This is a genomic window from Flavobacterium glaciei (assembly GCF_003350545.1).
In the GTDB taxonomy this organism is placed as follows: Bacteria; Bacteroidota; Bacteroidia; order Flavobacteriales; family Flavobacteriaceae; genus Flavobacterium; species Flavobacterium glaciei.
On the sequence record NZ_QQBA01000008.1, the window covers coordinates 57,672 to 115,342 of the forward strand.

Annotated in this window: 46 protein-coding genes (1 of these 46 only partly in view); 23 read left to right on the forward strand and 23 right to left on the reverse strand. The window is 33.8% G+C overall.

Going from position 1 to position 57,671, the window contains the following annotated elements:
* A protein-coding gene (locus DFR66_RS08560) for a peroxiredoxin (RefSeq protein ID WP_114754424.1) crosses the window boundary here: on the forward strand, positions 1-550 show its 3' portion. The gene continues 89 nt to the left of window position 1, outside the view; the window shows 550 of its 639 coding nt (coding positions 90-639); its start codon lies off the left edge, out of view; the stop codon is at positions 548-550.
* An 85-nt stretch (positions 551-635) separates the two neighbouring features.
* Here DFR66_RS08560 and DFR66_RS08565 read toward each other — a convergent pair whose 3' ends face one another.
* The 6 genes from DFR66_RS08565 to DFR66_RS08590 form a co-directional block, all read right to left on the reverse strand.
* Entirely contained in the window at positions 636-1,517 is an 882-nt protein-coding gene (locus DFR66_RS08565) for a DMT family transporter (RefSeq protein ID WP_114754425.1), read from the reverse strand.
* A complete protein-coding gene (gene nudK / locus DFR66_RS08570) occupies positions 1,517-2,098 on the reverse strand; it encodes a GDP-mannose pyrophosphatase NudK (RefSeq protein WP_114754426.1) in 582 nt (193 codons plus the stop codon). The genes DFR66_RS08565 and nudK overlap by 1 nt, the downstream gene beginning before the upstream one ends.
* A 139-nt stretch (positions 2,099-2,237) precedes the next feature.
* Positions 2,238-3,509: an adenylosuccinate synthase gene (locus DFR66_RS08575; RefSeq protein WP_114754427.1), complete on the reverse strand. Its 1,272-nt coding sequence runs from the start codon at positions 3,507-3,509 to the stop codon at positions 2,238-2,240.
* Between the two features lie 32 nt (positions 3,510-3,541).
* Positions 3,542-4,024, reverse strand: a complete 483-nt coding sequence (locus tag DFR66_RS08580) for a Fur family transcriptional regulator (protein WP_114754428.1) — start codon at positions 4,022-4,024, stop codon at positions 3,542-3,544.
* A 116-nt stretch (positions 4,025-4,140) separates the two neighbouring features.
* The gene (locus tag DFR66_RS08585; protein WP_114754505.1) at positions 4,141-6,360 is read right to left on the reverse strand and encodes a RelA/SpoT family protein; all 2,220 of its coding nucleotides are present in this window, start codon (positions 6,358-6,360) and stop codon (positions 4,141-4,143) included.
* Positions 6,361-6,473: 113 nt separating this feature from the next.
* Entirely contained in the window at positions 6,474-7,259 is a 786-nt protein-coding gene (locus DFR66_RS08590) for a TrmH family RNA methyltransferase (RefSeq protein ID WP_114754429.1), read from the reverse strand.
* A gap of 162 nt (positions 7,260-7,421) precedes the next feature.
* Between DFR66_RS08590 and DFR66_RS08595 the strand changes: the two genes are divergently transcribed.
* Genes DFR66_RS08595 through DFR66_RS08615 form a run of 5 tightly spaced genes read left to right on the forward strand, consistent with a single transcriptional unit; the run spans position 7,422 to position 12,361 of the window.
* Complete coding sequence (locus DFR66_RS08595) at positions 7,422-8,024, forward strand: trimeric intracellular cation channel family protein (RefSeq protein ID WP_114754430.1); 603 nt, start codon at positions 7,422-7,424, stop codon at positions 8,022-8,024.
* 35 nt (positions 8,025-8,059) lie between these two features.
* On the forward strand, positions 8,060-9,010 hold the full coding sequence (locus tag DFR66_RS08600) for a FemAB family protein (protein ID WP_114754431.1): 951 nt from the start codon (positions 8,060-8,062) through the stop codon (positions 9,008-9,010).
* Positions 9,007-10,122, forward strand: a complete 1,116-nt coding sequence (locus tag DFR66_RS08605) for a DegT/DnrJ/EryC1/StrS family aminotransferase (protein WP_114754432.1) — start codon at positions 9,007-9,009, stop codon at positions 10,120-10,122. Before DFR66_RS08600 ends, DFR66_RS08605 begins: the two co-directional genes overlap by 4 nt.
* Positions 10,123-10,125: 3 nt before the next feature.
* Entirely contained in the window at positions 10,126-11,613 is a 1,488-nt protein-coding gene (locus tag DFR66_RS08610) for an oligosaccharide flippase family protein (RefSeq protein ID WP_146841141.1), read from the forward strand.
* Complete coding sequence (locus DFR66_RS08615; protein WP_242008652.1) at positions 11,606-12,361, forward strand: acyltransferase; 756 nt, start codon at positions 11,606-11,608, stop codon at positions 12,359-12,361. Before DFR66_RS08610 ends, DFR66_RS08615 begins: the two co-directional genes overlap by 8 nt.
* Here the strand turns inward: DFR66_RS08615 and DFR66_RS08620 are convergent, their stop codons facing one another.
* Positions 12,362-13,261: a glycosyltransferase gene (locus DFR66_RS08620; protein WP_114754434.1), complete on the reverse strand. Its 900-nt coding sequence runs from the start codon at positions 13,259-13,261 to the stop codon at positions 12,362-12,364.
* 46 nt (positions 13,262-13,307) lie between these two features.
* Between DFR66_RS08620 and DFR66_RS08625 the strand changes: the two genes are divergently transcribed.
* The 3 genes from DFR66_RS08625 to DFR66_RS08635 are packed head-to-tail and all read left to right on the forward strand — an operon-like array spanning position 13,308 to position 15,920.
* A complete protein-coding gene (locus tag DFR66_RS08625) occupies positions 13,308-14,414 on the forward strand; it encodes a glycosyltransferase (protein ID WP_114754435.1) in 1,107 nt (368 codons plus the stop codon).
* A 4-nt stretch (positions 14,415-14,418) separates the two neighbouring features.
* Positions 14,419-14,823: a sugar 3,4-ketoisomerase gene (locus tag DFR66_RS08630; RefSeq protein WP_114754436.1), complete on the forward strand. Its 405-nt coding sequence runs from the start codon at positions 14,419-14,421 to the stop codon at positions 14,821-14,823.
* Entirely contained in the window at positions 14,820-15,920 is a 1,101-nt protein-coding gene (locus DFR66_RS08635; protein WP_114754437.1) for a glycosyltransferase family 4 protein, read from the forward strand. The genes DFR66_RS08630 and DFR66_RS08635 overlap by 4 nt, the downstream gene beginning before the upstream one ends.
* Here the strand turns inward: DFR66_RS08635 and DFR66_RS08640 are convergent.
* Both DFR66_RS08640 and DFR66_RS08645 read right to left on the reverse strand, forming a co-directional pair.
* Positions 15,917-16,807, reverse strand: a complete 891-nt coding sequence (locus tag DFR66_RS08640) for a glycosyltransferase family 2 protein (RefSeq protein WP_114754438.1) — start codon at positions 16,805-16,807, stop codon at positions 15,917-15,919. The two genes, DFR66_RS08635 and DFR66_RS08640, sit on opposite strands and share 4 nt — an antisense overlap.
* Positions 16,807-17,490 carry a cell division ATP-binding protein FtsE gene (locus tag DFR66_RS08645; protein ID WP_114754439.1) on the reverse strand — a complete coding sequence of 228 codons (684 nt, stop codon included), beginning with the start codon at positions 17,488-17,490 and terminating at the stop codon, positions 16,807-16,809. Before DFR66_RS08645 ends, DFR66_RS08640 begins: the two co-directional genes overlap by 1 nt.
* Before the next feature lie 242 nt (positions 17,491-17,732).
* Here DFR66_RS08645 and DFR66_RS08650 point away from each other — a divergent pair, with 242 nt between their 5' ends.
* From DFR66_RS08650 to DFR66_RS08705, 12 genes are all read left to right on the forward strand, one after another.
* Entirely contained in the window at positions 17,733-20,747 is a 3,015-nt protein-coding gene (locus DFR66_RS08650; protein WP_114754507.1) for a tetratricopeptide repeat protein, read from the forward strand.
* A 78-nt stretch (positions 20,748-20,825) separates the two neighbouring features.
* Entirely contained in the window at positions 20,826-21,689 is an 864-nt protein-coding gene (locus DFR66_RS08655) for a PhzF family phenazine biosynthesis protein (RefSeq protein WP_114754440.1), read from the forward strand.
* A 106-nt stretch (positions 21,690-21,795) separates the two neighbouring features.
* The gene (locus DFR66_RS08660; RefSeq protein WP_114754441.1) at positions 21,796-23,562 is read left to right on the forward strand and encodes a porin family protein; all 1,767 of its coding nucleotides are present in this window, start codon (positions 21,796-21,798) and stop codon (positions 23,560-23,562) included.
* Positions 23,563-23,713: 151 nt separating this feature from the next.
* Positions 23,714-24,163 carry a hypothetical protein gene (locus DFR66_RS08665; protein WP_114754442.1) on the forward strand — a complete coding sequence of 150 codons (450 nt, stop codon included), beginning with the start codon at positions 23,714-23,716 and terminating at the stop codon, positions 24,161-24,163.
* Positions 24,164-24,395: 232 nt separating this feature from the next.
* Positions 24,396-26,072, forward strand: coding sequence for an asparagine synthase B (gene asnB / locus DFR66_RS08670; RefSeq protein ID WP_114754443.1), 1,677 nt, complete (start codon positions 24,396-24,398; stop codon positions 26,070-26,072).
* Between the two features lie 172 nt (positions 26,073-26,244).
* Complete coding sequence (locus tag DFR66_RS08675) at positions 26,245-27,870, forward strand: amidohydrolase (protein ID WP_114754444.1); 1,626 nt, start codon at positions 26,245-26,247, stop codon at positions 27,868-27,870.
* A gap of 454 nt (positions 27,871-28,324) precedes the next feature.
* Positions 28,325-29,941 (forward strand): asparagine synthase B, encoded by a 1,617-nt coding sequence (gene asnB, locus DFR66_RS08680; RefSeq protein WP_114754445.1) that lies wholly within the window; start codon positions 28,325-28,327, stop codon positions 29,939-29,941.
* A gap of 180 nt (positions 29,942-30,121) precedes the next feature.
* Positions 30,122-32,065, forward strand: coding sequence for a DNA topoisomerase (ATP-hydrolyzing) subunit B (gyrB, locus tag DFR66_RS08685; protein ID WP_114754446.1), 1,944 nt, complete (start codon positions 30,122-30,124; stop codon positions 32,063-32,065).
* Positions 32,066-32,151: 86 nt separating this feature from the next.
* A complete protein-coding gene (gene mdh / locus DFR66_RS08690) occupies positions 32,152-33,087 on the forward strand; it encodes a malate dehydrogenase (RefSeq protein WP_114754447.1) in 936 nt (311 codons plus the stop codon).
* 227 nt (positions 33,088-33,314) lie between these two features.
* Positions 33,315-36,287 (forward strand): protein translocase subunit SecDF, encoded by a 2,973-nt coding sequence (gene secDF / locus DFR66_RS08695; RefSeq protein ID WP_114754451.1) that lies wholly within the window; start codon positions 33,315-33,317, stop codon positions 36,285-36,287.
* 94 nt (positions 36,288-36,381) lie between these two features.
* Positions 36,382-37,002 (forward strand): acyloxyacyl hydrolase, encoded by a 621-nt coding sequence (locus tag DFR66_RS08700; protein WP_114754452.1) that lies wholly within the window; start codon positions 36,382-36,384, stop codon positions 37,000-37,002.
* Between the two features lie 137 nt (positions 37,003-37,139).
* Entirely contained in the window at positions 37,140-38,624 is a 1,485-nt protein-coding gene (locus tag DFR66_RS08705) for a T9SS type B sorting domain-containing protein (RefSeq protein WP_158634644.1), read from the forward strand.
* A 53-nt stretch (positions 38,625-38,677) separates the two neighbouring features.
* On the opposite strand, the gene lgt is transcribed toward DFR66_RS08705, so the two are convergent.
* From lgt to DFR66_RS08730, 5 genes are all read right to left on the reverse strand, one after another.
* Positions 38,678-39,604, reverse strand: coding sequence for a prolipoprotein diacylglyceryl transferase (lgt, locus tag DFR66_RS08710; protein WP_114754454.1), 927 nt, complete (start codon positions 39,602-39,604; stop codon positions 38,678-38,680).
* A gap of 53 nt (positions 39,605-39,657) precedes the next feature.
* Positions 39,658-39,915, reverse strand: a complete 258-nt coding sequence (gene yidD / locus DFR66_RS08715) for a membrane protein insertion efficiency factor YidD (RefSeq protein ID WP_114754455.1) — start codon at positions 39,913-39,915, stop codon at positions 39,658-39,660.
* 58 nt (positions 39,916-39,973) lie between these two features.
* Positions 39,974-41,452: a cysteine--tRNA ligase gene (gene cysS / locus DFR66_RS08720; RefSeq protein WP_114754456.1), complete on the reverse strand. Its 1,479-nt coding sequence runs from the start codon at positions 41,450-41,452 to the stop codon at positions 39,974-39,976.
* A gap of 142 nt (positions 41,453-41,594) precedes the next feature.
* Entirely contained in the window at positions 41,595-42,266 is a 672-nt protein-coding gene (gene folE / locus DFR66_RS08725) for a GTP cyclohydrolase I FolE (protein ID WP_114754508.1), read from the reverse strand.
* 216 nt (positions 42,267-42,482) lie between these two features.
* Positions 42,483-43,688 carry a pyridoxal phosphate-dependent aminotransferase gene (locus DFR66_RS08730; protein ID WP_114754457.1) on the reverse strand — a complete coding sequence of 402 codons (1,206 nt, stop codon included), beginning with the start codon at positions 43,686-43,688 and terminating at the stop codon, positions 42,483-42,485.
* A gap of 128 nt (positions 43,689-43,816) precedes the next feature.
* On the opposite strand from DFR66_RS08730, the gene DFR66_RS08735 reads away from it, so the two are divergent.
* Entirely contained in the window at positions 43,817-45,148 is a 1,332-nt protein-coding gene (locus DFR66_RS08735; protein WP_114754458.1) for a PDZ domain-containing protein, read from the forward strand.
* 61 nt (positions 45,149-45,209) lie between these two features.
* Here DFR66_RS08735 and DFR66_RS08740 read toward each other — a convergent pair whose 3' ends face one another.
* Positions 45,210-45,596: a DUF1573 domain-containing protein gene (locus DFR66_RS08740; protein ID WP_114754459.1), complete on the reverse strand. Its 387-nt coding sequence runs from the start codon at positions 45,594-45,596 to the stop codon at positions 45,210-45,212.
* Positions 45,597-45,756: 160 nt separating this feature from the next.
* Here DFR66_RS08740 and DFR66_RS08745 point away from each other — a divergent pair, with 160 nt between their 5' ends.
* Positions 45,757-48,390, forward strand: coding sequence for a valine--tRNA ligase (locus DFR66_RS08745; RefSeq protein ID WP_114754460.1), 2,634 nt, complete (start codon positions 45,757-45,759; stop codon positions 48,388-48,390).
* A 79-nt stretch (positions 48,391-48,469) separates the two neighbouring features.
* Here DFR66_RS08745 and DFR66_RS08750 read toward each other — a convergent pair whose 3' ends face one another.
* The 8 genes from DFR66_RS08750 to DFR66_RS08780 all read right to left on the reverse strand — a co-directional run bounded on the left by DFR66_RS08750 (position 48,470) and on the right by DFR66_RS08780 (position 57,434).
* Entirely contained in the window at positions 48,470-49,018 is a 549-nt protein-coding gene (locus tag DFR66_RS08750; protein WP_114754461.1) for a PepSY-associated TM helix domain-containing protein, read from the reverse strand.
* A 59-nt stretch (positions 49,019-49,077) separates the two neighbouring features.
* Positions 49,078-51,330, reverse strand: coding sequence for a TonB-dependent siderophore receptor (locus tag DFR66_RS08755; protein ID WP_114754462.1), 2,253 nt, complete (start codon positions 51,328-51,330; stop codon positions 49,078-49,080).
* Between the two features lie 197 nt (positions 51,331-51,527).
* Complete coding sequence (locus DFR66_RS08760; protein WP_114754463.1) at positions 51,528-52,007, reverse strand: DUF6265 family protein; 480 nt, start codon at positions 52,005-52,007, stop codon at positions 51,528-51,530.
* Between the two features lie 223 nt (positions 52,008-52,230).
* Complete coding sequence (locus DFR66_RS08765; RefSeq protein WP_114754464.1) at positions 52,231-54,537, reverse strand: DNA topoisomerase 3; 2,307 nt, start codon at positions 54,535-54,537, stop codon at positions 52,231-52,233.
* A 379-nt stretch (positions 54,538-54,916) separates the two neighbouring features.
* The gene (locus DFR66_RS13905; RefSeq protein ID WP_167400505.1) at positions 54,917-55,063 is read right to left on the reverse strand and encodes a hypothetical protein; all 147 of its coding nucleotides are present in this window, start codon (positions 55,061-55,063) and stop codon (positions 54,917-54,919) included.
* The gene (locus tag DFR66_RS08770; RefSeq protein ID WP_114754465.1) at positions 55,060-55,635 is read right to left on the reverse strand and encodes a zeta toxin family protein; all 576 of its coding nucleotides are present in this window, start codon (positions 55,633-55,635) and stop codon (positions 55,060-55,062) included. The genes DFR66_RS13905 and DFR66_RS08770 overlap by 4 nt, the downstream gene beginning before the upstream one ends.
* Before the next feature lie 550 nt (positions 55,636-56,185).
* The gene (locus tag DFR66_RS08775) at positions 56,186-56,770 is read right to left on the reverse strand and encodes a fasciclin domain-containing protein (RefSeq protein ID WP_114754466.1); all 585 of its coding nucleotides are present in this window, start codon (positions 56,768-56,770) and stop codon (positions 56,186-56,188) included.
* Between the two features lie 235 nt (positions 56,771-57,005).
* Positions 57,006-57,434 (reverse strand): copper resistance protein NlpE N-terminal domain-containing protein, encoded by a 429-nt coding sequence (locus DFR66_RS08780; protein WP_114754467.1) that lies wholly within the window; start codon positions 57,432-57,434, stop codon positions 57,006-57,008.
* Positions 57,435-57,671: the final 237 nt, after the last annotated feature.

The window sequence follows — 57,671 nt, forward strand, 5'->3', positions numbered from 1 at the left end:
TTCTTGGGGAGTTCTATTCTCTCATCCTGCTGATTTTACACCTGTTTGCACCACCGAGTTAGGAACAGTTGCGAATTATTATCCTGAATTTGAAAAACGAAATGTAAAAGTTATCGCATTGAGTGTTGATGGTGTAGATTCGCACATGGAGTGGATTAAGGATATTAATGAAACTCAAAATACAACTGTAAATTTCCCAATAATTGCTGACGAAGACAAGCATATTGCTGAACTATATGATATGATTCACCCCAACGCGAGTGAGAGTTTCACGGTTCGTTCGGTTTTTATTATCGGACCTGATAAGAAAATAAAATTAACGTTAACCTATCCGGCATCAACAGGAAGAAATTTCGATGAATTATTGCGTGTAATAGACAGTTTACAATTGACAGCTAATTATAGCGTAGCAACGCCAGCAAACTGGAAAGATGGGGATGAGGTGGTAATCTCGACCTCGATTAAGGACGAAGATATTGCAGCTAAATTTCCAAAAGGATACGAAAGAGTAAAACCCTATTTAAGAATGACACCACAGCCTAATAAGTAGTAATTTTTAGTTTATCTTTTAAATAGAAAAGCAGAATGAATTTATTTTTCATTCTGCTTTTCTATTTCGTCAAAAGTTTAATGCTTTACTTCTTATTCGTAATTAATAACCCGGAAATAATGATTCCCATGCTTATGATCTGGGTTAGTAAAATGTCTTGGTTAAGAAAAAAATAAGCCAGAATTCCACTGAAAACGGGAATCAAATAATAAATTAAAGCTGTTTTTGACGTCCCAATTAACCGAATGGCCTCGTTCCATAAATAAAATGAAATTAAGGAAGCGCAAACGCCAACGTATGTGGTTACCAGAAATGTTTTGGTGTCAAAAATCACTTTTTTATAATAAAGGTGTTCATACAGATAAAATGGAAACAGTAAAATTGTACCAATAACAAAAACACTGAACAAAAATACTTTTGGACTTAATTCATTTGGTTTTTGTCGCACTAATATCGTGTAATAAGCAAAAAAGAAGCAAGCTAATAGCATTAATAAATCCCCAATGGTGAAGTTAATATGCAGTAATGCGTCTAATGAACCTTTAGAAATAAGAACAAGCACTCCTGTGATTATGGTTGCAATTCCTACTATTTTTATATTGGATACTTTCTCTTTAAAAATAATTCTGGATAGTACAACAATAAATAACGGAATCGAAATGGCGATTAACGATAAGTTGACTGCACTTGTTGTTTTTCCTGCAAAGTATATCAGCGTATTAAAAATAGTGATGCCTAATATTGCTGTAAGCGTAAGATAACGAATGTGTTTTTTTACGATTTTAAAATTTTCAATAGTGCTTTTTATAGCAAATGGAGCCAAAACAATACAAGCAACTGTCCATCTCCAAAAAGCCAATCCAACAGGTGGAATGTGTTCTTTTATGCCACTGGCAATTACCATATTTACGGACCATAACAAGGTAGCGAATAAGGCAAATAAAACTCCTTTAGTCGTATTGCTCATTAAACTAAATTATGAATTTTGGCGTACTGTAATAAAATAATCGTTTTTGCGTCTTGCATTTGACCAGATTCAATCATAGCATACGCTTCGTCGAAAGGCATTTCCATTACATCTATATTTTCTTCTTCATGTGCTACTCCGCCACCGTCGCTAACTTTCATAGATTCATCGTATTCACCAACAAATAAATATAAAATTTCAGTTACAGCACCTGGCGACATATACGTTTCCATCACCTTTTTGACCTTAGAAATACGATACCCTGTTTCTTCTTCAGTTTCTCGAATGATACATTGCTCCGGATTGTCAGCGTCCAAAAGTCCGGCACAAACCTCAATCATCATTCCGGTTTCATTTGCGTTAAGATACGTTGGCAAGCGAAACTGACGTGTTAGAATAACTGTTTTTTGCTGAGTATTATAAAGTAAAATTGCAGCTCCATTTCCTCTGTCGTAGACTTCTCTTTTTTGGGTAATCCAAGAGTCGTCTTTTTTTTGATAGTCAAAAGTTACCTTGTTTAAGATATACCAATTGTCTGAGAGTAATTCGGTTTTTTGTATTTTGATAATTGGGTTTTTCATGGATGTATTGAAAGTATTTTTTTTCTGTTTAAGTAGAAAATTATTAGTAAAAAAGAATCCAGTCTCGACTCCCTTTCCTTTGGAGAGGGTTGGGGAGTGGAAAAAAAAACGTCCCGATTTATCGGGACGTTTCGTAATCTTATTTTAGAATAGTTTGCTTTCTGTCTGGACCTACAGAAACTATTTTGATAGGAACTTCTACTTCTTTTTCAATGAATGCAATGTATTCTTTCAACTCTGTCGGTAATTCATCATAAGTTGTCATACCTGTCAAGTCTTGTTTCCATCCTTTGAAATCTTGATACACAGGAGTTACATTTTCAGGCTCAATGTTATAAGGGAAATGAGAAATATTCTCTCCTTTGTAGTTATATTCGGTACATACTTTTAAGGTTTCAAATCCTGAAAGCACATCACCTTTCATCATCATCAATTGTGTTACACCATTGACTTGAATAGCATATTTCAACGCTACTAAGTCTAACCAGCCACAACGTCTTTGTCTTCCGGTTACAGATCCAAATTCATTTCCTACACGTGCCATTGTTGCGCCATCCTCATCAAAAAGTTCTGTTGGGAACGGGCCACTTCCTACGCGAGTAACATACGCTTTAAAAATTCCGTAAACTTCTTTAATTTTATTTGGAGCAATCCCTAAACCGGTACAAGCACCAGCAGCAGTAGTATTTGATGAAGTTACAAATGGATATGTTCCAAAATCAACATCTAATAATGAACCTTGAGCACCTTCACACAAGATTGATTTACCTGCTTTTTGAGCTTGGTGTAAATACTCTTCACTGTCAATAAAATCTAATTTTTTTAATTCTTCGATTGCTTCAAAGAATTCAGTTTCCATTTCAGCTAAATTGTATTGAATTGATACATCGTAAAATTTGATCATTTCTTCGTGCTTGTCAGCCAATGCTCTGTAGCGATCTGCAAAATCTTCAAGTTCGATATCACCTACACGAATACCATTTCTTCCTGTTTTGTCCATATACGTTGGACCAATACCTTTTAATGTAGAACCTATTTTAGCTTTTCCTTTAGAGGCTTCAGAAGCGGCATCTAACAAACGGTGCGTAGGCAAAATTAAATGTGCTTTTCTTGAAATGATTAATTTGCTTTTGATGTCTAAATTAAATTTTTCAAGACCTTCAATTTCTTTTTGAAATACAACAGGATCAATTACTACTCCATTTCCAATGATGTTTACAGCAGTTTTATGAAAAATACCAGAAGGGATAGTTCTAAGAACATGCTTTATACCGTCAAATTCTAAAGTATGCCCTGCATTTGGACCTCCTTGAAAACGTGCGATAATGTCATAATTTGAAGTTAGAACATCAACAATTTTTCCTTTTCCTTCATCTCCCCATTGTAATCCTAGTAATAAATCTACGGTCATTCTATCTGTTATTTGTAGTTAGTTTTTTATGTTTATGAACGATTTTCTTCGTCCAAGTTGTTCTTTTGCTTTTTAGTTCCATAGAGATACAATGAGTGATTGGTTATCTCTATATCGAATATTTCTTCAATTGTTTTCTTGATACTTTGAATTCTTGGATCACAAAACTCAATTACTTCGCCAGTATCCGTCATAATAATATGATCGTGTTGCTTATCGAAATATGATTTTTCGTAATGTGCTTGATTTTGCCCAAATTGGTGTTTACGAACTAAAGCACAATCTAATAGCAATTCTATCGTGTTATAAAGAGTTGCTCTACTCACACGATAATTTTTATTTTTCATTTTGATATAAAGGTTTTCTACATCAAAATGTTCTTCGCTATCGTAAATTTCCTGAAGGATTGCATAACGTTCAGGAGTCTTGCGATGTCCTTTTTTTTCAAGATATATTGTAAATACATTTTTTACAATTTCTTGGTTTTTGGTGTTATCTGTGGAAATGAGTGTCATATGCGGGCAAAGATAAATTTTTTAGTTTAAAGTATAAAGTTTAAGGTTTGTTTAGTTTCAAGTTTTTTAGTTTCATGTCGTACAAATTGAGATTTGAATCTAAAAACTATTTTTTTCTACGTTTTATAAACCCTTGTTACTTTGTCTATTCCGTCAATTTTTTTGATATTACTGATCATTTTTTTCAAAATCGTATTGTTTTGAACAATTACGGCAACTTGACCATGAAAAATTCCTGCATCGGTACTCAAAGAAATACTCTGAATATTAACATTCATGTTGTTCGAAATTACTTTTGTCAATTGGTTGGTAAGTCCTAAAACATCCATACCAGTAATATTTATAATAGCTTTAAATTCCTCCTGAGAAGAGTCGATCCATTTTGCTGACATGATTCGGTACGCATAATTTGACTGCATACCAATGGCGTTTGGACAATCTTTCTTGTGTACTTTGATACCTTCGTTTATAGTCACAAAACCAAAAACATCATCACCAGGAATAGGGTTGCAGCAAGGCGATAATTTGTAATCGAGTTTATCATGTTCTTTGCCAAAAACAAGCATGTCATAATTGCTACTTATTATTGGTTTGTGGATATCCTCATCAGAAGTGCTTGGCGAGCGTTTCATTTTATTTTTAAAAAAATTAATGAAAGAATTGCTCTTTTGTGCTGCGTAATCTTTAAGTTGCTGGTTTTCAATGGCGCCAATTCCCACTCTGTAAAATAAATCAAGACTTGTTTTCAGTTTGAAAAAATTGACTAATTCATTAATAACTTGTTCACTCAACGTTATTTTTAAATGTTTTAGTTTTCGGGTCAATAGTTCTTTTCCCTCTTCACCGATTTTCTTGGTATTTTCGTTTAAAACATTTTTAATTTTTGTTTTAGCTCTTGAAGTGGTAACATAATCCAGCCAGTTGATGGTTGGTTTTTGATGTTGTGAGGTAATAACTTCAATTTGGTCACCACTTTTTAATTCGAAATTCAAAGGGACTAATTTCCCATTGACGCGAGTTCCTCTGGTTCTAATTCCAATTTCGGAGTGAATGCTGAACGCAAAATCTAATGAAGTTGCACCCTTAGGAAGTGATTTTATTTCACCTTTTGGAGTAAACACAAAGATTTCCTTAGAATATAAATTCATTTTAAAATCTTCAACAAAATCTACTGCATTAGTTTCAGAATTTTCTAAAGCTTCTTTTAATAGATTTAACCAAACATCCAAACCACTTTCTTCGGTGGCACCATTTTTATATTTGTAATGTGCAGCGTATCCTTTTTCGGCAATTTCATCCATGCGTTCGCTTCGAACTTGGACTTCAACCCACCGACCTTTTGGTCCCATAACGGTAATGTGCAGCGCTTCGTAACCGGTTGATTTTGGTGATGATATCCAATCGCGTAACCTACTTGGACTTGGTCTGTAATGATCAGTTACTATAGAATATATTTTCCAAGCAAGAAATTTTTCGTCGTGGGGATTGGACTTATAAACAATTCGCAATGCAAATTTATCATACACTTCATCAAAACTCACGTTTTGAGCCTGCATCTTTCTACGAATAGAATAAATAGATTTTGGGCGTCCTTTTATAATATAATCAACTCCTTCAGCGTCTAATGAGCTTTTTAATACATCAGAAATGTCTTTTATGTAGGCATCCTGTTCCTCTTTGGTTTCTTTTATTTTGCTGACAATTTCATTATATACAGCAGATTCAGTGTATTTTAAACCTAAGTCTTCCAGTTTTGTTTTTATATTATATAAACCTAGTCGATGTGCTAATGGAGCATATATGTATAAAGTCTCTGAAGCAATTTTTGTCTGCTTGTCCTCCTGCATTGATTCCATAGTTTGCATATTATGCAAACGATCAGCTAGCTTTATCAAAATTACTCGTACGTCATCATTCAGTGTAAGAATCATTTTTCTGAAATTCTCTGCTTGTAATGAGGCGTTTAAATCCTTTTGAACCATAGATATTTTTGTTAATCCCTCAACGATTTGAGCCACTTTAGGATTAAATAAATGTTCGATATCTTGTATGGTAGTTGGCGTGTCTTCTACTACATCGTGCAATAATGCAGCTGCTATAGATGTAGCACCCAAACCGATCTCAGAAGCAACAATTTTTGCTACAGCAATGGGGTGAAAAATATAAGCCTCACCTGATTTTCTGCGTTGCTCTTTATGAGCTTCTACTGAAACATCAAATGCTTTTCGGATTAGTTTCTTATCTTCAGGTGTTAAAGTTTGATAACTTATGCGAAGCAATTCTTTATATTCTTGGGCAATTGCCTTGTTTTCTTTTTCTAAATCTATTTCTGTCATAACGGCATTGTTCATTTCCTAAAAATAACTATAAGTTGGGATATATGCAAATGTATCTTTGCATTTTTAAAAGTAAGAAATTAGAGTTTTTTTTTAAATTTGCTTTCAAATACCTAAAACCCTCTTTGCCTTTTGGCTTCAAAAATCAATATGGCTGCGGCAACCGAAACATTCATAGAATCGATTTCTCCTTGCATTGGAATAATAATATTTTGGGTTGCTTCTCTTCTCCATTCTTCCGTCAATCCTGTGGCTTCTGTGCCCACAACTAATGCCGTCGGAGTTGTGTAGTCCTGAGTATGATACGAAGTAGAATTTTGTAAAGTCGCACAATAAAAATTAATGTTTCTTGCTTTCAAAAAAGCAATAATTTCTGATGTGGTTCCAGTTGCAATTTGGTTGGTAAATAAACAACCTACGCTAGAACGCACGATATTAGGATTGTATAAATCACTTTTTGGATTGGCAATAATCACCGCATCTAGATTGGCAGCGTCGGCGGTACGAAGCAAGGCTCCAATATTTCCGGGTTTTTCGGGAGCTTCGGCAACCAGAATCAAAGGGTTTTCAGATAATTTCAAATCGGCTAATTGCATCGATTTGGTTTTGGCTACAGCCAAAATTCCTTCGGTGGTATCACGATACGCCAGTTTTTGATACACTTCTTTGTTGATTTCAATTAGCTCCGCATTTTTTGATAATGTTCTGGCATCCGTTTCGGAACAAATTTCAGGTAAAAACAATAGCGTTTCCATTTCGTAACCGCCCTTGATAGCAATCGAAATTTCGCGTTTTCCTTCCATTAAAAAAGTTCCGGTTTGCTTGCGGGATTTCGCTTTTTCCTGCAATTGGACTAAAGATTTGATATATGGGTTTTGTATCGAAGTAATTTGTTTCAAGACTTTCAACTATTTAATTAGTAACAACAAAGATACATAGAGAAAATCCAGTTTTCTAATCGGATTTGAATATTTATTTAGAAGTAACAGATTCATTATATGTAAGTATTTCTAACTGTTTTCAAGAGTATTTTCTCTATTTTTGTCAAAATCCCAATCTAAATGTTTCACTTACTAGACATCATCGGTACGATGGCTTTTGCCATGTCGGGCGCATTGACAGCCATGAGTAAAAAACTCGATCCATTTGGGGTTTTTATCATTGCATTTGTGACTGCAGTTGGTGGTGGAACCTTGCGAGATATAATGATTGGGCGAACTCCGGTAGGATGGATGCTAGATTTAAAATATGTTTATGTCATAATTATCGGGTTTGTTTTGGCAATACTTTTTCGAAAAAAATTCGACAGATTACGAACTTCCTTGTTTTTATTTGACACGATTGGGTTAGGGGTTTTTACTTTAATAGGTCTTGAAAAAGGAATAAATATTGGACTTCATCCTGTAATTTGCATTGCTTTAGGGACCATGACGGCTTGTTTTGGAGGTGTTATTCGAGATATTTTGTGTACTGAAATCCCTGTTATTTTCAGAAGAGAAATTTATGCTACGATTTGTATTTTGGGCGGGATTGTCTTTTTTCTGCTTCGAAAATTGAATTTTGATAGTGATATTTTATATTTAACGACCTCAATAGTTATCATTTTAGTACGTTTGATGGCTGTGAAATTCAAATGGTATTTGCCTACGTTAGAACATAAATAAAAATTGATTACTTTAACGGAATCTAAAATTTAATAGTGAAAAATTATTCTGTCAAACTATATCGGGAAAGTGATTATGCAAATTGGAATGCCTTTATTGGTCAGGCCAAAAATGCTACTTTTTTATTTCACCGTGATTTTATGGAATACCACAAAGATCGATTCGAGGATTTTTCGTTGATGGTTTATGATAGTGAAAAATTAGTCGCTGTTTTGCCGGCAAATAGAGTTGGAGATATCGTTTATTCCCATCAAGGATTGACCTACGGCGGATTAGTTTATTCATCTAAATTGAATGGAGAAAAAGTAGAAGATATTTTGGATTCTCTTTTGCTTTTTTTAAAAGAAAATGAGGTACAATCATTCTATTTTAAACCTATTCCTTTATTCTATGCTTCAAAAGGCAATGCTGAAATGGAATTTTTTATGCTAAAAAAAGGAGCGTTTTTGGATAAAAAAGAAATGAATTTAGGTATCAATTTATCCCAGCCTTTGTCAATTTCAAAAAGTAAACTAAAACATTTCAGAAAAATTGAAGAACTCGATTTGGAAATGGTCGAAGAGCAGCAATTGGAATCTTTTTGGGAATTAGTTTTAGAACCTAGATTATTGGAAAAATATGATGCTACACCAGTACATAATTTACAAGAAATAACAGCATTAAAAAGTAAATTCCCGAATAATATCAAACAGTTTTCATTGTATTTTGAAGAAGTTATTATTGCAGGAATTACGCTATTCGAAACAGAAACCGTTGTCAAATCGCAATATGGAGCTACTACCAAAAAAGGAGAAGAATTGCGTGCATTGGATTTTTTATTCATTAATTTGATAGAGAAATTCAAGAGTGAAGGCAAACTTTTTTTTGACATGGGAATCGTAAATGAAAACAATGCAAAAGGATATCACGCTGGACTCTTGAAACAAAAAGAAGAACTAGGCTGCTCTGTTTACAGCCAGGATTTTTATAAAATGAATCTTATATGATACCTTTTCTTGATTTAAAAAAAATAAACGAACCGTATGAAACTGCTTTTCAAGAAAAATTGAAAGTGGTTTTAGATACTGGTTGGTATATTTTAGGGAATGAAGTCAAGGAATTCGAGACCAACTTTGCCAACTATTGTGGCACTAACTATTGTATAGGTGTTGGGAATGGTTTTGATGCTTTAGTTTTGATTTTCAAAGGATATATTCAGTTGGGAAAATTGCAAAAAGGAGACGAAGTTATTGTTCCTGCAAACACTTATATTGCCAGTATACTTGCTATTTTACAAGCAGATTTAATTCCTGTTTTGGTCGAGCCAAAGCTGGAAACCTACAATATAAATCCCGAATTAATATCAGAAAAAATCACTTCAAAAACAAAAGCGATTTTGGTCGTTCATCTGTATGGACAATTGGCTGAAATGGATGCAATACATAAAATTGCTGATGCGAATGATTTATTGGTTGTTGAAGATTCGGCTCAGGCTCACGGCGCTTCATTTGAAGAGGGAAGTTTTAACAACCAGAACCTAAAATCCAAAACCCAAGCGTATAGTTTTTATCCAAGTAAAAATTTAGGCGCATTAGGTGATGGCGGTGCAGTTACCACAAATGATTTTGAATTGGCTAAAGTGATTCAATCGCTCAGGAATTATGGTTCGGAAACCAAATATTACAATAATCATGTTGGTATAAATTCAAGATTAGACGAACTTCAAGCGGCTTTCTTGAACGTGAAATTACCGTTTTTAGATACTGAAAATGAAAAGCGCTGCATTATCGCTAAACGTTATTTAACCGAAATTAGAAACGATAAAATAATTCTTCCCACTACTTTATTACGAGGAGTGAAGCAATCTCACGTTTACCATTTGTTTGTCGTTCGAACCCAAAATAGACTTGATTTACAAGACTATTTACATAAAAATGGAGTCCAAACCGTTATTCATTATCCCGTTCCGCCACACAAACAAAAGGCGTTATCGGACTGGGATAATTTTTCTTTTCCAATTACAGAAAAGATACACGATGAAGTACTGAGTTTGCCTATCAGTCCAGTTTTGACTATCGAAGAAGTGAGTCATATTATTGCTATTTTAAATCTATATTAGAGAGTGTCTGATTCTAAAACGTCATATCATCAAATTGTAAAAACGACTTCACTTTTTGGTGGTGTTCAGTTTCTAATGATTATAATTGCTATAATCAGAACAAAACTAATTGCGGTTTTTATAGGTCCTGCAGGCATGGGAATCATAGCTTTATTGAATTCCGCTATTGGAATTATTAGTGGAATTTCAGGATTAGGATTAGAAACAACTGCAATCAAACACATTTCGGCAGATTATAAAAATGAGGATGTAAATACAGTTTCACCTTCCGTTTATGTGATTAAAAAAATAGCATTTGTAACAGGGATTCTGGGAACACTGTTAACTGTAGGGTTTTCCAATTGGCTGAGTATAATTACCTTTGGGAATTCAGATCAAATGTATGCCTTTGTTTTTCTGTCCATTACATTGCTTTTTAAACAATTGACAACTGGTGAATTAGCCGTTTTGCAAGGATTGAGAAAAATGAGATTTTTAGCGAAAGCTAATTTGTATGGAAATATATTCGGCTTATTATTCTCAATTCCGCTCTATTATTTCTATGGAATTGATGCAATTGTGCCTACAATAATTGTTGCTTCGTTATCCGCTTTATTGTTTTCTTTTTATTATTCCAAAAAAGTAAAAATCGAAAGAAAAAATATTTCAAAAGCTCAGTTATTGACCGACGTGAAGCGTATCGTTACCCTAGGATTCATGCTGACACTAAGTGGTTCGCTGACTTTGCTGACTACATATTTAATCCAAATTTATGTTGGAAAACAAGGGAATTTAGAACAAGTGGGGTTTTACAATGCGGGATTTATTTTGTTAAATTCCTATGTAGGCGTAATCTTCACGGTTATGAGCACCGATTATTTTCCAAGACTATCTTCAATATGTGATGAAAACGAAAAAGTCAGAACGAGTGTTATTCAGCAATCGTTCTTTTCGATATTAATTATAACGCCTGTAATTATTTTGTTTTTAACGTTGATTCCGCTTATCGTTAAAATTGTGTTTACACCACAATTTACTGCAATTATTCCGATGGTTTGTTTTGGGATATTGGCCATGTTGTTCAGAGCGGTTTCCTGGTCGATGGGTTATATTTTGATAGCCAAAGGAGATTCTAGTATGTTTCTGAAAACGGCCATAGGTTTCAATGCGATGTCGTTACTTTTAAATGTTTTGGGCTATTATTTTTATGGTTTGGAAGGTCTGGGTTTTAGTTTTGTAGTATATTATATGATTCACTTTTTGGGTTTGAAAATAATAACTAAAAAAAGATATGAATTCTATTTTGATCGCAATTTTTATCAAATATATTTAATTTGTATTTTGATGTGTTTAGCAACTTTTTTGTTTCGATACATCTCAAATCCAATTTTAAAATACAGTTTAATGTCAGTAATGGTTTTGCTTTCCATTGTTTTTGTTGTGTTTCAAATGAATAAAATCATGGAGCTAAAAGCATTGTTCAACGCTATAATTAAGAAAAAGAATGATTGAAATTTTAAAACATAATTATAGAAAAATCAATACGGGATATCAAAAACTTAAAGTTTATTATTCCATAAATTGGACAAAAACGCTATATTTTAATTTTAAAAAATTTCCTTTTAGCGTTGCTAAACAGCTCCCTGTGTTTTTTTATGGAGATGTAAAATTTACTTCAATAGGGGGAAAAATTGAAATTAAAGGCGCGATTAAAAAAGGAATGATTGGTTTTGGACAACCGTATGAAATGAACACTTTGCACAAAGGAATTGCAGAAATAAATATTTTGGGAACGCTCGTTTTTATGGGTCATGTACAATTTGGGAAAGATTATTTTATGTACATTGGCGAGAAAGGATATTGCGAATTTGGGCACATGGCTTCATTAGCTTCTAATGCAAAATTGATTTGTATGGAACGAATTATCTTGGGAAATTACGCTCGTTTTGGTTCGGAATCCCAAATTATAGATACTAATTTTCATCAAATGATGGATACTCAAACCGGAGAAAAGTTCAAACTCACGGCTCCTATTTTTATTGGGAATTACAATTATGCATCCAGCAGAGTGACTGTGCTTCAAGGTACTACAACGCCAGATTTTTGTACAATAGCATCGAATACTTTGTGCAATGCAGATTATACATCTTTTGGCTCTAATATTTTAATTGGAGGCATTCCTGCAAAATTCTTAAAAGATTCTATTTCCAGAGATTGGGAAGGAGAGAAAGCAGCATTAGATAATTATATGATGATGTAATTATGCAATTAGCATACGGAATCTGAGCTTGATTTCAAGCAAAATATACTTTCCTAATAAGGTGTAGTTTGTAGTTTTATGGTTTAAAATGATTTCGAAATGAATGCGTTTTAACAACGCTTGATCCTCTTTTTTTGTTCTGTTTAGCTTAATTGCCTTTTTTATAATCAAATAAGTAGATTGATTTATTTTTCTGGCTCTAGCATCATTCTCTATAAAAAAATGGGTTCCTAAAGAGTTATCCACTATCCTTTTTCGAATTAAAATTTCATCAATAAAGTCAAAATCGTAAATCAGGGAAGCGCGAATCCATAAATCCAAATCTTCGTAAGCAAGCGTTTCATCGTAACCATTTAAATGGTCAAATACGGATTTTTTTACCATTGATGAAACTGAACACATGCAGTCGCCACCAGAAAGTACTGACTTATAAATGTCTCCCGTTGCACGCGGTTTTATTACTTTTTTAAAACGGTCTACGGGAAAATAATAAGAGTTAAATATTCCTTTTTCAGAAATTAATTCTGCATTTCCATAAACAACACCTAGATTTTTGTAAGTTGTATTTTTGAATGCATTCATTTGCGAAGTAACACAATTAGACACTAAAACATCATCTGCAGCTAAATCAATGATATATTCACCTTTGGCTTTACTCAATGCTTTATTAAACGATTTTGTACTTCCTAAATTAGTTTTATTTGCAATAAATTGGATTTTTGGGAAATCAAGCAGCCATTTTTCGATTACAGCTTTTGAATTATCCGAACTGTAATCATCAACAATAATTAGCTCTATTTCCTTATAGTCTTGATTAGTTACTGAACATAAACTCTCAAAGACGTATTCTTCCTGATTGTAACACAAGCAAATAATGGTAACCAATGGATTGTCTTGCATATTTTTTTAAAAGAGTTATATTTGATACGAAAATAACAAATCGATAATGATTTTGCCTAACAAAAAAATTAAAATTGCTTTAATTGGTTATCGATTAAGTCATGGTGGAGCTGAAAAAGTAATGGCTGTCTTGTCGCAGTTTTTTGAGGAAAAAGGAATAGAAATTCATAATATTATTGTTCTCGATGAGGTTTCTTATACTTATGCAGGGAAATTAGTCAATTTAGGCAAGATGAAAAATACGACTAATGGACTTTTTAATAAATGGAATCGATTAGTTTTTCTTAAAAAATATCTTGACGAAAATCAATTCGATTTTATTATAGATTTCAGATTTAGGATAAAACCCATTCAAGAAGTATTAATAGCAAAATGGCTTTATAAAACGAATACCATATACACAGTTCACAGTTTTTTGATAGATCATTACATGCCAAATTGGCCTTTACTCAGCCGTTTCATGTACGGAGATTGTTATAAAGTTATAAGTATTTCGGATGAATCTAAAGCATTGATTGAGCAAAAACACCAGCTGAAAAATGTTGCTAGAATTTACAATCCAATTGATATTGAAGATATTGCATTACAAAGTCAAGAGGGAAATGTACTTCCGTTTGATTATATTATTGGCGTAGGCCAAATGGAAAAAAACATCAAGCAATTTGATAAACTGATTGAAGCTTACTCTAATTCAGTATTGCCACAAAACAATATTCACTTGGTTTTTTTGGGTGATGGTGAACTCAAAAAAATGCTGCAAAACTTAGCCAAGAAAAGAAAAATAGAAGAAAAAGTTCATTTCTTAGGATTTCAGAACAATCCTTTTAGGTATTTGAAAAACGCTAAATTCTTAGTTTTAAGTAGTCTAAATGAAGGTTTACCCACCGTTATTTTAGAATCACTAGCTTGCGGAACTCCAGTTGTTGCATTTGATTGTTCATCAGGTCCCAGTGAAATGATTCAGCACAGAGAAAATGGATTACTAGTCGAAAATCAGAATGTTGAAAAACTTTCGGAAGCAATGGATTTATTTATTGAAGACCAAAATTTATATCGATATTGCAAACAAAATGCGTTGCAAAGTGTGCAATCTTTTTCTGTTTCAGTTATCGGAAAACAATGGCTGGATTTGATGAAAATCAGTTTAAAATAGTATTATGACAACTTTAAAAGACATACAATTACTTAAAATCCCCGTTGTAGAAGATACTCGTGGGAATTTAGCTTTTATTCAAGAAGATGTATTGCCGTTTGAATTCAAGCGAGTGTACTATCTTTTTGATGTGCCAAGTAATTCTTTTCGAGGTGGTCATTCACACACTAATCAAAGCGAAGTCCTTATTGCTTTAAGCGGAAGTTTTGAAGTTGTGCTAAACGACGGAACCGAAAAAAAATCATTTCTTTTAAACAAACCAAATGTTGGATTACTGATACCAACAGGCATTTGGAGAGAATTGCAAAATTTTTCTTCAGGAGCTGTATGTTTGGTTTTGGCTTCGGATGTTTTTAAAGAAGATGATTATATCAGAGATTTTGATAAATTTTTGGAATCTAAAAAATGAAACTACTTTATATAGTTCCTAACATAAATAATGAAGGCGGAGTTGCCAGAGTACTCTCGGTAAAAACTAATTATCTGGTTGAAAAATTAGGATATGAAGTGCATATTCTGACTCAAAACGAGGGCTTTCAGCCTTTGTTTTATTCTTTTAATTCAAGTATTGTTTTTCATGATATCCTTTTAAAAGGTAACGTTTTCCAGTTTTTTAATTCGTTTTCCAATGGGTTAAAAACTAAAATTAAAACTATCCAACCCGATATAATTATTGTTTGCGATAATGGTTTAAAAGCATATTCAATTCCTTTTATTTTAAAAAATAAAATCCCTCTTGTTCTGGAAATGCACAGTTCTAAGTTTATAGAAGAAATAGATTTAAGAATTGATATCTTATCCAAAGTTGTATCAAAGTGTATTTATGCTTTAAAAAAAGTAGGAATAAAAAAATATGATCGATTTGTTGTTTTAACGCAAGAAAGCATTTCTGAATGGAATATAAAAAACACCATTGTTATTCCAAATCCCTTATGGTTCGCTGCAGAAAAATCGAGTGCTTTAGAAAATAAAAGAGTTATTGCTGTAGGACGACATACTTATGAAAAAGGTTTTGACAGATTGTTGCAAATTTGGAAAAAAGTCGTTCAAAAACACCCAGATTGGATATTGGAAATTTATGGAAAATCTGCTGGAAAAGTTGATTTACGATTGTTAGCCGCAAACCTGAATATTTCGGAGAATATAATTTTTCATGAACCGGTTCAAAATATTATCAAAAAATATTCAGAAGCTTCCTTTTATGTAATGACATCTCGATTTGAAGCTTTCGGAATGGTTCTAATTGAAGCAATGGCTTGCGGATTACCTTGCGTCGCATACGATTGTCCGTGTGGACCAAGAGCAATAATTGCTGATAACCAAGACGGTTTTTTGATTGAAAATGGCAACGAATCCAATTATGTAAGAGCAATTGAAACTCTGATTGAAAATGCAACATTAAGAGGAGAAATGGGAAAAAAGGCAAAATTATCCAGCGAAAAATACAATATTGAAACGATTATGGAAACTTGGAATCAACTTTTCAATGGTATCAAAAAAAATTAATTTTTCTGTTTTATTGAACATAAATATCCTATTCGAAACCAATTAAAAAGAAATAAATTAGGACTCTTTCCAGTTAAATTTTGCCATAGATAGTGCTCAAAAGCAGAATGTATTTTTGAAAAAATATATTTGATTTTTGTTCTTTTTAAAAATTGATAGAGTTGAAGCAGCCGTACAAATTCAATATCAATTTTTTCTTCTTCGTATAATAAAATCAAATTTTCTAAGGACTCTTTGGTTTTGTTCAAATAAACTAAATTGGTATCAATGTCTCCATGTTCTACAGGATTTTCAATATGATTTATTTTTACTTGTAATAGACTTAATTGATAGGAGAGTTGTGTGTCATCATGACCGTATTTTTTTATGTCTTTGTCAAATTTTACTTTGTTGAAACAGTCTTTTTTGATTAAAGTATTATTAAAAAGTAACGATTGATAATTTTTTTTCTTGCGATTTAATGCGGATTTGTCCTCAATAAATCTACCATATTTCCAGCGTAGTTTTTGATTCTCAGAAGGGCATTTTTTAGGATGCAGTCTTCCGCCATAAACCACATCAAAATCCTGTAGATTGTCAATGTATTTTTTTATAAAATTGTCATGGATTATGATAGAGTCTCCATCGATAAAAAGTAAATAATCAAATTTTGCTTGCTCAGCAAGGGAGTTTCTGTTTCCTCGATGTGCCAGATTTTCTTTTAAAGAAACAAAACTGCAATTAGATAATACATTTACTTTTTCATTATATACATTCAAACTTGATTGTGAAGCGTCATCTTGACATAAAATTTCAAAATCTATAATGCAATCCATACATTGTTTGTGCAACTCTACCACAAGTGGGTAAACATTGTAATTGTATAGAGGAACAAGAATAGAAAGCATTACACTGTTCTCTGAACAACTTCAAAGATTTTTGCATCTTCACATTTCAAAGTTTTCGAAGGGAATTTCATCAATAATGCATAATCATGTGTGGCCATAATGATGGTTTTTCCGTTAGCATTGATGCTTTTTAATACTTCTAAAACTTCGCCACTAGTTTGTGGGTCAAGGTTTCCCGTAGGTTCATCTGCAAGGATTAATTCAGGATCGTTAAGCAAAGCACGAGCGATAGCTACCCGTTGTTGTTCTCCTCCAGAAAGTTGATGTGGCATTTTTTTGCCAAAATCTCTCATTCCAACTTTTGCTAAAACTTCGTCAATCTTATTTTGCATTTCTGCGTTGTTTGTCCAGCCAGTTGCTTTAAGTACAAAAAACATATTGTCATTTACACTTCGGTCTGGAAGTAATTTGAAATCCTGAAAAACGATTCCAATTTTTCTTCTCAAAAACGGAATGTCATCTTCTTTTAGTGTGGCTAAGTTAAATTCTACAACACTTCCTTCTCCCTCAGTCAAAGGTAAATCAGCATATAGAGTTTTCATTAAACTACTTTTTCCGGAGCCTGTTTTCCCAATGATGTAAAGGAATTCACCATGTTTTACCTCTAAGTTTACCTCTGTTAAGATAGATTTTCCTTCTTGATAAATAGTTACATTTTTTAAAGACAGTACGGATTGTGACATAATTTGCATTTGTTTATTGGGTAAAAGTAATAAGATAACGCTTCTATTCAAAATAAATTCTATTCTATTAGGAAGAATTTAAAAAATTACAAACATTACTAAAAACTCGGGAGGCGTGATTTGATTTATAATACGCAATGTCGCATAAATTGCTAACTGTAAAAAAAAATCATAATAAAAGCTCAAAGGAATTCGTTATAGAGTACAGAATATATACATTTGAATTATTAAATAAAATCACAATGCGTAAACTTTCTTGGGGCTATTTCTTATCCTTTTTTATTATAACGGCCAGTATTTCGGCACAAAAATCAACTATTTACACACACGATTCTAAAGATTTCAATAAAGCGGTTTCTTTATTTAAAGATGAGCAATATGCCTCGGCACAACTTATTTTTAATAAAGTAAAGGAAACTGCAACAACTGATGAATTAAAATCAGATTGTGCTTATTATGCCGCTAATTGTGCCATTCGAACTAATCAGTCAAATGGGGGTGAATTGATGGAGCAATTTGTTTCGGATTATCCTACGAGCATAAAACAAAACCAAGCGTACATTGAAGTGGCACATTTTCATTTTAATCAAGGGAATTATCCACAAGCGTTACAATGGTTTGATAAAGTAGACGAAAGCAGTTTAAGCAGAAAAGACCAAGATAAATTCAATTTTCAGAAAGGTTATAGTTTTTTTAATGCCAAAAATAAAAAACAGGCAACTGTATATTTGAATAAAGTCGTGAACTCTGCCGAATATGGTTCTCAAGCAAAGTATTATTTAGGTTTTATGGCATATGAAGGTGATGATTACAAGCAAGCAACAAAATATTTTGACGAAGTTTCGGGCGAAGAAAAGTACAAAGAAAAGCTTTCGTACTATCAAGCGGATATGAATTTTAAATTGGGAAATTTCCAAAAAGCAATTGATTTAGGTCAGAAAGCAATGGCTAAATCGACTCCTTTAGAAAAATCAGAACTTAATAAAATTATTGGCGAAAGTTATTTTAATTTAAAAAAATACGATACTGCAATTCCATATTTAGTAGATTATAAAGGAAAAAAAGGGAAATGGAATAATACGGATTTCTATCAATTGGGTTATGCGTATTACAAACAAAAAGATTACGAAAACGCAATTTCTCAGTTCAATAAAATCATTGGCGGTAAAGATTTCGTAGCTCAAAACGCCTTTTATCATTTGGGAGAAAGTTACCTTAATACTGATAAAAAGCAACAGGCTTTGAATGCATTCAAAAATGCTTCAGAAATGAGTTTTGATGCTGCAATTCAGGAAGACGCAAGTTTGAATTATGTTAAGTTAAGCTATGAATTAGGGAATTCGTATCAAAGTGTGCCCGCAGTTTTGCAGGCATTTTTAAAAAAATATCCAGATAATGCAAGCCGTTCTGAGGTAGAAAAATTATTGATTGATTCTTATATTTCTTCTAAAAACTACAAAGAAGCCATAGTTTTGTTGGAAAAAAATAAATCACCAGAGAACAAATTAGCCTACCAAAAAGTGCTTTTTTATAGAGGTTTAGAATTATACACTGATGGAAATTATCCGGAAGCACTTAAAATGTTTTCGAAATCTGTAAACGAACAAAAAGATGCTGTTTTTACCGCTCGTGCTACTTTCTGGAAAGGCGAAACAGAATATGTTTTGAATGATTTTAGAGAGGCGTTATTGAGTTTCAAGCAATTTATTGGTTTGAATCAAGCAGCTACAACAATGGAATTCAAAAACAGTAATTACAATATTGCATACACGTATTTCAAATTGAAAGAATACGAGCAAGCAGGGGATTATTTCCAAAAACAAATAGAAAAAGCACCTAGTGATAAAGTGCGTTTGAATGATTCGTATTTGCGTTTAGCGGATTGTCGTTTTGTGACTTCAAAATACGGTGCGGCAATGGAAGCATATACAAAAGTAATTGATTCTAAAAGTGTAGACGCGGATTATGCGTATTTCCAAAAAGCAATTTCTTATGGGTTTTTAGCTAAAAACGACAAGAAAATTGACGAGATAAACGCATTTTTGCAATTGTTTCCAAAATCTGAATACAGAGACGATGCACTTTTTGAATTGGCAAATACTTATGTTGCTGAAAATAAAAATGACCTTGCTATCAAAACGTATGACCGATTAAATTCAGAATTCAAAAAAGGATCTTTCACTTCCAGAGCTATTTTGCGTCAGGGTTTGGTTTTTTATAACACAGACAAAGACGAGCAGGCATTGTTGAAATTTAAAAAAGTTGCGGCTGATTTCCCTAGAACTCCTGAGGCTTTAGAAGCGGTTGCGACTGCTCGATTAATTTATGTGGACAATGGCAGAGTAGATGAATATGCAACTTGGGTACGTACATTAGATTTTGTTGCTGTAACTGATGTAGAATTAGACAATGACACGTATGAAGCTGCTGAAAAACAATTTCAACAAAACAATACCAAGCAGGCATTAGCAGGATTTAGTAGTTATGTAAGCCAGTTCCCTCGTGGGATTCATGCCTTGAAAGCTAATTATTACCTGGCACAATTGTATTATGCAGATGGGGCTGAGAGTAAATCTATTCCTAATTATGAATATGTAATTGCACAATCCAGAAGTGAATTTACAGAACAATCACTGTCAAGATTGGCTCAAGTTTACTTAAAAAACAAAGAGGATCAAAAAGCTATTGTGATTTTGACTCGTTTAGAAAACGAAGCGGATATTTCTCAGAACAAAACATTTGCACAATCAAATTTGATGAAATTGTATTACGATAAGAAAGATTATCCAAATTCAGTTATTTATGCAGAGAAGGTTTTGATGAACCCAAAAACAGATGATAATGTAAAAAGCGATGCGCAAATTATCATTGCCCGTGCCGCAATTGAAACCGGTGACGAAGCGAAAGCTAAAGAGGCCTACGCAAAATTAATGACGATTGCTAAAGGAGAATTAGCTGCTGAAGCTTTGTATTATGATGCTTATTTTAAAAATAAAGATGGAAAATTTGAAGCTTCAAATACTGCAGTTCAAAAATTAGCGAAGAATTATTCCAGTTATAAATATTTTGGTGCCAAAGGATTAGTGGTAATGGCGAAGAACTTTTACGGGCTGAAAGACAGTTTTCAGGCGACTTATATTTTAGAAAATGTAATTCAAAATTTCACAGATTATCCAGATATCGTTTCAGACGCACAAAGAGAATTGGATTTAATAAAAACAGAAGAATCCAAAACGAACTCATCGATAACAAAATAAAAATTAAGGTTTGAGAGTTGGAAACAACTTCAATCAAACGTAAATTTTTAATAATCGAAAGCCAAAAAATAAAATTGAATGAATCTATCTTTTTATATAGTTGATGTTTTTGCGGAGAAAAAATATGCGGGGAACCAACTCGCAGTTTTCGCAGGTGCCCATGCTCTAACTGACATACAGATGCAACAAATTGCGCGAGAAATAAATTTTGCGGAAAGCACTTTTATTACAAAACTCGATGCTGAAAATAATTCGGCAACCATAAGGATTTTTACTCCGGAACACGAAATGAAGTTCGCCGGTCATCCTATTATTGGAACATCTTGGGTGTTGATGAATACCATATTTGAGCACCAACCAGAAAAGATTACGTTATCGGTTCCTATTGGAGAAATTCCGGTGCATCAATCAGGAGATTTGTTGTGGCTTCAGGCTGCTCAACCCGAGTTTCTAGATGTTTTTGAAGCAGAAGATTTTTTGAATTTCAGTAATTTAATCGCTGCCGATTTTGATGAAGCTTATCCTATTCAGGAAGTTACTACAGGCAGTGCTTTTGTAATAGTTCCTGTAAAAAGTAAACAAGCGTTGGAGGATTTAGTTTTAGATAAGGACAAGATGAACGAATGGTTACACCAGCATTGTAAAACCAATCACAGGGCGATATATTTTTATTGTATAGAAAACGCAAAACTCATTAGCAGAATGCTCTGTGTTGAAAATAATCAGCTTATTGAAGATGCAGCAACGGGAAGCGCAAGTACTTGTTTACAGGCTTTTCTGTTAAAGTATAATGCGCCAAAAATTCAAATTATCAATCATCAGGGCGATTTTATCAACAGACCATCCCAGATTTATTTTGATGGTAAATTAACCGAAAATCATTTCGAGATAAAAATTGGAGGCAAATCGCAATTCATTGCAAAAGGCGACTGGGAAGTTTAAGCAGAAGGTTAGCAGGTTAGAATTACAAATTAAGAAGTAAAAAAAATATAACATGACATTTAAAGATAAAAAAACGACATCATTTATTAATACGAAAGTAACATTCATGGCACCCTTCCCTTCGGGGAGAGTTGTGGTTGGAGTTTTGTTTCTTTTGGTCTCTCAAATTTCTTTTGCACAAAAGAAAGAACAAATAGGCACCGAAACTGTAAATGTTGTAAAACCATATACTCCTAAAATTTCGGATGCTTTCAAAGCCAAAGAAATTCCGGAGCTGGATGAGGAAGGAAATGCTAAAAAAGAAACCATCAAATATTCTATTTTTTCTTTTCCAGTTGCTTCAATATTTACCCCATCCAAAGGAAAAGCTGAAGGAGTAGAGAAAGAAAAACAAGCACACTTGTTTAAGAATTATGCCACTTTTGGGGTGGGGAATTATGGAACTTTTATTGGGGAATTATTCGTAAATCATGATATCAGTAACACGGATTATGTTGGGGGAATGTTTCGTCATCATTCATCGGAAGGTGGCATCAAAAATGTAGCATTAGAAAATCGTTTTTATGATACATCGATAGATTTAATGTATGGTTCCAATCAAAAAGACGTGTCTTGGAATCTGGATTTAGGTTATCAAAACCAGATTTATAATTGGTACGGATTACCTGAAAATTTTGGAAATACTTTGACTCCTCAAGACAGAGTGACTTTGATTAGCGGGATTAATCCTCAGCAAACTTATGGTACGATATCATTAGGTGGAAATGTAGCATTTAATGAAAGTATTTTAAATAAAGCAAGCTTAAAATACAACCATTTTTCGGATGCTTCCGGATCTTCAGAAAATCGTTTTTTTGCAAAACCAACAGTAGAATTTGATGTCATGGAAAGTGCTGTAAAAACAGATGTAATCGTAGATTATGTTGGAGGAAGTTTCAAGAAAAATTATTCAAATACAAATACGGAAGCCATAAAATACGGCTTTACAAATTTTGGAATCTCACCAAGTTTTGTGATGCAAGAAGATGATTGGACATTAAACATTGGTGCCGCTATTTTTTATAGCATGGACAATCAAAACAGCAGTAATTCGGTTTATGTCTATCCAAAATTTAATGCTTCGTATAAAGTGGTAGGTGATTTAATGATTTTCTATGCGGGTGCCGAAGGAAATTTGGAGCAAAACTCCTATCTTGATTTTGTTAATGAAAATCCATTTTTATCGCCAACACTGAATATCGTACCTACAGATAAGCAGTATGATATTTTTGCAGGATTAAAAGGGAAATTAACGAATAAAGTGAGTTATAATGTAAAAGCTTCGTATGTCAATGAAAGAAATAAAGCCTTGTTTAGAAGCAATGATTATAATGAAAATTCGAGTAATGAAGATTATGCGTTTGGAAATTCCTTTCAGGTGGTTTACGATGATATGAAGACATTAAGTTTTTATGGAGAACTTAAAGCTGATTTTTCTGAAGATGTGTCTTTTGGAATCAACGGAACTTTTAGCAGTTTCACCAATGATTTTCAGCAAGAAGCTTGGAATTTGCCAGCGATAAAAATAAATTCAAATCTTGATTTTAATATTACAGAGAAATGGTTTGCTGGTGCAAATGTGTTTTATGTTGGGGAGCGTAAGGATTACAAGACAAATACTGATTTCGTATATGTAGTAGCTCCAAGTGATGCCCCAATAACACTAAAATCATATTTTGATGTAAATGCAAATGTAGGATACAAATACAGCGACCGATTGACAGCTTTCGTAAGAGCTAATAATATCATGAATAGTGCCTACCAAAAATGGCTAAATTATCCAGTTCAGGGATTTCAGGTGGTTGCTGGAGTTAACTATAAATTTGATTTTTAAGGTTTTACTTAACCACCAAGTTCACAAAAAAAGCGCAAAGATAATTTTGTTTTTATTTTTTAAATTTCAATATTTTGATGCGATCTTTTTTACAAAACTTCTTTGTGAACCTTGCGAAAAACTTTGCGTACTTTGCGGTTAAATTTCCCAGATGACTTTCAAACAAAAAATACATACTCATTATCTTCAATTAGTACAGGATCGAATCGATGTTTTCAAAGACATGATTGTGGCGCTTACCGAAGATTCTATGAACGATGCCAAAGGTTCTGCCGGAGACAAACATGAAACCGCTTTATCAATGATGCACATTGAGCAGGAAAAACTCAATCGTAAATTGAGAGAAGTATTGGATCAAAAAACAGTTTTGGATAAAATTGACGCTACTACAATTGCTGAGACTATTATTGTTGGGAGCTTGGTAAAAGCGAACGGAATTTATTTGTATCTGAGTGTGGCGCTTCCTAAAATCAATGTCGAAGGAATCAATATTATCGCATTATCACCACAATCGCCTTTAGGAAACAAATTGATGGGAAATCAAGAAGGGTTTACTTTTGAGATTAACGGTACGAAGTATTTGGTGGAGACTATTGAATAAAATCCGTTATAATTCGTCCTAAAGCTTCGGGAATTGCATCCGTATCATCTGCGTCCCATTTTACAATTTTCAACTTCGATTCTTTTTTTATTCCTTTTTAATTACATTTTAAATACAAATGCTATTTTTTGGTTGTCAATTATAACTAAAAAAGGCATTTGTGTTTTTCAATTAGAACTATAACTGCATCTTTGCCCTATCAAAATAAACAAAACATTAAAAATATATAGTTATGTGTGGAATAGTATGTGCCTTTGACCTAAAACAAAAAGCGGAAGTTTTAAGACCACAAGTTTTAGAAATGTCTAAAATCATCCGTCATCGTGGACCGGACTGGAGTGGAATTTTCAGTAATGAAAAAGCGATTATGTCTCATGAACGTTTAGCAATTGTGGATCCTGCTTCAGGTAAACAACCTTTGTTCAGTGAAGATAAACAACTTATTTTAGCTGCAAATGGTGAAATTTATAACCACAGAGAATTACGCAAACAATTTGAAGGGAAATACAACTTTCAAACAGAAAGTGACTGCGAAGTAATTCTGGCACTTTACAAAGAAAAAGGACCTCATTTTATAGATGAAATGAACGGAATTTTTGGATTTGCCATTTATGATGTAGAAAAAGACGAGTATTTCGTAGCTCGTGATCACATGGGAATTATTCCATTATACATTGGTTGGGATGAGCACGGAACTTTTTATGTTGCTTCAGAATTAAAAGCGCTAGAAGGATATTGTACAAAAATCCAATTGTTTCCTCCGGGGCATTATATGACTAGTAAAGACGGCGAGTTTGTACAATGGTATAAAAGAGAATGGACAGATTACGATGCCGTAAAAGACAACGTAACTAACATTGATGAAATTAAAGTGGCTTTAGAAGCTGCGGTTCACAGACAACTGATGAGTGATGTGCCTTATGGAGTATTACTTTCAGGAGGATTAGATTCTTCTATTACTTCGGCTGTAGCCAAAAAATATGCACAAAAACGAATTGAATCTGGTGATGTTGCCGATGCTTGGTATCCGCAATTACACTCTTTCTCAGTAGGATTAGAAGGTTCTCCGGATTTAGCTGCGGCTCAAATCGTGGCGGATCATATTGGAACGATTCACCACGAAATTAAATTCACTATCCAAGAAGGATTGGATGCTGTTAAAGATGTGATTTACAACTTAGAAACCTATGATGTGACTACGATTAGAGCATCAACTCCTATGTGGTTAATGGCGAGAGTTATCAAATCTATGGGAATCAAAATGGTATTGTCAGGCGAAGGAGCAGATGAACTTTTTGGAGGGTATTTATACTTTCACAAAGCGCCAAACGCAAGAGAATTTCACGAAGAAAACGTACGTAAGTTAGGTAAATTGCACATGTATGACTGTTTGCGTGCGAACAAAAGTTTAGCAGCATGGGGAATTGAAGGACGTGTACCGTTTTTAGATAAAGAATTTATGGATGTGGCGATGCGCGTTAATCCTCAGGATAAAATGATCAATGCAGAACATCCAATGGAAAAATGGGTCGTTCGTAAGGCTTTTGAAGAGATGTTACCGCCAAGTGTAGCTTGGAGACAAAAAGAACAATTCAGTGATGGTGTAGGATATGGTTGGATTGATACTTTGAAAGCTACTGTTGCTGTAGAGATTTCGGATGAACAATTAGCAAATGCTAAATACAAGTTCCCTTTACAAACGCCAACTTCAAAAGAGGAATATTACTATCGTTCTATTTTTCATGAGCATTTTCCAAGTGATGCCGCAGCTTTGTGTGTTCCGCAAGAAGCAAGTGTTGCGTGTAGTACAAAAATTGCATTGGAATGGGATGAGGCATTCAAAAATATGAATGATCCATCTGGAAGAGCAGTGGCCAGCGTGCATGATGATGCGTATGTAAAAGCATAAATACAATTAAATAACATTTTATAAATAGATATAACGCTCTCCTTTTCGAGAGCGTTTTTTTATGGAAATAATCAGAATGGTCAAGTTAAGAATCTAAAATTTCCTTTTAATTCCGTTTGTTTAAAATAATTCGGTACAGTTTTTTTATATTAGCACAACTAAAATGTTTATTATGAGATCTATTACTTTATTTCTTGCTTTGTTTTTATTGATTTCCTGTGATCAAAAAAATAAAGTTACCGTTGATACTATTATTACTGATGCAACTATTTATTCGGTAAATAACTCTTTTGGCAAGGCTTCGGCTATGGCAATTGATAAGGGGAAAATTGTCGCTATTGGAAGTAATAGTGAAATTTCGAAACAATATGAATCCAAAAATATAATAGATGCGAAAGGGAAATTTATTTATCCAGGTCTAATTGATGCACATTGCCATTTTTATAGCTATGGATTGAGCTTACAAGAAGCTGATTTGCGCGGTACCGAAAGTATGGAGGGAATAATTACTCGTTTAAAGGCTTTTCAAAATGATAAAAATCCAACATTCATTGTAGGTAATGGTTGGGATCAAAACGATTGGAAAGTAAAAAAGTATCCTACAAAAGAAGATTTAGATGTCGCATTTCCTGATATTCCAGTAGTTTTAAACAGAGTTGACGGTCATGCGATTATCGTTAATAGTAAAGCCTTGAAATTAGCAGGAATCACTAAAGATACGAAAGCAGATGGCGGACAAATTGAAATTGAAAACGGAGAACCAACAGGAATTTTAGTTGACAATCCGATGGAATTAGTGTTTAAAATAATTCCAAAACCAACCCGTAAAATACAAATAGCCGCTTTATTGGATGCCGAAAAAGTGATGTTTGACTATGGATTGACAACGGTGAATGATGCAGGATTAGATCCGGACATTATTCATTTGATGGATAGTTTGCAAAAAGCAAAAGTGCTGAAGCTTAATGTGTACGCTATGATTACGGCAAATCAAAAAAATATCGATTTGTATCTGAAAAAAGGAATTTATAAAACGGATAATTTGAATGTGCGTTCTTTTAAAATGTATGGTGATGGCGCTTTGGGTTCTCGTGGTGCATGCATGCACAAACCGTATTCTGATAAGCCAGGCCAATATGGCGCTTTGTTGGCACCAATTTCTGGATTAAACGATGTTGCAAAACAAATTGCGGCTTCAAAGTTTCAGCTGAATACGCATGCAATTGGGGATTCGGCAAATACGGTGATTTTGAAAATTTACGGAGATGTTTTGGCTGGAACCAAAGATAGAAGATGGAAAATTGAACACGCACAAGTTTTGCGTGAACAAGATTTTGATTATTTTAAATTTGGAATTATTCCTTCAGTTCAACCTACGCATGCCACATCCGATATGTATTGGGCAGAAGATAGATTAGGGAAAGAAAGGCTTAAAAATGCCTATGCTTATAAAAAATTACTTCAAAAAGCAGGAATGGTGGCTTTAGGAACTGATTTCCCTGTAGAAGAAGTGAATCCGATGTTGACTTTTCATTCAGCAGTTGCAAGAAAAGACAGTAAGGAATATCCAAAAGGCGGTTTCCAGATGGAAAATGCGTTGACCAGAGCCGAAACGTTAAGAGGAATGACAATATGGGCTGCTTTTTCTAATTTCGAAGAAAAAGAAAAAGGAAGTTTGGAAGTGGGGAAATGGGCTGATTTTGTAATGTTTGATCAGGATTTAATGAAAGTGGATGAAAGTAAAATTGTGAAAATGAAACCAACGAACACTTTTTTAAAAGGGGAGAAAGTAAAATAATTGAATTGTCAGCCTTTTATAATTTACGCTTAATGCTGAAAATATCAGCATTTTGTAGAATACATTGTTAAAACAGATGAGTCAGATAAGTTTTTAATTTGAATAAAATAAAATATAACTAAAAGTTCATTTAAGTAAAGTCTCACAGTTTTGCAAAGAACTTTTTTAACTTATATTTCCTTTCAATCACGATATGAGAAACTAACTTTTTTAAACTTATATGATATATATGTTTAAAATTAATGTTGTTTATTTTATAATGTAGCAATAATTTTCAGTTGTAATTGAATATTTTAATTTATTGGTCTTTGAATTACAATTTTAAGATAAATTACATCTTTTTGTTTTAAATAGTAACTAAATACACTAATTATGTTTTGTGTTTGTAACTGCAATTGCATATTTGTTGGCTTAGATTAGATTTAGAATTGGTAAAAAATAAAAATACAGACTTATGTGCGGAATATTAGCCATTATCGGAAGAGGAAAAGATGAACAGTTGTTTGGAGAGCTTTCAAAAAGAATGACGCATCGTGGTCCCGATGAAAGTGACATACTTGTTACTGAAAAAGGGTATATTTTAAGTCATGAAAGGTTGTCGATAATTGATTTACATTCCGGAAAACAACCGATACAAGGCACGAAAACTGCCTACATGGTTCATAACGGCGAAATATACAATCATCAGGAATTAAGAGATGGCGTTTTGAAAGAGCATACTTTTAGAACAAAATCAGATTCTGAAGTTATTGTGCATTTGTACGAGGAGTTTGGTTACGATTTTTGTAATATGCTGGACGGAGATTGGGCTTTTGTAGTGGTGGATGGGGATGATTTTATTGCCGGTAGAGACCCAATGGGAGTGAAGCCATTGTATTATGGTCTTGACGAAAGAGGTAGAATCTATTTCTCATCTGAAATGAAACCTATTGCAGATCAATGTAAAACATTTTCTACTTTTCCACCAGGACATTATTACACTCAAAAAACAGGTTTTGTAAAGTATTACAAACCGGAATATGAAGATTATTTAAAAGCCGACCAGGAATTAGATTTAGAGTTAATTAGAGAAACGTTGATCGAAGCAACTCGTAAACGATTAATGAGCGATGTGCCTATTGGAGTATTGCTTTCTGGAGGGTTGGATTCTTCCTTGACTTCCGCAATTGCCTCAAGATTATTAGCGGAAAGCGGTAAAAAATTAAAATCATTTTCCATTGGTTTAGATGCGGATGCACCTGATGCGGTCGCTGCTAGAAAAGTTACAGAATTTTTAGATACGGAACACCATGAGGTTTATTTTACTGTTGAAGAAGGAATAAAAATTCTGGATAAATTAATCTGGCATCTTGAAACGTATGACGTAATATCGGTAAGAGCAAGTGCGCCAATGTATTTCTTATCAAAAGCGATTACTGATTTAGGCGTAAAAGTGGTGCTTTCGGGAGAAGGAGCCGATGAGATTTTTGGAGGGTATTTGTATTTTAGAAATGCCCCTTCAGTAGAGGATTTCCAAAAGGAAACTATTGAAAGAGTACAGAAATTATTTACCGCCGATTTATTAAGAGCTGATAAGTCAACTATGGCTCACGGTTTAGAGACTAGAGTTCCGTTTTTAGACAAATCATTCTTGGATGTGTCAGTTCGTATCAAAGCGGAAGAAAAGATGCCTAAAACGTACGATGGAAAGGAAAAATACATTCTAAGAAAAGCGTTTGATACTCCAGACAATCCCTATCTTCCAGAAGAAATTTTATGGAGACAAAAAGAACAATTCTCGGATGGAGTAGGATACAGTTGGATTGATAAATTGATTGAATATTGTGCAACCCAAGTTTCGGACGAGCAATTAGCTGGAGCTTCAAAGGAATTTCCATACAATCCGCCAGCAACAAAAGAAGCATATTTTTACAGATCTTTATTTAACAAACATTACCCACAAGTAAGTGCTGCACAAACGGTTAGAAAGTGGATTCCAAAATGGCAAGACAACCTCGATCCAAGCGGAAGAGCTAATGCAGCACATGTGCAGGCAGATACTGAAATTGCTAAAAGAGGAATTACAGTTTAAAATAATTTTATTTTATATAAGTAGAAGAACGCTCTCAATTTTGGGAGTGTTTTTTTTGGGGGTTATATGAACAAATGTTAATAACTTAAGAGCTTAAAAAAGGATTTTAACGGTTATATAATTTGCGTTTTTATATATTTGCGTGTTAGACAAAAATTACATTTTTTTAGAATAAAATATATGAGCGAAGAAATCAAGAAGGACAATTATTCAGCGGATAGTATTCAGGCATTAGAGGGGATGGAGCACGTAAGAATGCGCCCTTCGATGTATATTGGAGATGTAGGTGTTCGAGGACTACACCATTTAGTGTATGAGGTTGTAGATAACTCTATCGATGAGGCAATGGGAGGCCATTGTGATACGATTAGAGTTGATATAAATGAAGATGGTTCTATTTCTGTTGAAGATAATGGACGTGGTATTCCGGTTGGTATTCATAAAAAAGAAGGTGTCTCGGCATTGGAGGTTGTAATGACTAAGATTGGTGCCGGAGGAAAATTTGATAAAGATTCCTATAAAGTTTCTGGAGGTCTTCACGGTGTTGGTGTTTCTGTTGTAAACGCTTTATCGAACCATTTGAGAGCAACTGTTCACAGTAGCGATGGAAAAGTATACGAACAAGAATATGAAAAAGGTAAGGCGTTGTATCCTGTTAAGCAAATTGGTGAAACGACAAAAAGAGGAACAATTGTTACTTTCTATCCTGATCCAAGTATTTTTACCCAAACGATTGAGTATTCTTATGATACTTTATCCGCTCGTATGCGTGAATTGTCTTTTTTGAATAAAGGAATTACAATCACTTTTACAGACAAAAGAGAAAAAGATAAAGATGGAAATTTCGTTTCTGAAATTTTTCATTCTGATGAAGGTTTAAAAGAATATATCCGTTACTTAGATGGAAATCGTGAGCCAATTATTGCGCATGTTATTTCTATGGATCACGAAAAAGGAGAAATTCCAGTTGAGGTTGCGTTAATATACAATACAAGTTATACAGAGAATATTTTCTCTTACGTAAATAATATAAATACACACGAAGGAGGAACGCATTTACAAGGTTTCAGAACAGGTCTTACGAGGTCGTTAAAGAAATATGCGGATGCTTCTGGAATGTTAGACAAACTGAAATTTGATATTTCTGGTGATGACTTCCGTGAAGGGTTAACAGCTATTATTTCGGTAAAAGTTGCAGAGCCACAATTTGAAGGACAAACTAAAACTAAGTTGGGGAATAGAGAAGTTGTTTCTCCGGTAAGTCAAGCGGTGAGTGAAATGATTGAAAATTATTTGGAAGAAAATCCAAATGATGCCCGTATCATCGTTCAAAAAGTGATTCTTGCAGCACAAGCACGTCACGCGGCCAAAAAAGCGCGTGAGATGGTGCAACGCAAAACCGTAATGGGTGGCGGTGGATTACCAGGAAAATTATCAGATTGTTCAGAACAAGACCCTGCTAAATGTGAAGTGTATCTTGTCGAGGGAGATTCGGCAGGTGGAACGGCTAAGCAAGGACGAGATCGTGCTTTTCAAGCTATTTTGCCATTACGAGGTAAGATTTTGAATGTTGAAAAAGCAATGCATCACAAGGTTTTTGAAAACGAAGAGATTCGAAACATATTTACTGCACTTGGAGTTACAATAGGAACTGCAGAAGATAGTAAAGCCTTAAATATTGAAAAATTACGCTACCATAAAGTAATTATTATGTGTGATGCCGATGTCGATGGTAGCCACATTTCTACTTTAATCTTAACGTTCTTCTTCCGTTTTATGAAAGAATTAATCGAAGAAGGTCACGTATACATTGCAGCACCACCTTTATACTTAGTTAAAAAAGGAAATAAAAAAGAATATGCCTGGAATGATGTACAACGCGATCAGGCAAATGAAAGAATGGGTGGAAGCGCAGGAATTCAGCGTTATAAAGGTCTTGGGGAAATGAATGCGGAGCAATTATGGGAGACCACAATGGATCCAAATTTCAGAACTTTACGTCAGGTAACTATTGACAGTTTAGCGGAAGCCGATAGAGTTTTCTCAATGTTGATGGGTGATGAGGTTCCGCCAAGAAGAGAATTTATTGAGAAAAATGCAGTTTACGCAAATATTGATGCGTAATAAAATGTAATGATTCGTTTTCATTCGAATGGATTACAACAATAACAAGTAACCAAATTAACAAATAACCGAATAAACTTTAAAATATGAAAGTTACCATTGTAGGAGCAGGAAATGTAGGAGCGACTTGTGCGGATGTGATTTCTTATAGAGGAATTGCAAGCGAAGTGGTGTTATTGGATATTAGAGAAGGTTTTGCTGAAGGTAAAGCATTGGATATTATGCAATGTGCTACTAACACAGGTTTTAATACCAAAGTATCAGGGGTTACCAATGATTATTCTAAAACAGCAGGAAGTGATGTTGTGGTAATTACATCAGGGATTCCAAGAAAACCAGGGATGACCCGTGAAGAATTAATAGGAATTAATGCTGGAATTGTAAAAACCGTTGCTGAAAACGTATTGAAACATTCGCCAGATACTATAATAGTTGTAGTTTCTAATCCTATGGATACCATGACTTATTTAGCATTGAAATCTACGGGATTACCAAAAAACAGAATTATTGGTATGGGTGGAGCGTTAGACAGCTCACGTTTTAGAACGTATTTGTCATTGGCCTTAGATAAACCTGCAAATGATATTTCAGCGATGGTTATTGGGGGTCACGGTGATACTACGATGATTCCACTGACAAGATTAGCTTCTTATAATGGAATGCCGGTTTCTCAATTTTTATCAGAAGAAGAATTAAAAAAAGTAGCTGCAGATACTATGGTAGGAGGAGCCACACTTACAGGACTTTTAGGGACATCAGCTTGGTATGCTCCGGGTGCTTCAGTTGCTTTCTTGGTAGATAGTATTTTGAACGACCAAAAGAAAATGATTGCATGTTCTGTTTTTGTTGAAGGTGAATATGGACAAAATGATATCTGTATAGGTGTTCCATGTATTATTGGTAAAAATGGAGTGGAGGAAATTCTTGACATTAAACTAAATGATGCTGAAAAAGACTTATTTGCTAAAAGTGCAGATGCTGTCAGACAAATGAATGACGCTTTAAAATCGATTTTGGTATAAAAATTTACAAATAAAAAAGAGAAGACTGCACCATTGCAGTCTTTTTCTTGAGATTAATCTATAAATTAATTGGTTAATCTTAACGTTAATTATATATTTGCTCGGTTTAAAAAAAATGAGATAACTCTTTAACTTCTTTTTTAACTTTTAAAATACAAGGTAAAGTATTGTTTTACATGGTTTAAAGCAAAAATAAATAAATAAAAAATAATTAATTTTTAGTAATAATGCAGAATAAAGGACTTATTAAATTTTTCGCAATTCTATTTGCATTGGTAAGTATTTACCAACTTTCTTTCACTTTTGTGGCCAATAACATCAAGAGCGATGCAAAATCTTTTGCAGGTGGAAATCCTGAGAAAGAAGTAAAATATTTAGATTCTATTGGTAAAGAAAAAATATTAAACCTTGGGTTTACTGATTTTACTTATGATGAAGTAAAAAACAAACAAATCAACAAAGGTCTTGACTTAGAGGGAGGAATTAACGTAATTCTTCAAATTTCTATAAAAGATGTTTTGAAAGGATTATCAAACAACTCTAAAAATCCAGTTTTTAATAAGTCTTTAGCTGATGCTTCGGCTAATTTTGAAGGAAACAAAACGTATTTGAATAAATTTTACGAAGCTTTTGAAGCTAATTCAAAAGGGACAGTAAAGTTAGCTTCTCCAGATATTTTTGCAAACAGATCTTTACAAGGTGAAGGTGGTGTTAGTTTTCAAATGACTGATGCCGAAGTGCAAAAAGTAATCAAAAGAAAAGTAGACGAATCTATTGAAAGCGCTTTTAAAGTATTAAGAGAGCGTATTGACAAATTTGGAGTAACGCAACCTAACATCCAAAAATTAGGAGAAACTGGAAGAATTCTTGTAGAACTTCCTGGTGCAAAAGATGTAGATAGAATTAAAAAGTTATTAGGAGGTAAAGCACAACTTGAATTTTGGGAAACGTACAAAATTGAGGAAGTTGGTAATTTCTTAATGGCTGCTAATGAGGCCTTGAAAAAGACAGAAATCAAAACTGCTGAAGTTAAACCAGTAGTTAAAGATTCATTAAGCGCATTATTAACAGACACTAAAGATTCTACAGCGGCAAAAAAAGGACAAAATCCTTTGTTTGATAAAATTGTAAGTCAAGGTGGCGGTCCAGTTCTAGGTTTGTTTTCGCCAAAAGATACTGCTACAATAAACGCTTATTTTAAGAGACAAGACATAAAAATATTATTACCTGCAGAATTGACTTACGCTAAATTTGTTTGGGGTAAACCATTAAATATTACTGACGATAAGAAAAAGCAAGTTGAAGTTGTAGAATTATACGCTTTGCGCGGTAACAGAGATAATAATCCAGCTATGGTTGGTGCTGTAGTTACAGATGCAAAAGATACTTTTGACCAGTTAGGGAAGCCAGCTGTGTCGATGCAAATGAACTCTCAAGGAGCTAAAGGTTGGGAAGAGTTAACAGGAAGAGCATTTACTCAAAAAAGTAATATTGCGATTGTCTTAGATAATGTTGTTTATTCTGCTCCGGGAGTATCTAGTGGTCCTATTTCAGGTGGAAGATCTGAAATTTCTGGTGCTTTTGATATCACAGAAACTAAGGATTTAGCTAACGTTCTTAATGCGGGTAAATTACCAGCTTCGGCAGATATTATTCAGTCAACTGTAGTAGGGCCTTCATTGGGTCAGGCTTCTATTGACGCTGGATTGATTTCATCAATAATTGGATTTTTACTAGTTTGTTTCTGGATGGTATTTTATTACGGAAAAGCAGGTTGGTATGCTAATTTAGCCTTGTTATTAAACTTATTGTTTTTGTTTGGTATCATGTCTAGTTTTGGTTTTGTATTAACATTGCCAGGTATTGCAGGTATTGTATTGACATTAGGAACAGCAGTAGATGCAAACATCATTATATTTGAAAGAGCTAAAGAAGAGTTACGCGACGGGAAAACATTATCCGATGCAGTTGTTTCAGCTTACGGATGGCATGGTGCTATGCGTTCTATTATTGATGCAAACGTAACGCACGTATTAACTGGAGCAATCTTGTTTATCTTTGGTACAGGTCCTATTAAAGGTTTTGCTTTAACATTACTTATTGGTATAGCAACTTCATTATTTACATCTATTTTTATAGCTAGAATCTTTATCGATAGAAATATTGCAGGTAAGGCAGATTTAACTTTCTGTACTAATATGACTAAAAATTGGTTTACAAACTTTAACTATGATTTTATCAAAATCAAAAAGTTTACGTACATCTTCTCTTCTATAGTTGTAGTTGTAAGTTTGATTTCTATTTTCTTTGTTAATGGTTTAGATCAAGGTGTAGATTTTGTTGGAGGTAGAACTTTCCAAGTGAAATTTGAAAAGCCTGTAGATGCCTCAGTAGTATCTGAGGAGTTATCAGCTGCGTTTGCTACTCCTGTAGAAGCAAAAGTTTTAGGTGATGATGATCAATTGAAAATCACAACTAAATACAAAATTAAAGAAGACGGAATTGCTGTAGATAAAGAGGTTAATGAAAAATTATACAAAGCTTTAGCTAAGTATTTCCCAAGTACTTCTTATGATCAATTCACAAATTCTTTTGATGGTAAGAAAGTGGGGGTATTGCAAGCTTCAAAAGTAGGAGCTTCTATTTCTGAGGATATCAAAACAAACTCGTATTGGGCTGTTTTAGGTGCTCTTGCAGTAATCTTTTTATACCTTATGATCTCTTTCCGTAAATGGCAGTATTCATTAGGTGCGATTGCGGCTGTTGCGCATGACGTTATCTTTGTATTAGGTATATACTCTTTATGTTATAAATTCATGCCTTTCCACATGGAAATGGACCAACACTTTATAGCTGCAATTCTTACGGTAATTGGATATTCGATGAACGATACTGTAATTGTATTTGATAGAATTAGAGAATTCATTTTAGGAAAAAGAAAAGGAAGTTTTGAAAGCATAGTAAATGCATCTATTAATACTACTTTATCTAGAACTTTAAATACTTCTTTGACAATGATTATTGTATTATTGACGATGTTCCTTTTTGGAGGTGAGTCAATTAGAGGATTTATTTTTGCTATGTTAGTAGGTATCATTGTAGGTACGTATTCATCTTTATTTATTGCGACGCCAGTATTAGTTGATACGTTCTCTCAAGAAGATAAAACCACTATCGAAAAAGAGCACGCTGCTGAGTAATTAAAAGAAGTAGCTACTATAATAAAAATAGGTTTAACGTAAGTTGAACCTATTTTTTTTGTTATTATTGTAGCGTATAGATGATTTTTTTGATATGAGGTACTGCAATATTATTGTTTTTATTTACGGCTTGTATGCTTTATCTATTGCATGTAACGCCCAAGAAACTCCAGGAGATATAAAGATTGGTTTTGCGGTAGGTTTTGGTAGTGAGTTTGAAAATAGAAATTATACCTACACAAATCAATATGTAAAGCTTCAGTTTATGAAAACGATTATTGCTACTAATAGATTAAGTTATGATTTGGTAGTACAACCTGAGTATAATATGGGAACACACCAGCTTTTAAATCTTTACTTTGTTAAACCTGAAGAGGAAAATTATATCGAAAAAAGAGAACGGTATACAAAGCTAAAATCGTGCAATGAATACATATTTAATTTAGGATTATTAATGCGCTATTCTTTGTCAAAAAAGGCAAGTATGTATGTGTTAGGAAGTGTAGGCCCTATGTATATTGATACTGCCACCGAGCGCTTGTCAAAAGGTTTTGCTTTTTCGGATGTATTGGCCTTAGGTCTAACTTTAAAAATAAATAAAATGATTTTTGATGTAAGACCGAATTTCCGTCATGTTTCTAATGCTGGATTGCAAGTTTCTAATTCGGGTTATAATACTAAAAATATTGATTTTGGTTTTTTATTCTTTTTATAGAATTACTGCTAAATTTAATTCAAATTTATAATCTATTAATATTTATGTACTTACTTATTATGAAAGTATATAATTTATATATTTACCATATTGTTAAAGTGCTTTATACTTTTGATGAAATTAAAACCTATCTAATAATGGAAAATTTTATTAAGTCTACAGTTTTTATTTGTTTCGTTAATTTATTTTTTGGCTTTAGCATTTTTGGTCAAACTGCTCCACCAACTCCTAACCCTAAATTCTTATATTATTGTTTGAATGATAATGCTTCACCTTTATCAGCAACAACTTCTGGAGGTGGTACATTAAGATGGTATACAACAGCTACTGGTGGGTCATTTTCTACAAATGCTCCAACTCCGATAACTACTGCAACTGCGAGCCCAACTCCGCTTACATATTATGTAACTCAAGTAATTGGTGGGATAGAGAGTGCTCCTAGAACAGAAATATTTGTTTATGTTAACCAAAAATTAGATTTATACTGCCAAACAATAACACCAAATTCTATTAAATTTGATTTTGCAAATACCGGACAATCTAGTTTTACTTATAGTTATACGGTTGATGGAGGAGCACCAATAACAGGAACTCACACAGCTCCTTCTAATTTTACAGTTTCAGGATTGAATGAAAAACAATCTGTTATGTTTACTATAACTGCTGTAGGTGCAAAAGCTTGTGTGACTCCACAAACCGTAACTTGTACAACAACTTGTTCTCCAGCTAATATTAAGACTCCTGATTTTCCTGCTATAGTTCCTTTTTGTACCGGAACTCCAGCACCATTACTAAGTCCTACTTCTCCTAATGGAATCACGGGAACATGGTCGCCATCAACGATTAGTAATACAACCAGCGGGAATTATGTTTTTGTACCTAATGATTCTAAATGTATAAATAGCCAGACATTAGCAGTAACGGTAAGGCCTCTTGTACAACCTAATTTTGCCAATATTTCAATCTGTAGGGGAGGAGTAGCGCCTATTTTAAATACTACATCTCCAAATGGAATTAAAGGAACTTGGTTGCCAGCAACTATAAACAATATGGTAAGTGGTGCTTATGTTTTTTCTCCAAGTTCAAATGAATGTACAACTTCACAAACAATTAATGTTACTGTGATTCCCTCCAATACACTTTTAGATGTAAATTGGACAGTTTCAGAGGCTTTTGTTAAAAATCAAATAGTAACAGTTATTGCTACAGGAACTGGCGATTTTTTGTATCAATTAGATGATGGACTCTTTCAGGAAAGTGCAGTTTTTGAAAATGTTTCTTTTGGATCTCACTCTGTAACAGTAAAAGATAAAAATGGTTGTAGCCCACCAATTACTAGAACTAACGTATTAGTAATTAATTATCCCAAGTTTTTTACGCCTAATGCTGATGGATACAACGATACATGGAATGTATTTACGTTACAAGAACAATTAAATTCCAAAATTCAAATTTTTGATCGTCATGGTAAATTTTTAAAAGAAATTTTTCCCAATGGATTAGGTTGGGATGGAACTTATATCGGACAACCAATGCCAGCCAATGATTATTGGTTCAGCATTGAGTATACAGAAAATGATATCCCAAAAAAATTTAAATCGCATTTTTCATTAAAACGATAACACAAAAAAGCTCTTGTGTTGACAAGAGCTTTTTTTCTTAAGTAAGTAGGATATTATATTTTAATGGGTTTTTCAGCAGTGAAGATAAAGTAGAGTCCAATTAAAATAAAAGGAATACTAAGCCATTGTCCAGTAGAAAATAATCCTAAAGAACTTTCAAATCCGCCTTGGCTTTCTTTTACCGATTCTACCACAAAACGAACAGAAAATAAAAGAACTAGGAACATTCCAAAAATAAATCCGGTATAATTTCTTTTCTCAGTTTTCCAATACATGAAAAATAAGATTACAAAAACGAATACGTAACAAAACGCTTCGTACAATTGCGTGGGATGTCTCACAGGAACTTGTTCTAGTAAAGTTGCAAATTTAGGATCTGTTGCAATGGCTGTATATGCATCTTTAGGATTCGCAATTTGAGTAGCATTTACTGCATCCATCGGACTAAAATGATCTTTGATGAATTTTATTCCAAAAGCAGATGTGGTTTCATGACCAATAATTTCCGAATTGAAAAAGTTGCCTAATCTCACGAAAATTGCGCCACTTGCTACAGGAATAACCACGCGGTCTAAAATCCATAACTGTGGTCTTTTAAGTATATTTTTACTGTAAAAATACATGGCAACTATTATAGAAATTGCAGCACCATGACTCGCTAAACCTTGATAACCGGTGAATTCAAAACTTGGACTGAATCTAAACGGTAAAACAATTTCCATTAAATGATTGCGGTAATATTCCCAATCATAAAAGAAAACGTGTCCTAAACGGGCTCCTATTAAGGTTGCTAATACGGTCCAGATAAACAATGAATCCAGTTTTTCTATCGATTCTCCTTCTCGTTCAAAAATATGTTTCATGATGTACCAGCCTAATCCAAAAGCAATTACAAACATTAAGCTGTAATATCGGACGATAAAAAAGCCCAAATCTATTCCTTCTGATGGATTCCAGACTATGTTTAAAGCGTGTGTCATAAATTATGTGTTTTTATTTGTCGTAAAAATAGAGATTAAAAGTAAAATTCGTACTAAAAAAGCGAATCTTTATGATTATGCGTTTTCTTAGGAACCGGATCATAGCCTGTTCTTCCCCACGGATTACAACTTACTATACGTTTTATTCCTAAAAAACCTCCGTAAAACAAACCATGAATCCGTAAGGCTTCAATCATATAAGAGGAGCAAGTCGGTTCAAACCGGCAAGCGGAAGGTGTAAACGGAGAAATTGCAACTTGATAAAAGCGAACCAATAGCACAAAAGGAAATATGAGGATTTTAGAAATCATATTTTATTAGTTTCTGCATGAGATTTTCCGCTAATTATTAAAAAAGAATAACAAAACACTAAATGCTAAATGTTGTTCCTTCTTTGCCGTCTTTCAACTGAATTCCCAAAGCAATTAATTGATCTCTAATTTGATCAGACAAGGCAAAATTCTTATTGTCCCTAGCCTGTTTTCTCATTTCGATAAGCATGTTTACCGTTCCTTCTAATTTGTCATTATTGCTGTCAGACACTTTTTCATCTTCCAATCCTAAAACATCAAATACAAAACCATGCATTGCTTTTGCAAAATTGTTTAAGTCTTCAGTATTTAATGTCTCTTTTCCATCCTTTAACAAATTGACAAAGCGAACGCCTTCAAACAACTGCGCAATTAAAATTGGGGTGTTAAAATCGTCATTCATCGCATCATAGCAGGATTGTTTCCACGCTGCGAAATCAATAGTACTTTTTGAACCAGCGGTGATTTCTTTTAATGAGCTCATCGCTTCCATTAATCGTTTATATCCTTTTTCAGCAGCAACAATGGCATCGTCAGAAAAATCAAGAATACTTCTGTAATGCGCTTGTAGCATAAAAAATCGTGCAACCGATGCGGAGAAAGCTTTACTCAAAATTGTATTTTCTCCAGTCAAAATTTCTCTTGGCAAAATATTATTCCCAGTAGATTTTGCCATTTTTTTACCATTCAAAGTCAACATATTAGCGTGTAGCCAATAATTAACTGGAGTTTGACCGGTACAGGCTTCGTTTTGTGCAATTTCGCACTCATGATGCGGGAATTTCAAGTCCATTCCGCCACCGTGAATATCAAAATGATTACCTAAATATTTAGTGCTCATTGCAGTACATTCTAAGTGCCATCCCGGGAATCCATCGCTCCATGGTGAGGGCCAACGCATAATATGCTGGGCTTCCGCTTTTTTCCAAAGTGCAAAATCCTGTGGATTTTTTTTGTCACTTTGTCCGTCAAGGTCGCGAGTATTGGTAAGCATATCCTCAATATTACGACCACTTAATCGTCCGTAATGATTGGTTTCATTAAATTTTACGACATCAAAATAAACAGATCCATTGGCTTCATAACCAATTCCTTTATCAATGATAGTTTTTATGATTTCAATTTGCTCAATAATATGACCCGTTGCTGTTGGTTCAATACTTGGTGGCAAAAAGTTAAATTCATTCAAAATATCATGAAAATCTACAGTGTAACGCTGTACAACTTCCATAGGTTCTAGTTGCTCCAGACGTGCTTTTTTGGCAATCTTATCCTCACCTTCATCCACATCATCCACAATATGACCCACATCAGTAATATTTCTAACATAGCGTACTTTGTAATCCAAATGCAAAAAATACCTGAAAATCACGTCAAATGACATAAAGGTACGCACGTTTCCAAGGTGCACATTACTGTAAACCGTGGGTCCACAAACATACATCCCAACATTTCCTTCGTGAATGGGTGTAAATGTTTCTTTTTCTCCTGAAAGAGAATTGTATATTTTTAGATTTTGGCTACTGTATAAAGGCATTGTAGATTATTGTTTTCCTCACCCCAGCCCTCCCCAAAGGGAAGGGAGTTGAGACGTGAATGTGTTATTAATAATTGTTATAATCTTGTTCTGATTTTACCAGACCAAGCTCCCTCTCCTTTGGAGAAGGTCGTGGAGAGGACTAGAACTTAGTTTCTAATTTAATATAATCCAAAAACTCTCTACGAGTTACGGCATCTTTAAATTTCCCACCAAATTCGGATGTTACAGTGCTACTTTCAATATCACTGATTCCTCTTGAATTTACGCAAAGGTGTTTGGCATCAATTACACAAGCTACATCTTCTGTACCCAAAGCAATTTGTAATTCCTGAACAATTTGCATCGTTAAACGCTCTTGAACTTGAGGTCTTTTGGCATAATATTCCACAATACGGTTCATTTTAGACAAACCTATAACTCTTCCGTTAGAAATATAAGCTACATGTGCTCTTCCTATGATTGGTAATAAATGATGCTCACACGTAGAATACACGATGATGTTTTTTTCAACTAACATTTCACCGTATTTGTAATTGTTGTCAAATGTGGAAGCTTTTGGTTTTCTTGAAGGATTCAAACCTCCAAAAATTTCCTTAACGAACATTTTGGCAACACGATTAGGTGTTCCTTTTAAGCTATCGTCGGTCAAGTCCATTCCAAGTGTTTGAAGGATATTCTCAACGTCTTTTTTTATTTTTTCAACTTTTTCTTCATCAGTAAGGTTAAAAGCATCATGTCTTACGGGATTATTAGCGGATAAACTAACATGATTGTCTCCTATTTCGTCTTGAAATTCTTCGTTTTTTATCATTAAAAGCAACTATTATAGTGGGTATATTTATTTAAGCGGTAAAGATAAATAATAAAAATTAAAGAATTTCTATCGCTTCTACTATTTAAGACTACTTTATCGGTTCGTCAAGAAATTCTTCTTTGTATTTTGGACCCAAAAAGAAAGGCAATAACGAGTTCGTTATTGCCTTTTATAAAAAATCAATGAAGTAGTAAATCTAAAGATTGGATTTATTTACGCTTCAGTTTGGGTTGCATTATAAACTGGAATTGCTGCTTTTAGTATGCGTACTGCGCTAATTAAGTCTTCTTTTTTCAAAACATAAGCGATTCTAACCTGATTTAAACCCATTCCCGGAGTAGAATAAAAACCGGCAGCAGGAGCAACCATTACAGTTTCACCGTTTAAGTCATAACTTTCTAAAAGCCATTGTGCAAAAGCATCAGCATTATTAACAGGCAGTTGCGCAATACAATAAAATGCACCTTTTGGTTTGCTTACAATAACGCCATCTATTTTATTTAACTCCTCAATTAAGGTGTCTCTGCGTTCTCTGTATTCTGAAATTACTTCGTCAAAATAACTTTGCGGTGTGTCCAGAGCGGCCTCGCTTGCAATTTGTTCTATGGTTGGCGGGCTTAATCTTGCTTGAGCAAATTTCATCGCAGTAGCCATTACTTCTTTATTTTTAGAAACAATACATCCTATTCTTGCGCCACACATACTGTATCTTTTTGAAACCGAATCAATCATAATGGCATGATCTTCAAGTCCCGGAACATTCATTACAGAATAATGTATATCACCATCGTAAGTGAATTCACGATAAACTTCATCAGAAATTAAGAATAAGTCATGTTTTTTGACTAACGCAGCCAGTTTCATAATTTCTTCTTTCGAATATAAATATCCAGTTGGATTTCCTGGATTACAAATTAGTATTGCTTTTGTTTTTGGTGTAATCAGTTTTTCAAAATCTTCTACTGCAGGAAGTGCAAAACCAGTTTCAATTGTTGAAATTACTGGAACTACAGTTGCTCCTGAAGCTGTTGAAAATCCATTATAATTTGCATAAAAAGGTTCTGGAATAATAATCTCATCTCCCTGATCCATCGTACTTCCCATGGCAAACATAAGCGCTTCGGATCCTCCGGTGGTAATTATAATATCCTCGATATTTACTGAAATACCTTGATTGATATAATACGCCGATAATTTTTTTCTATAACTTTCGTTTCCAGCAGAATGACTGTATTCTAAAATGGTTAAATCAATGTTTTTAACAGCATTCATGGCAACTTCAGGCGTTTTTATATCTGGTTGACCAATGTTTAAATGATATACTTTATTCCCTTTTTTCTTAGCAATTTCTGAGTATGGAACCAATTTTCGTATTGGCGATTCTGGCATTAATTTGCCTTTGTTTGATATTGTTGGCATAGTCTTAAATTATTGAATTGCAAATTTGCAATTTTTTTTCCGAATTTATTCTAATCAAAAGATGTATATATTGTTAAATCTGCATTTTTGATGTGATTTATTTAGTATTTTTATGTAAAAGATTACCAATGAAAAAAACAATAGTTACTATATTATTTTACTTGTTTGTTTTCCCTGTTTTTGCACAACAGGGATTCCGGTTTGAAAAGGACGTAAAGAAAATTATTGTCCCTTTTAAATTGATTAATAATTTGGTTTTTGTGCCTATCAAAGTAAATGGGGTTGAATTAAATTTTTTATTGGATACTGGCGTAGCCGAAACTATATTGTTTAGTTTAGAAGATAAAAAGGAAGTTCGTTTTTTTAATGCCGAAAAAATATTACTAAGAGGATTAGGTGGTCAAGAGGCCGTTGAAGGATTAAAATCCACTAATAATATTTTAGAATTCAGTAGTATGAAATACAGAAATCACATGCTCTATATTATTTTGGATCCTGATTTTAATTTATCGTCACATGTTGGAATTCCGGTTAACGGAATTATAGGATACCATTTTTTTCGAAATAATTTAGTAGAAGTTAATTATAAAAAAAGGAATGTAATAGTTTATGAAGACAATAAGCAAAACCTGAAAAAAATTGAAAAAAAATACAAAAAAATCCCTATTACTATTGAAAAATCCAAGCCCTATATGTTAAGTAGTGTGTTTCAGGATGGTGAAAGAATTCCTTCAAAATTGTTGATAGATATAGGAAACAGCGATGCATTATGGTTATTCCATGATCGCTCCGAATTGATTAAAGTTCCAGCTAAAAATTTTGAAGATTTCTTAGGAAGAGGTTTTAGTGGTGATGTAAAAGGTAAAAGAGCAGTAATTAAAAAATTTGAGATGGGAGATTTTGAATTTAATAATCCTGTGGTGGCTTTTCCGGATTCCATATCAGTTAAAAATGTAAATATGGTTCCAGATCGGAAAGGCTCAGTAGGTGGAGAGATTATGAAGCGGTTCGCACTAGTTTTTGACTATAAAAACAACCAATTATATTTAAAAAAGAATAGTGATTACACTGCGCCTTTCAGCTACAATAAAAGTGGAGTTGAAATTCAACAAAATGGATTACAATGGGTTCAAGAAACCGTACGAATGGAAACGGTTCCCTTGTCCTCAAAATTTAATGAGTCCGATGGTATCAGAGTGTTTACGAATGATTTTAAATATAAATTTCAATTAAAACCTATTTATGAGATTGCTCATGTGAGGCAAAACTCTCCTGCAGCAAATGCGGGTTTGCTTAAAGGAGATGTACTTAATAGGATTAATAATAATCCCATTAATAAACTTTCATTGCAAGAAATTAATGCACTATTTAAGGAGGAAGAAGAAAATTGGATTACTTTAGAAATAGAACGTGATAGTGAAATTCTAAAATTCAGGTTTCAATTATATAATATTTTATAAATTAAAAACACTTTTGGAAATAGTATCCAAAAGTGTTTTTTAGTTTGTTTTGTTGTCTAAATTAATTAGAAATTACTTCTCCTTTAATTTTTAATGCTACTCGACCACCCTCATAGTTCACAGCATTAGACTCAACTGTTATTGTTTTTCTTATTGGACCGGGCGCCATGTTATATTTCACTGTTATTGTACCTGTTTTTCCCGGCATGATTGGTTGCTCTGGTTTTGTAGGAACCGTACAGCCACAAGTAGAAAGCACATTAGTGATAATTAATGGAGCATTACCTGTATTTGTAAAGATAAAATCACGTGAGCCATTTTCATTCTTAGTAACCTTTCCATAATCAATGGTATTGTCTTGGGCTGCGAATTCAATTTTTGGGCCATTCTGAGCAAAACCAATACTGCTGATTAATGCGAATGCGAATAAAGCTATTGTTTTTTTCATTTTATTTTATTTAAATTCATTTAGTAAATTTACTTTCTTTTAATTAACGCACAAATTTTTATTTCTCTTTTTATAGTGTACTTAATTATTTACTTTTGTTCCCAATTAGAATTACAAATATCAGACCAAAGTTTAATTTTGGTTTTAACAGTTGCTTTTTATGACAATTCCTGCACAATTTGACGCTAAAACCATTGAAAATAAGTGGTATGACTACTGGATGAAAAACAATTATTTTCACTCAGAACCAGACCATAGAACACCATATACCATAGTAATTCCTCCGCCTAATGTTACTGGAGTTTTGCACATGGGACACATGTTAAATAATACCATTCAGGACGTATTAATTAGGAGAGCTCGTCTTAAAGGATTCAATGCTTGTTGGGTTCCGGGGACAGATCACGCATCGATTGCTACTGAAGCTAAGGTGGTTGCAAAATTAAAATCCGAAGGGATTAATAAAAATGATTTAACTCGAGAAGAGTTTTTGGCGCATGCTTGGGAATGGACTGACAAATATGGCGGTGTTATTTTAGACCAATTAAAAAAACTAGGTGCTTCATGCGATTGGGAACGGACTAAATTTACAATGGATCCTGATATGTCAGCATCAGTAATTCGATCATTTGTAGATTTATACAACAAAGGTCTGATTTATCGCGGATACCGAATGGTAAACTGGGATCCCGAAGCAAAAACGACTTTATCAGACGAAGAAGTAATTTATGAAGAACAACAAGGAAAACTATATTTCCTACAATATAAAATCGAAGGAAGTGAAGATTTCCTGACGATTGCAACCACACGTCCGGAAACTATTTTTGGAGATACAGCAATTTGTATCAATCCGAATGATGAACGGTTTACCCATTTAAAAGGGAAAAAGGCGATTGTGCCAATTTGTGGAAGAGTTATTCCAATTATAGAGGACGAATATGTAGATATCGAATTTGGAACAGGATGTTTAAAAGTAACTCCTGCCCACGATATGAATGATAAAGCATTAGGAGAAAAGCACAATTTGGAGATTATTGATATTTTCAATGAAGATGCTACTTTAAATAGTTTTGGATTGCACTACCAAGGACAAGATCGTTTTGTGGTTCGCGAGGCAATTGCCAAAGAATTAGAAACAATTGGTGCTTTAGCTAAAACAGAAACACACTTGAATAAAGTAGGAACTTCTGAAAGAACCAAAGCCGTAATCGAACCTCGTTTGTCTGACCAATGGTTCCTGAAAATGGAAGATTTGGTAAAACCAGCTATTAAATCCGTTTTGGAAGATGGTGAAATCAAATTGCATCCAGCACGTTTTAATAATACATATGCACATTGGTTAAACAACATTCGTGACTGGAATATCTCCCGTCAATTATGGTGGGGACAACAAATTCCTGCGTATTTCTACGGTGATGGAAAAGAGGATTTTGTCGTTGCAGAAACAATTGAAGAAGCATTGAAATTAGCACAATCTAAAACTTCTAACTTCTCACTTCTCACTTCTGACTTACGTCAGGATGTTGATGCTTTAGACACTTGGTTTTCTTCTTGGCTGTGGCCAATGTCCGTTTTTGGGGGAATAATGGATCCCGAAAGCGAAGATTTTAAATATTATTATCCTACTAATGATTTAGTTACTGGTCCAGATATTTTGTTTTTCTGGGTAGCGAGAATGATTATAGCCGGTTATGAATACACAGACAAAAAACCATTCACAAATGTATATTTAACTGGTTTAGTGCGAGATAAACAACGTCGAAAAATGTCTAAATCATTAGGAAATTCGCCTGATCCCTTAGATTTAATTGAGAAATTTGGCGCCGATGGAGTTCGTGTTGGATTGCTTTTGAGTGCTTCTGCAGGAAATGACATTATGTTTGACGAAGAATTGTGTAACCAAGGAAAAGCGTTTACTAATAAAATTTGGAATGCGTTCAAATTGATAAAAGGTTGGGAAGTTTCTGATGCTATACCACAACCGGAATCATCGAAAGTAGCGATTGAATGGTATGAAGCCAAATTGCAACAAACGCTTTTAGAAATCGAAGATAATTTCGAGAAATACAGAATTTCTGATGCATTGATGGCAATTTACAAACTGGTTTGGGACGATTTCTGTTCTTGGTTCCTCGAAATGATAAAGCCGGCATATCAACAGCCCATTGACAGCGTAACTTTGGCGAAAGCCATAGAAATGCTGGAAAACAATTTGAAATTATTGCATCCGTTTATGCCGTTTTTGACAGAGGAAATTTGGCAGTATCTTGCTCATAGAACTCCAGAAGAAGCGTTAATCGTATCAACTTGGCCGGAAATGAAACCTTTTAATGCGGGTTTAATCGTTGATTTTGAACATACTATTGAAGTGATTTCTGGAATTAGAACGATTCGTAAGGACAAGAATATTCCTTTTAAAGATGCTATCGAATTGAAAGCAGTAAACAATGATAAAGTTTCTACTTATTTTGATACTGTAATAACTAAATTAGGTAACATTACATCATTACAATATGTTTCAGATAAAGTAGAAGGAGCATTATCTTTTCGTGTTAAGTCGAATGAATATTTTATTCCTATTACCGGAAATATCAATGTTGAAGAGGAAATAGCAAAACTGACTGCTGAGTTAGTTTATACACAAGGCTTCTTGAAATCAGTTCAAAATAAACTGGCAAATGAAAAATTTGTGGCAGGTGCGCCAGAGAAAGTTTTGGCAAACGAAAGACAAAAAGAAACCGATGCTTTATCTAAAATTGAGACTATCCAACATAGTTTAGCTGGATTAAAGTAAAATTTAATAGATTATAAAAAAAGAATCCCAATCCTGAAAATTATCAGTATTGGGATTTTTTATGTTTATATATTTAATTTTAAGCTAATAAGAATAGGAAAATTAATGGAAAAATTATTCCTGCTACTGCCAGTTTCCAACCTCTGTTTTTCCAACTGAATTTACCACCTTTAATCATTACAGTTCCAGTTAATGCAATGATAATTAGACTTAAAGCAAAAATATCAGAATAATAAATCCAAAAATTAGAAGTGTTTTTATGTAGACTCATAGACTGGCTTATAATTGGAGTTTTTACGAACTTGACAATTTCACCTTTACCGGTTTTCATGTCAATTTCAATATCGTGTTTTTCAAAAGAAATTTTAAAAACACCCTTCTTTATATTATGACGCCTGAATTTATCTTTGACGCCCAGTTTTTTACCCAAATCTTCTGCGAATTTATCGTTTATTTTACTTTCTTCGGGTAATTTTATATTTATGATTTTTGTTTCTGTAGTATATTTTTCAGGATGCCAAGAATCTCTGTGGTTCATCATAAGTCCAGAGATTGCAAACGAAATAATGAGTCCAATATAGAAGTAGCCTAAATCCCTGTGTAAATTTCTGAAGTTTTTCTTTTTCATTTGATTGTGTTTTGTGAAATGTATTATGCGTAAGAATAATTATCCGTAAAAAGGTTTAATTAAAATTTGTATTTCAAGTTTGTCATTACCTGACGAGGAGCAATTGGATTTACACTGTAATTTTCGTGTACCGTGTAATTTAATTCATTTGTAACATTAGATAATTTACATAGAATAGAGAATTTCTTCCATTCATATCCTAAAGAAACATCAATTGTAGTATATCCATCTATAGGAATTTCTCTATCCCAAATACCGTTAGGTCTTGTAGAATCATTTTGATTATTCCAACCCCCAACGCGTTTTCCAATGTAATTCCCTATGGCTCCAAGTGACATTCCTTTTAATATTCCTTCTTGTAAAGTGTAAAAAAAACTCAAGTTAGCTGTATTAGCGGGTGTTCTAGCTAATCGGGCTCCTACTATCGGGCTCCCGTTTAATCCTGAAGTTTTCTCATATCGCATGTCGTTATAGCTATAGCCGGCATTGATTCCTAATCCAGCTACAGGTCTAGCTGTAATATCTATTTCGATTCCTTTGCTTTTCGTTTCACCGCTTAACTCTCTTAAATTTGGATCTATCGGATTGATATTTAAGGAGCCGTCAGCTTTGTAAATAGCCGTTTGAACTAAGTTACTGTTTGTAATTTGGTAAACAGTTACATTAGTACTTAAGGCGCCTTTCCAAAAATCTTTTTTGATTCCTGCTTCGTATTGGTCTATAATTGATGGTTCTAAGGGTATTAAATCTACTGTTGTTCCTGTATTTGGGGTAAACGAGTTCGAGTAACTAGCGAACAATGATATGTCTTTTGTTGGTTGATACACTAATCCAATTTTTGGAGAAAAAGCAATGTCTAAACGTTTGGCGCCTTCGGTAATAGTAACTGGATTTTTAGTCAAGTTATGCGTATCCGCTTGTGATTCTTTCCAAGACCAACGCAGCCCTGCTAAAAGTTTGATTTTTTCAGTAAATGAAATTAAATCTTGTGCGTAGATTCCAAAACGTTGTGTGTCCGTGTAAACAATCTGGGTAGCTCTCGAGTTTGGTATAGCTGCCGCTGGTGCGCTTGGATTGTAGGTAAATAAATTTATAGTGTCATAAGTAGTGATTACTTTATTATTTGCATCATAAAAAGCGAAGGTGTTAGCTGTTGCTAAAGAGTTTTCATAATCTACTCCAGTAAATATTTGGTGTTTAATATTACCAATCGCAAAAATTCCTTGTAAACTCAATTGGTCACCAAAAATTTGTTCTGAGTTTTTATTCTGAACTAATCCTCTATTCCAGTCACCAGGAGTTGCATAAGTATCTAGATTTGATAATTGAGCAGTTGATTTAGAACTTCTATCATAATTTTGAAACGAGGTGTTAAAATTTAATTTCCAGTTTTCATTAAAACTATGGTTTAATAATACGGATGCACTAGCAGATTTTGTATTTCCAGTAGACCAAAGTGCACCATAAAAGCTGTTTCGAGGCAAATCTAAAATAGTTTTACCTATAATTCCTGTTCCAAAATCAGGTGTCCAATCGGCACTTAAATAATCACCTTGAACCGTAATTTGAGTTTTATCGCTTACGTTAAATAGGAATGATGGATTTGCATAAACACGCTCGTTTTTTACAACATCTCTAAAACTTTCAGCGTTTTCATAAGAACCTGTAAAACGGTAGGCGATATGTTTATTTAAAGGGCCATAAAAATCAACTGAAGGTTTGTAGTAGGCATAACTTCCGGCTTGCATGGTGATTTCGCCACCGCTTTTGAAAGAAGGTGTTTTAGTCACTAGGTTTAAAATTCCACCGGGAGCAACATTTCCATATAGCAAGGCAGAACCACCCTTTAAGAATTCTACTTTTTCTAAACCTGAAACTTCTGGGATAGATCCTGCATTATAACGGAAACCATTTTTCAGCATATTATTGGCTGACATATCGTATCCTCTAGAGAAAAATGATTCCTGAGCACCACCGCGAGCTGAACCAACATAGACACCATTGGCATTTTTGATTACTTCACTAAGACGAATCGCTTGTTGTTGCCCAATAATTTCAGCCCCAATAACTTGTAAGCTTTGTGGTGTATCCATAGGTTTTAAGCCTGACCTTAATGCATAAACTGGTTTTTTTTCTTTGTTGGCTGTAATAACAACTTCTTTAAGAACTCCACCTTTTTTGTTCTTTACAGTGTCCATTATTGTTCCAAAAGGGTCTGCAAAATTTGTATCTTCAGTTGTATGTACTGATTCTTGTGCAAAACAAGTCAAACTAAATAAAAATGTTAATGTGGGAAGGAAAATATATTTCATGTTTGTTTATTTGGAATAATTAAAAATAACGATGCAAATATATAATCTGATTTCGGTTTAACAAAACTTATTTAGATTAAATATAAATAGTGTTTTAAGAATATTTTTTATACTATTAGAAAACAGTGTTTTAAAGGCATAAAAAAACCTTGCTGTTTACGAGCAAGGTTTTGATTTAAGTATAAAAGATTGAAGTTTTATTTGATTTTTTTCATCGAAAACTGTTCGGAGCTAGGTTTTCCTTGTTGGATTCCCGAAATTTTTGCCACTATATTGTCTGTAGTAACCTGCGTGTAACTTATTTTTTGAGGATAATCGTGTTTGGCATTTTCAAAAACCATTTGCTTTTCTGTTGAAGTTGTCATTTTGAAATCGACCGGTTTGTCATTATTTTGTCCTTTAACGGCAGCGGTATAAGTCAACTCTTCCCCTTTTTGTTGCAAAGTTATAGTTTCAAAATGTAGCGTGTCTTTTTCTTTGATGAAGTACGATTGCGCTTGAAAGGTACTGTCGTTTACTTTTTTCCAAGTTTCGGTAAGGTTTCCCTCTACTGATTTGCTTTCCCAATTTCCCAAAAGCCAATTTGCAGCTTTTATTTTTTCTTTTTCATTTGCACCCGAATCTTTACAAGAAACCAAAGCAAGCAAAATTATTACAAGAGTCATTTTCTGGAACATATCTTTAGATTTTAAATGATTATTTTCTTTAAGCTAAGTTAACAATAATTAGAATAGTGTTCTTTTTTTAGTTTTTAAATTTTCAAAAAAGACCAGAGTTTTGAATACTTTTTCAAATTAATATTTCAAATGCAACCGTTAAAAAAACTTAACCATATAAGTCATATAAGCGATTGTTTAGCAGCTAACATAAATATTCTTATATGACTTATATGGGGAAAAATTAAACACTGGCTTTTAAAATAGTATAAACTAATTCCTTCGTAGGTTTTTGATCTTTTAGTTTCAATCGGACAGTGTCAAAAGTGACTTTGAAATAACATCCCAATTTATAGTGACTGCAACCATAGGCTGTTTTTCCTTTTAGAATCGTTCCTTTCTGGCATTTCGGACAGGTTAATTCGTCTGGCACGGTTTTCGCCAAAGTTTTCTTAGGTTCTAATACGAGTTGGAAATTTTCGTCAAAGCGAAGTAAACCCTCCACAGTGTCGGCATTGGTTTTGAAATCTTTTAAGTTTACGGTAGAGCCTTTTTGTAGCATTCGCAAGTATTGATTCTCTGATATTTTTTTCTCTGCAAAAGTGTAAGGCAATAAGAAGGTGCAACCCGCTTTATAATCAGAACAGCCATACGAAGTTTTCCCTTTGATAAGTGTTCCTTTTTTACATTTTGGACAGGCTTCCGCCAAAATTCCGGCTGCTTTCTTTTTCTCGACTTTTACCACTTCTTTTTGAACGCTTCCCGCATGCGAAATATTGGCGCGTCTGGTTTCGCTGCGTACTTCATTAACTAAAGTTTCGACCATGTTTTTCATGTTCTTGATGAAAGAACCTGCGGTAAAAGTTCCTTTTTCGATATCTTTCAACTGCTTTTCCCATGAACCCGTCAGTTCAGCTGACTTTACCAGTTCATTTTGAATGGTATCAATCAGTTGAATCCCCGTAGGTGTTGGCAAAACCTGTTTTTTGTTTCTTACTATGTACTGGCGTCTAAAAAGCGTTTCTATGATATTGGCTCGCGTTGACGGGCGACCAATACCGTTTTCTTTCATCAATTCCCTTAAATCTTCATCATCCACTTGTTTTCCGGCGGTTTCCATGGCGCGCAACAAGGTAGCTTCGGTAAATTGATTGGGTGGTTTAGTTTCTTTTTCTAAAAACGAAGGTAGGTGAGGACCTTTTTCGCCCACAACAAAACTAGGTAAGATATCGGCTTCTTTTTCTTTGGCGTTTGTGCTGAGCGCAGTCGAAGCATCAAAAACGATACGAAATCCCTTTTTCAAGATTTCTTTTCCGGAAGTTTTAAATAAAACATCGGCAGCTTTTCCGACTACGGTAGTATTGGCAACCAAACAATCGTCATAAAACACGGCAATAAAACGTTTGGTAATGATATCATAAACCTGTTGCTGATTGTACTGCAAATTATTTTGTACGCCCGTTGGAATAATGGCGTGGTGATCCGTTACTTTTTTATCGTTGAAAACCTTGGGCGATTTTTTTATCTTTTTTTCCAAAAGCGGCTGCGTCAACGCAGTATAATTAGTCAGGTTTTTCAGAATCCCAGGTACTTTTGGATATACATCATTTGGTAAAAATGTGGTATCGACTCTAGGATAGGTAACTACTTTTTGCTCGTACAAAGTCTGCACAATTTTAAGCGTTTCGTCTGCCGTAAAACCAAATTTGGTATTGCAAAACACTTGTAAACCTGTTAAATCAAATAGTTTTGGTGCAAACTCATTACCGTTCTTTTTTTCGACAGAAACAATTTCGAACTCACTTTCCTTGACTTTATTGGCGAGTAATTCACCATCTTCTTTTTTCAAAAAACGACCTTCCTCATAACTGAAAAGTGTTTCTCTGTACAAGGTTTGTAATTCCCAATACGGTTGCGGTTTGAAATTTTCAATTTCTTTGAATCGGTCCACGACCATTGCCAATGTTGGGGTTTGCACCCTTCCAATAGACAAAACTTGTTTGTAGCCACCGTGTTTTACGGTGTACAATCGCGTGGCATTCATACCCAGTAACCAGTCGCCTATGGCTCTGGAAAATCCCGCATAGTATAAATTATCGTAGTTGGCGGATGGTTTTAAGTTTTGGAAACCTTCTTTGATGGCTTCGGTTGTCAGGGACGAAATCCACAAGCGCTGTACTTCGCCTTTGTATTGTGCTTCATTCATTACCCAGCGCTGAATGAGTTCTCCTTCTTGCCCGGCATCCCCGCAGTTGATGACCAAATCAGCTTTGTCGAACAAACTTTTTATGATTCTGAATTGCTTTTGAATCCCCGAATTCTCCACCACTTTCGTCTCAAATTTGTCGGGAAGCATCGGTAAGTTGTTGAGGTCCCAGCTTTTCCAGTGCGGTTTGTAATCGTTTGGTTCTTTCAAGGTACATAAATGACCAAAAGTGTATGTGACCTGATAACCGTTGCCTTCATAATAGCCATCGTGCTTGGTATTGGCTCCCAAAACGGATGCGATTTCTCTTGCTACACTTGGTTTTTCGGCAATACAGACCTTCATTTTTCCCTATTGATTTAAGGGTGCAAATTAGGAATTTAGAAATTGGTATTAAAAATAAATCTATAGGAGTTTTGAACGGCTTGGGTGTACTATTTTTTAGGAGCAGAACAATTTTTTTTTTCAGTAACGAATCGTCCTGCTGTCCGCTGTATCTCTGCGCTACGCTTCGAGGATGCCGCTTCCATCAGGGCTATTGATTTCTTTTTGTTTTCAAAAAAAAGTAAATAGATAAAAGATTGGAAACAGATTTTATCACACATACTATGAAAAAAAAATGGCTCAACTTTAATAAAAAAGTCAAACCTTTATTTTTTATTATTAGATTATTTTTGAATCGTATTTCTTATAAAAGTAACCTTAAATATAGGGTAAGAATTAGTTATAGTTTTATTTTTACAATCTTATTATCTTGAATAATAACAAGTTCGCTTTTACGTTCTTTTTTGAAATCAAGCATTTTCTCATATGCTTTTTCAAGTCCTTTTATGATTTTATTTCTGCGCTCTATTTTTGATTCAGTTGTCATAAGTAATTTTCTAATTCATTAAACTTTTGTGCATCAAGAATTATTAATTCATCGCTACTAGATTTTTCAGCTATTAATTTATGCTTACCTTCTGAATTATCAAAGATAAGAACTTGATCCATAATTGGTAGATAAATTTCGAATAAGTTTTTTATTCCTTTCATATATCTTCTTTCAATAACATCAGTGGGGATATTATGACCGCCTTCCATAACCCTCGTTTTTACCCTTTCTATTGCTAATTCAGGATTTTTTAACCAAAAAAAAAGTAAGGTAACGTTGTAATTATTTCTTTTGGCTTCAAGAACTTTGTTTTTGTAACTTTTTGTTGAAAGAGTGGTTTCAAAGGCAAAATTTTCATTTTGTTGAAGTAACTCATTGACTCGGTGTAGCATAATTCGTCCGGCTTCAAAAGCTACTTTTTCGGGTTGGAAAGGAGAAAGACCTTTAGCGATTTCATCAGCATTTACAAACTCCTTACAATCCAAAATTTCAGGTAAGATTGTAAAGGATGCAGTAGTTTTTCCGGCTCCGTTGCATCCTGCGATTATATATAAATTTTTTTCCTCCATAACTACACAAATATAAATAAATTCAATCAATATATTGATAATCAATTGAATTCGGTGCTCATAGCATTTTACCCCTAATACTATTGTGATTTAATCATTTCTCAGTCAGTCTTTGCACCAAAAAAAAATCAATGGCTTATCATAAATATCGTTTTTTGTTATGTATTACCTGCTTTTGTTTATGGGTACAGATTAGACCCGTGCTATAGCAAATTGTCGAAGTAATTATGTGTTAACGCTTTTTGATATCAGATTGATTGGGCTACCTTATCGCGAGTAACGAAGTAATCCCTTCCAGTTTGTTATTCATTGTCGTGTTCACGGATGGCAATTCTGTGCTGAAGATTGTGGGTATCTTAGTGATTGGTAATTTATTTAACTACGGTGACGATTGTTAGGAATGGAACAATTGATAAAATAAATTATTGAACTGCAAATTAGTTTTAGATAACGTTGTCTAGTATATATTGCAGTTGCTATCTGAAGTTTAAAATCAAAAAAAAACCGTTACAAAAAATTGCAACGGTTTTAGAATTAATGAATTAAAACCTTATTTTGGCATAACAACACTGTCGATTGCATGTATTACTCCGTTTGAAGCAGACACATCAGCTAGAACAACTGTAGAAGTTCCTCCATTTGCATCTGTCAATAACACTTTTCCGTCATTCAAACTCAAAACAATAGTTCCACCTTGAACAGTTGTTACAGTATATTTTCCATTGTTTTTGTTTATTGCATCAATTACAGTAGCTGCATCAAATTTTCCAGCTACAACATGATACGTTAATACTGCTTTCAATTTGTCTAAACTTTCTGGTTTTAACAAACCATCAACAGTTCCTGCTGGAAGTTTTGCAAATGCAGCGTTATTAGGTGCAAAAACTGTAAAAGGACCTTCGCTACTTAACGTTTCAACTAATCCTGCTGCTTTTACTGCAGTAACTAATGTTGAGAAATCTGCATTTCCTGCCGCTACATCTACAATAGTTGATGACTCTACAACAACGGTAGTGTCCATAGCTACTGCTGTAGAATCAGTCATTTCTGTAGATTCTGCTTGTTTTTTTTCTCCACAAGAAGTAGTAATCACTCCTAATAATACAAATGCGCTAATTGTTTTTACTAATTTCATAGTCAATGTTTTAAGTTTAAATTATTTAGATTTCAAATGTACACATTAAAAACCGTTGTTTAATCTTTTTAACAAATAATTAAACAAAAATATATTTACACTATTATTAATGGAGATTGATTTTATTTATAAATCTTCAACGTTGTAATAAAAAGTAGAGAATTATTTAAAGAATAAATAAAAAAAAGCGGTAACCTTTTATAAAGCACCGCTTGTTGGGGAATATTATGCAGGATTATATTTTAAACATATCCAGTCGTTGCATCCAGGGAATTTCTGATTCAACAAACGTAATTTTGGTCTGGATGATTCGGTCACTTTTATCTCTGGGATTTTTAGTTATGAATCTCGCCTTAGATGTATTGAAATCCAACGTGTATTTTTCATCAAAGTCTTCTTGTTTGTTGCTAGAGAAAGTAATCACATTGTCTTTCGCAGTCCATTTTCCTTTTCCGTATTTATTTACTTCAGGTGGAAACCCGTTTTTGATTTTAGAATACGAATGAAATACAAATGTTCCATCTTGATGTAAGGTCAATTTGTATTCAATGAAATGATCGCCTGCTGTGCCCAAAGTACGATTGTAATCACCAGCAAGTCCGTTCGATTGCGCAAATGTTGTAAGACTGAACAGTACAAGTAATGTAGTTAGTAGTGATTTCATTGGTTTGTTTAATGGTTCGTACTTATTTGCTGTTTTGGTTTATTTGTTAGCGTTAGGCTTAAGTCATTCCGAGGAACGAAGCAATCCCTCCCAGTTTGGCTAATATTTATTCGCTTCTCGTTGCGGGGACAGTTTGCTAAACTGAGCTAACGATTGTGGATATCCGCGCGAGCGGAGATTCTTAAAATTAAAATGCCAACGTTGCTAACGCTAAGATAGTACTTTAAATTAAAATTG

Bases quoted from the DNA above. Each gene is read 5' to 3' on its own strand.
- DFR66_RS08565 (WP_114754425.1), bottom strand. From the start codon at position 1,517: ATGAGCAATACGACTAAAGGAGTTTTATTTGCCTTATTCGCTACCTTG.
- nudK (WP_114754426.1), bottom strand. From the start codon at position 2,098: ATGAAAAACCCAATTATCAAAATACAAAAAACCGAATTACTCTCAGAC.
- DFR66_RS08575 (WP_114754427.1), bottom strand. From the start codon at position 3,509: ATGACCGTAGATTTATTACTAGGATTACAATGGGGAGATGAAGGAAAA.
- DFR66_RS08580 (WP_114754428.1), bottom strand. From the start codon at position 4,024: ATGACACTCATTTCCACAGATAACACCAAAAACCAAGAAATTGTAAAA.
- DFR66_RS08585 (WP_114754505.1), bottom strand. From the start codon at position 6,360: ATGACAGAAATAGATTTAGAAAAAGAAAACAAGGCAATTGCCCAAGAA.
- DFR66_RS08595 (WP_114754430.1), top strand. From the start codon at position 7,422: ATGTTTCACTTACTAGACATCATCGGTACGATGGCTTTTGCCATGTCG.
- DFR66_RS08605 (WP_114754432.1), top strand. From the start codon at position 9,007: ATGATACCTTTTCTTGATTTAAAAAAAATAAACGAACCGTATGAAACT.
- DFR66_RS08615 (WP_242008652.1), top strand. From the start codon at position 11,606: ATGATTGAAATTTTAAAACATAATTATAGAAAAATCAATACGGGATAT.
- DFR66_RS08620 (WP_114754434.1), bottom strand. From the start codon at position 13,261: ATGCAAGACAATCCATTGGTTACCATTATTTGCTTGTGTTACAATCAG.
- DFR66_RS08625 (WP_114754435.1), top strand. From the start codon at position 13,308: ATGATTTTGCCTAACAAAAAAATTAAAATTGCTTTAATTGGTTATCGA.
- DFR66_RS08630 (WP_114754436.1), top strand. From the start codon at position 14,419: ATGACAACTTTAAAAGACATACAATTACTTAAAATCCCCGTTGTAGAA.
- DFR66_RS08635 (WP_114754437.1), top strand. From the start codon at position 14,820: ATGAAACTACTTTATATAGTTCCTAACATAAATAATGAAGGCGGAGTT.
- DFR66_RS08640 (WP_114754438.1), bottom strand. From the start codon at position 16,807: ATGCTTTCTATTCTTGTTCCTCTATACAATTACAATGTTTACCCACTT.
- DFR66_RS08645 (WP_114754439.1), bottom strand. From the start codon at position 17,490: ATGTCACAATCCGTACTGTCTTTAAAAAATGTAACTATTTATCAAGAA.
- DFR66_RS08650 (WP_114754507.1), top strand. From the start codon at position 17,733: ATGCGTAAACTTTCTTGGGGCTATTTCTTATCCTTTTTTATTATAACG.
- DFR66_RS08655 (WP_114754440.1), top strand. From the start codon at position 20,826: ATGAATCTATCTTTTTATATAGTTGATGTTTTTGCGGAGAAAAAATAT.
- DFR66_RS08660 (WP_114754441.1), top strand. From the start codon at position 21,796: ATGGCACCCTTCCCTTCGGGGAGAGTTGTGGTTGGAGTTTTGTTTCTT.
- DFR66_RS08665 (WP_114754442.1), top strand. From the start codon at position 23,714: ATGACTTTCAAACAAAAAATACATACTCATTATCTTCAATTAGTACAG.
- asnB (WP_114754443.1), top strand. From the start codon at position 24,396: ATGTGTGGAATAGTATGTGCCTTTGACCTAAAACAAAAAGCGGAAGTT.
- DFR66_RS08675 (WP_114754444.1), top strand. From the start codon at position 26,245: ATGAGATCTATTACTTTATTTCTTGCTTTGTTTTTATTGATTTCCTGT.
- asnB (WP_114754445.1), top strand. From the start codon at position 28,325: ATGTGCGGAATATTAGCCATTATCGGAAGAGGAAAAGATGAACAGTTG.
- gyrB (WP_114754446.1), top strand. From the start codon at position 30,122: ATGAGCGAAGAAATCAAGAAGGACAATTATTCAGCGGATAGTATTCAG.
- mdh (WP_114754447.1), top strand. From the start codon at position 32,152: ATGAAAGTTACCATTGTAGGAGCAGGAAATGTAGGAGCGACTTGTGCG.
- secDF (WP_114754451.1), top strand. From the start codon at position 33,315: ATGCAGAATAAAGGACTTATTAAATTTTTCGCAATTCTATTTGCATTG.
- DFR66_RS08700 (WP_114754452.1), top strand. From the start codon at position 36,382: ATGAGGTACTGCAATATTATTGTTTTTATTTACGGCTTGTATGCTTTA.
- DFR66_RS08705 (WP_158634644.1), top strand. From the start codon at position 37,140: ATGGAAAATTTTATTAAGTCTACAGTTTTTATTTGTTTCGTTAATTTA.
- lgt (WP_114754454.1), bottom strand. From the start codon at position 39,604: ATGACACACGCTTTAAACATAGTCTGGAATCCATCAGAAGGAATAGAT.
- yidD (WP_114754455.1), bottom strand. From the start codon at position 39,915: ATGATTTCTAAAATCCTCATATTTCCTTTTGTGCTATTGGTTCGCTTT.
- cysS (WP_114754456.1), bottom strand. From the start codon at position 41,452: ATGCCTTTATACAGTAGCCAAAATCTAAAAATATACAATTCTCTTTCA.
- folE (WP_114754508.1), bottom strand. From the start codon at position 42,266: ATGATAAAAAACGAAGAATTTCAAGACGAAATAGGAGACAATCATGTT.
- DFR66_RS08730 (WP_114754457.1), bottom strand. From the start codon at position 43,688: ATGCCAACAATATCAAACAAAGGCAAATTAATGCCAGAATCGCCAATA.
- DFR66_RS08735 (WP_114754458.1), top strand. From the start codon at position 43,817: ATGAAAAAAACAATAGTTACTATATTATTTTACTTGTTTGTTTTCCCT.
- DFR66_RS08740 (WP_114754459.1), bottom strand. From the start codon at position 45,596: ATGAAAAAAACAATAGCTTTATTCGCATTCGCATTAATCAGCAGTATT.
- DFR66_RS08745 (WP_114754460.1), top strand. From the start codon at position 45,757: ATGACAATTCCTGCACAATTTGACGCTAAAACCATTGAAAATAAGTGG.
- DFR66_RS08750 (WP_114754461.1), bottom strand. From the start codon at position 49,018: ATGAAAAAGAAAAACTTCAGAAATTTACACAGGGATTTAGGCTACTTC.
- DFR66_RS08755 (WP_114754462.1), bottom strand. From the start codon at position 51,330: ATGAAATATATTTTCCTTCCCACATTAACATTTTTATTTAGTTTGACT.
- DFR66_RS08760 (WP_114754463.1), bottom strand. From the start codon at position 52,007: ATGTTCCAGAAAATGACTCTTGTAATAATTTTGCTTGCTTTGGTTTCT.
- DFR66_RS08765 (WP_114754464.1), bottom strand. From the start codon at position 54,537: ATGAAGGTCTGTATTGCCGAAAAACCAAGTGTAGCAAGAGAAATCGCA.
- DFR66_RS13905 (WP_167400505.1), bottom strand. From the start codon at position 55,063: ATGACAACTGAATCAAAAATAGAGCGCAGAAATAAAATCATAAAAGGA.
- DFR66_RS08770 (WP_114754465.1), bottom strand. From the start codon at position 55,635: ATGGAGGAAAAAAATTTATATATAATCGCAGGATGCAACGGAGCCGGA.
- DFR66_RS08775 (WP_114754466.1), bottom strand. From the start codon at position 56,770: ATGAAATTAGTAAAAACAATTAGCGCATTTGTATTATTAGGAGTGATT.
- DFR66_RS08780 (WP_114754467.1), bottom strand. From the start codon at position 57,434: ATGAAATCACTACTAACTACATTACTTGTACTGTTCAGTCTTACAACA.